We start from the raw sequence: 56,528 nt of genomic DNA on the forward strand, positions 1-56,528 counted from the left end.
ACACTGTCTAAAACATTCCAGATATTACCCGCATCTACAAAGAAAGCTCCATTGAGAGCACCCAGAATATTATATCTAAATTCTGCATTTAACGCAATTTTCATGTTGGCTTCGTTAAATTCATTTCTACCACCACTACTTCCTGGGCCCAAATCATATGGCAACCAAGCACGATTGTCGTTTGGACCACCTCCAAAAAAACTTCGTGCAAAAGGTATACTGTTTGCATTACCGTAAGGTATTGCAATACCTCCAAATGCTCTGAATGCTAAGACACTTTTTCTTCCAAGGTCCCAATGTTTTATGTAATCTAATTCTGTTTTTACGTATTGAGAAAACTCTACACCAAATATTTCGAAACGATCATTAGAATTTTTTCTTAGCGCAGCAAGATTAGAGACAGCGTTTAAAACATTTCCTGCAAGTTCTATTTTGGCTCTGAACCTTGAAAAATCCTCATCATAAAGGTTTTCTCGATTGTTTTTTAGATAGGTGTAACTGGAAGCGAAAATCAGGTTATCTTCAGTAAGTCGTTCTTTTCTTTCATTTATGTTTCTTATCTCTTGTATTTGCTCTGGACTAAGGTCTGAATCTGCAGATTCACCTAGAGATTGTAAAATAAAGCTGTCTGCACCTGATGGTATAGATAAGATGTTTTCATTGATGTTTTCAGGGTCAAAAAAGGGAGAACCAGCATCCAATACTTCGTTTGCAATATTATTTAATCGACCGAAAGAATTAGAGTATACATTGAAATAATTTCCTGTATTTAGATTTCTAACATATTGAACGTTAACTAAATCAATTTGATTGGTGAGCTTTGTATTTGGTTTCCATTGGTAATTAAAAATACCTGAAGCATTCTGCTTGTCCAAACCAATATTTTGTTGTGTATTAATACCAAAAATAAGATTGGTAGTTGGGGACATATATTTTGGGATAATTCTTCTAGTTTGTATAGGGAAAATAATTTTAGGGAATGATAATTTAAGGTCAACACCAATTTCTGAGATGTCAAAAAATTGGCTATTAGGATCTACAGGGTCTTTAGAGGATCCTATACTTCCTCTACCAGAAATTTCAAAAATTTCTGCTCCTCCAAAAACATTTCGAATTAAAAAAGAGCCACTGAATCCAATTCCAAATACCTGAATATTGGAAGTAGATACATCAACTTCTACATTAGCACTATACTTTTTTCTTGGTGTTAATAATACATTTGCTATTAGATCTGTTCCTTCAGGATCATCAGGATCAATGTTATATCGAATATTCGGATACTTAAAGGTTTTTAAATTGTTGATTTGATTATATGTAAGTGTTCGATCTTTATCCCGAAAAATCTCACCAGGTGTTATTAAAATAGAATTGGCAATTGCTTTACGAGTATACCTTAGTTTATCATAACTATAAATATTATATCCATTATAAGAAGCGCTATCTTTTGGCGTTTCATTTCTGTTTTGATATGAGTAATCAGTAAATACGTTGACTTTGCTAATTTTGTGAACTTTAAAAGGGATACGTTTTGTCTCCTCGTCTTCTGTTACTTGTCTATTTTTAATAAGAAGGTTAAGGTGTATCTTTTGATTTGTGTTTACTGTGTCAGCATCAAACTTTATATATTCTTTTTCAAAATGATATAACCCAGAATTTCTGTAAAGACTTGTTAATCTTTCTCTTTCTGACTCGATATCTAAAGTTCTGTATTGTTTTCCAACTACTATAGCAGATTTATCACGATGTAATTGATAAATAGAATCTGCTGCTTTTGATTCAATTTTTGTATTTAGTGTGTCAATAAAGTAGGGCTTATGAGGGCGTATGTAATATGCAGCAGAAGCTCTTTGATCGATATCGTAGTTAATTTTGTAGTCAGCTTTTACATTAAACCATCCATTGTTCCAATAGTAAGATTGTAATCTTTTAATGGATCTTTTCGCTTTAGAGCTATCTACAACCACAGGAGCTTCACCAGCTTTTTTTAACCAATTATTAATTCCTGCGTAGGCTACTCCTAATCTATTGACCTGTTTTTTTGATAAAAAATTAGTAAGTCTCTTTTCTCTTTTCGGATTTTTGTATAACCAATTTTGATATGCTGAATCAGGATTTACTTTGGCAAGATTATATAGATGAAGTCTAAAGGGAGTCCAAGCTAGTTTGGCATTAGGTTTTTGATACAACTGATTATAGAGTTTGGTATCACTACTTTTTGTGCTATCAACAAAAATTTCATTTTTTGTCAATAGGTATTCTTGTTCTGGTACTCTTTTAATGGCATTACAAGAAATTAAAAAAATTGTAGATACTACAACAAATACTATTTTTGTGAGCAGGTGTTTCAATCGAGAATCATTATTGTGTCAAAAATACATTATTTGTATGGTTAGCAAAAACCAAAAGAAATTAATAACTAGTTTACATCAAAAAAAGTACCGAAAACAACATGGATTGTTTGTTGCGGAAGGAAAAAAGGTTATTCAAGAGTTTTTAGAGGCTGATTTAGAACTTCATTCTCTTTTTACTTTAGATGTTTCTTATTTTAAAACACCAATTGAAAAAACGTTTGGCGTTAACGAGTCAGAATTAAAAAGTATTACCTTTTTAAAAACACCGCAATTTGCGCTAGCATTATTTTATATTCCAGATGCTAAGGCTATAGATACGGATCATCTCATTCTAGCATTAGATGATGTTCGTGATCCTGGAAATTTAGGAACTATCATTCGATTGTGTGATTGGTTTGGGATTCGTAGTTTATTTTGCTCTGAACAAACGGTAGATTGTTTTAATCCGAAAGTTATTCAGGCAACTATGGGATCCATTACTCGTGTTAATATCGTTTATGGGGATTTACAAAGTTTTTTGATTTTGAATCAAAATGATATACCAGTATATGGAACTTTTATGGATGGTAATATCATTTATAAAGAGTCGTTATCAACAAAGGGAGTTATTGTAATGGGAAATGAGGCTAATGGTATTTCTGAAACGGTAGAAAAATTAGTTTCAAGAAAAATTGCAATTCCTCGATTTGGTGATAAACAAGTCACTGAAAGTCTTAATGTAGCAACCGCAACCGCAATTGTTCTAAACGAATTTAAACGTTCTTAAATAATCTTCTCTACTGAAAAGTAAAATTGATAAAAACTCCTCTTGAAGACATTTTATCAATTGCTGATGTGTATGGGCTATTAGGGTCGTTATCTGCCACTAATTCATCCGTCATAGCAAATACTCCTCGAATTGATGGAGTGAACTTAAAATAAAACAGATAGAAATCAATTCCGAATCCAAGTTCGAAATAATTGGTATTCGTTTTAGTTCTAAATTGCCCTACGCTATTATCGTCGGGATTATTTTCATTACTTGATAAATTAATAGAAGTAGAAACTCCACCAACGATAAATGGTTTGAAATTATTAAGTCTTTTTGTAGAAACTTTTAATAATAATGGTATATGAACGTAGGTTGAAGTTACTTCTCTGAAACGCTGGTTTTCATTAAAGTCAGGTCCTGTAAATGTCAAATCTCTTCTTACAAAAGATACCTGTGGTTCTAATCTAAGATCTAAATAATCATTGATTCTTAAATTTCCTAATAGACCAACGTTAAATCCGACAGATTTAGCAACTTCCACATCATTTGTTAATATAGGGTCTTCTCCTTCTGGAGTAGCCTTATAATCAAAGTTGAAATCATAGGTGTTGAACCCAAGAATGTATCCCCAACTTAGTCTTGGTTTATCATAATTTTGTAAGTTTCTAACACGTTCTTTAGAAAACAACTGTGCGCTCATATCTTGAGCACAAACAATAACAGCTATGGCTATAAAAATTTTTTTCATATTATTTTGTGGCTGTATAAATTGTAGCTACACCAAAAGTTTGTGGATGATCTTCGACTTCTATAAACCCAATTTTTCTCAAAATATTGTTGAAAGCGTTTCCATAAGGAAATGCAGCTGCACTTTCACTAAGATAAGAATATGCTGATCTATCCTTAGAAAATATCTTGCCAATTAAAGGAAGAATCGAAGAAGTATAAAGCTTATATCCTTGTTTATAAGGGGTTTTGGTTGGTATAGAGGTCTCTAGGACAACAAAGATACCTCCAGGTTTTAATACTCTATATATTTCTGAAAGTCCTTGTTCTAAATCTTCAAAATTTCTTGCGCCAAAAGCTACTGTTATAGCATCAAAATAATTCTCATCATATGGTAAACTTTCACCATCACCTTTGACCATTGTAATAATCTGGTCAAGTTTTCTTGCCTTAATTTTATCTTTTCCAACTGCTAGCATTCCTGCTGAGATATCCAAACCAACGATCTCAGAAGCTCCAGTTTGTGCAAGATTAATTGCGAGATCTCCAGTTCCGGTTGCTACATCGAGAATGTTATTTGGGTTAGTGTCAGAAACTATTTTGACAACTTTTTTACGCCACTTTACATCGATTCCAAAGGAGATTACTCTATTCAGACCGTCATAGTTACCAGAAATAGTATCAAACATCTCCGTAACCTGTTCTTTTTTTGTGGTGGTTTTATCTTTGTATGGCGTTATTTTTTCTGACATTCGAAAAATTTAGGCAAATATACATTTTTGATAGGTATCGTAGGAAAAGAATGTCATTTAGTTGTGTTAACCTTATGAATTTTAGAATTTACTTTGCTTAAATATGATGAAGTATTTAAACTAGTTGATCTCAAATATTAAAATTGTAAGTGGTTTGCTTTTAAAAAACAAATCTCGGAATTCCTTCAGAGGTAGAACGTATTCTTAATCGAGAATATTTAATTAGTTTTTATTTTTTCCAGAAGACGCTTTGCTTTTACATTGTCTTTATCTTGTTTCAAGGCTTTTGTTAGGTGTTGAATTGCTTTGTTTTCTTCCTTTTCATAATAATAATAGCTTCTGTCAATTAGAAAGTTTATATAACTAGATTCTATTTTTTTATCTTTAAATTTTTCATTTAGATATAGATTTATGCTTAAATGTTAGTTTTATAGATTTCAGTAGATCCATCTTTGTGAGTATCTCCGTAAAAAATGGAAGTCTAGAATTAATCAATGTAACATTTGATTAATTTCCTTAAGAATTAGCTCTTTTTTATGTTTTAACCCATGAAGATGCTTTCCTTTAAATTCTATAAATTTTTTTGGTCCAGAAGCATTGTCATATACCATTTTTCCTTGAGAAAATGGGACGTCTTTATCTTCTTTGCTATGAATAAAAAGTTTAGGAGTCTTATCAAGGTTTTTAATATCTTCTTTTGCTGCATAAGGAGAAATGTAATTTTTCTCTAAATACTCTTTGTATTCAGGAACATGATACATAGCTATGTCAGTAAATGAAGCCATTGTTCCTTCTAGAACTAATCCATTGATTTGCTCCTTATAGGTTTTTGCTAAAAGTGTGCCAATCTGGGTTCCTATAGAAATTCCATAGATAATTTTTGGTGTTTCTTTTATACCTTCTTTCTCAAGTAGATCTTCCAATATTAATGTACCATCTTTGTTAATGTTTTTGTGAGTAGGAATTCCAGTTGATTTACCATATCCCCTGAAATCTATCATAACTACTTGAAAATTGTCCTCTACTAATATTTTGGTGAGTGGAACGTAATAACTAATATTTCCTCCAGCGCCATGAAAATAGAAGATAGTTGCTTTGGGCTTTTCTTTTGGTTTTAGTATCAAAGCAGAAATGGTATCTTTTTCAATTTTAAATGATAATTCTTCGATGTTTTTCCATTCAATTGGTTGTAACTCCTTTTTTGGAAAATAGAATTTATCATCCATTTGAGCATTTATAACAGCAGAATGTATTATCAATAAGCTAATAAGTGTAATTTTCTTTAACATGTGTGTAAACCTTTTTAATTTTATAGCTAAGATGTAGTTGTTGTTTAATTGTTCTAAAAAATAATTACCGAATTGTCTTTTTTGTTTACTGAAATGAATAATTTCATTTATTATCACTGTAGTGGTGCTAAAAGAGTAGGGGTCTAAATAAAATTTTTAGGAGAATATTGTAAGTTGTAATAATTAATAGGAATTAGTTTGCACACTTGTTTTGAGTAAGGATGTCCTAATTATTTTTATCAATTTATGAAATTCCACTATCTTTGTAGACTTTTATTTTTCAGTAGAATTTTTTCACTTTTAAAAAATAAGTTTTTACTGAAGTTAATTTTATCTTTTGATGATAAATAATAAAAATTACGGATGAAAATTATTATTGCCGGAGCAGGCGAGGTAGGATTTCATTTGGCAAAATTACTTTCATTTGAATCTCAGGATATTACATTGATCGATCCTGATAAAGAATGTTTAAATTATGCGGATAGTCACTTAGATATTCGTGTGATAAAGGGAGACGCAACTTCAATAAGTATTCTAAAAGATGCCAGAGTAGAAAACGTAGATATGGTGATTAGTGTTACCTCTAGTGAGACTACTAATATTACCGTATGTGTTTTGGCTAAACAACTAGGAGCAAAACGTACGATTGCCAGAATTTCGAATACCGAATTTATTGAAAATAAGGAAGAAGTTGGATTTATCAAGTTTGGTATTGATGAGCTAATTTCTCCAGAAGCATTAGCTGCTAGTGAAATTGAACTATTACTTAATCAATCAGCTTTTAGTGATAGTTATGAATTTGAAGATGGAGCTTTGACAATGGTGGGGACTACACTTTCAGAAACAGCTCTTTTTGTGAATAAAACGGTACGTGAAGCGGCTGAAATTTTTCCGGAACTCCATTTCATGCCAATTGCAATCCAAAGATCAGGAACTCAATATACGATCATACCTAGAGGAGATACGAAGTTTAAAGAAGGCGATCAGGTATATTTTGTGACTTCAAAAGGTGGAGTAGAGGAGCTTTACAAGTTAACAGGTAAGGTAAAGGAGCAAATTAAGAAGGTGATGATCCTTGGTGGAAGTAAGATTGGATATAAAACCACTTGTGATTTATGTGATCATAAGTTTAGAGTGAAACTTATTGAAAGTGATAAGGATAAAGCCTTTGATTTGGCTGATGATTTACCAAATGCATTGATTATTAATGGTGATGGTCGTAATGTAGAGCTTTTGGAGGAAGAGAATATTGATGATATGGATGCTTTTATCGCGGTAACAGGTAATTCAGAAACCAATATTATGTCTTGTTTGGTTGCTAAATCAAAAGGAGTTAGGAAAACCATTGCGTTAGTAGAAAATATGGACTATTTTCAGCTATCACATTCTATAGGGATTGATACGTTGATTAATAAAAAGCTTTTAGCGGCTAATAATATATTTAGATTTATCAGAAAGGGAGAAGTAGTGGCGATGACAAAACTCAATAACATGAATGCCGAATTGTTGGAGTTTGTTGTAAAACCTACTTCTGAAGTAAGTGATAATCTTATCAGAGATCTTGATTTTCCAAGATCAGCTATTATAGCCGGAGTAATCAGAGATGGTGAGGGGATGATACCTTTAGGAGGTTTTTATATCAAAGCTGGTGATAGAGTAGTGGTATGCTGCTTGCCTAAATCTATTAAGAAAATAGAAAAACTATTCCTCTAACATGTCTAAGCTGAACTTTAAAATTATTACTCATATTATGGGGCTTTTATTGCTCTGTAATGGTGGGTTTATGTTAATAGCTACTATTGTTAGTTTTATCTACAAAGATGGTGTTACCATGCAAATTATGTTGGCGGCATTGTCAACTATGTTTGTAGGAATAATTTTAATGTTTCTTACCCGAGAACATCAAAAATCTATTAATAAGAGAGAAGGATACATCGTGGTTACTTTTGGATGGATTTTTATGTCTCTAAGTGGTACATTGCCTTATCTCTTTTCAGAAGCTATTCCTTCTTTTACAAATGCATTTTTTGAAACCATGTCAGGTTATACCACTACTGGTGCTTCTATACTCAATGAAATAGAAATTGTGCCAAAAGGTGTTTTGTTTTGGCGTAGCCTTACACATTGGATTGGTGGTATGGGAATCATTGTATTAGCGGTTGCGATTTTGCCACTATTAGGAATAGGAGGTATGCAGTTATTTGCAGCAGAAGCTCCAGGTCCAAGTGCAGATAAATTACACCCTAGAATTACAGATACTGCAAAAAGATTATGGCTGATTTATTTCGGCTATACAGCTGCAGAAACACTTTTGCTAAAACTTGCGGGTATGGATTTCTTTGATGCTATAAATCATGCGTTGAGTACATTGTCTACTGGAGGTTTTTCTACAAAAAATGCAAGTGTTGCATATTGGAATGACCAACCCCTTATTCAATATATTATTATTGTCTTTATGTTTTTAGCTGGAATGAATTTTATTTTAAGTTATTTTGGCTTTAAAGGGAAGTTTAGTAAGTTCTTAAAGGATGAGGAGTTTAAATGGTATTTAATATTTATGGTGGCATTTACTACTGTTTCTGCTTTTATAATTTATCTGAAAGCTGATCCTGCTAATTCTGTAATAGATCATCCCATGGTCTTAGGAGAAGCTGAGAGTGCTTTTAGACATGCATTATTTCAGGTGTTAGCAGTGATTACAACAACAGGGTTTGTTTCTGCCGACTTCACTGTATGGACTCCTTTTTTAAAAATTGTGTTTTTCGGACTGTTTTTTCTTGGAGGATCTGCGGGATCGACTGCTGGAGGAATGAAAATTGTTAGGCACTTGATTACTATTCGTAATGGTATTTTAGAATTTAAAAGAACATTGCATCCTAGAGCTATATTACCCGTTCGTTATAATACAAGAGCAGTTTCAAAAGAAATTGTTTATAACATATTGGCATTTTTTATATTGTATATGTTATCATTTATCATTGGATCTTTAGTATTAGGAATGCTAGGTTTGGATTTTGAAACTGCAATTGGTGGCGCGGCTTCTTCTCTTGGAAATGTTGGGCCTGCTTTAGGAAAACTTAGTCCAGTGAATAACTTTGATGTATTACCTGCTTTTGGGAAATGGTGGTGTGCTTTTTTAATGCTAATAGGAAGACTAGAACTGTTTACGGTACTTATACTGCTTACTCCTTTCTTTTGGAGAAACAGATAAGTTTTTTATTAAAAAGTGGCCTTCTAAGGAGCAATCGCATAAGGATTAATATACCAAAGTTCGGCAACTTTTTTAATGGTATCTTTTACTTTTCCTTGTACGCTTTGTAAATAGCGTGGTTCTATAAAGAATATGTCTAAAATAGCTTCATAGTAAGAAGCTGAACTCTCTACATCAGAAGGTGTGTAGTTCAGAATCTCATCATCGGAATACGGGCTTTTAAAATTTTCTTTGAAAATTTGAAGCACATTTTTTTGAACAATACGTTCTTTTTCAAGAATGTCCATAAATACAAATACAGGTTTTAAGATTGTTATTTATGTTCAAACTACAATTATTTCTCTTTTCTTAAATGTTTTCCCCAAAACAATACAGAATATCATTCGGTATAACTCTAAAAACATCAATTTATTTTCTGAAAATAAAAAATCGATGATTTTTATTGAATCATCGATTTTTTAATAAAAGTTATATGGTTTTGCTAAATTAACTAACCGCTTTTTTGATTCTGTCTACTGCTTCCGTAATTTGCTCAGTACTGGCTGCATATGAAATTCGTATACAGTTTCCATTCCCGAAAGCATCTCCAGTTACAGTTGCAACATTTGCCTTTTCTAACAAGAACATAGAGAAATCAGAAGCATTGTTGATTGTTGTACCGTTAATTGTTTTTCCGAAATAATAAGAAATGTCAGGGAATACATAAAATGCTCCTTCTGGTTCATTACATTCGAAACCAGGTATTTCTGCTAGTAAATCTAAAATCAATTTTCTACGATTTTTAAACTCATCTACCATATATTGGATATTACTAACTGGTGCTTCCAAAGCAGTAATCACTGCTCTTTGGGCTATACAGTTTGCACCACTTGTAACTTGACCTTGCATTTTATTACATGCTCTGGCAATTGCTTGAGGAGCACCAATATATCCTATTCTCCATCCAGTCATAGCAAATGCTTTTGCTACTCCATTTACTGTAACAGTTCTATTATACATATCATCAAATTGAGCCATAGATGCATGATCTCCAACATAATTGATGTGTTCGTATATTTCATCACTTACTACAATGATATCAGGATATTTTTGTAAAACATCTGCTAATGCTCTTAATTCCTCTTTACTGTAGATAGAACCACTAGGGTTACATGGGGAACTGTACCAGATCATTTTGGTTTTAGGAGTAATGGCACTTTCTAGCTGTGCTGCAGTCATTTTAAAATCGTTTTCAATAGAAGTTTTTACTTCTACCGGCACTCCTTCTGCTAGTTTTACTATATCACTATAACTAACCCAATATGGACAAGGAAGTATCACTTCGTCTCCTGGATTAAGGTATACTTGAGCAACATTATATAAAGATTGCTTTGCTCCGGTAGATACTACAATTTGAGAACGATCATACGTAAGATTATTATCTCTTTTAAACTTCGTGATGATAGCGTCCTTAAGCTCTACATAGCCATCTACAGGTGTATAAGAATTATAATTATCATTAACAGCCTGAATAGCTGCATCTTTTATGAAATCTGGAGTGTTGAAGTCAGGCTCACCTAAACTTAAACCAATAATGTCTTTTCCTTCGGCTCTTAATTCTCTAGCTTTTGCGGCCATTGCTAAGGTGGCAGAAGCTTTTAGTTTGTTGATTTTGTCTGATAATTGAATGCTCATTTCCGATACTTGTGTACTCATTTTGGTAATTGATAAATAAAAGTTATGACTGTATCGCAGGTTTTACTCCCATCTGTTTTAGATGTTTAAAATGTGCGATAATCGCTTTACGTGTAGTCTTATACTCATTATAAGGTAAATTAAACTCCTGAGCTGTTTGCTTAACAATCTTAGATATTTTCGTATAATGAATATGACTAATATGTGGAAAAATGTGGTGTTCCACTTGATGATTTAATCCTCCGGTAAACCAGTTGATCAATCTGTTTTTTGTAGAGAAATTTACTGTCGTAAACAATTGGTGAATTGCCCATGTGTTTTTCATAGTGCCAGTAGTGTCGGGTAGAGGCATTTGAGCTTCTTCCACCATATGTGCTAGTTGAAAAATAATACTTAATATTAATCCAGCTACATAATGCATTACAAAAAAACCAATCAAAATTTTCCACCATGCGATAGACATAATGATCATGGGTATAACAATCCAAATTAGTAAATAAATAATTTTAGTAATTACAATAGTACTCCATTGCTTAATAGGACTAGGAAGTTTTCCATATGCTAATTTTCTTGCTAAATATCTTTTAGTTTGCTTAAAATCAGTAGTCAAAGCCCAGTTAAAAGTTAGAAGTCCGTATAAAAATACAGAGTAATAGTGTTGAAATTTATGGAATTTCATCCATTTAGCATGTTTTGTGAAACGAATGATCCTTCCTGCATCCATATCTTCATCATGACCATGAATGTTTGTATAGGTATGATGCAAAACATTGTGCTGTACCTGCCAGTTATATACATTTCCGGCTAAAATATACATACTGCTACCCATAAGTTTATTGATCCATTTTTTAGACGAATAAGATCCATGATTTCCGTCGTGCATAACATTCATACCTACTCCAGCCATACCTACTCCCATAACTATAGTAAGCAGTAACATCCACCATTGAGAAATATTAAGTGTAAGAATTAAGAAATAAGGAGTTAAGAATATGGAAAACATAATGATAGTTTTCAGRTGTAATTTCCAATTTCCCGTTCGCTTGATATTATTTTCTTTGAAATACTGATTCACGCGTTTATTCAGAGTCCTGAAAAATTTTGCTGAATCAACTCTGCTAAATTTCACATTAGGTGTAGTCATGGGTTTCATATTTATGACTTAACGGTATTTGTCATATTTTATTCGGTAAAGTTAGGTATTTATATTTTTTTAACTTCTTAAAAAGTAGTAAAATATATCCAACTTTAGATGTATTTTTGCGCTTTAAAAATTAGTCCATGGATATTCTAATTAAATATTTCCCCGAATTAACAGATGATCAATTAAACAAGTTTGAACAACTTGGAGATTTGTATAAAGATTGGAATGCTAAGATTAATGTAATTTCTAGAAAAGATATTGATTTACTATATGAGAGACATGTATTACATTCGTTAGGGATCGCGAAAGTCGAACAATTTAAGTCTGGTGCCAGTGTATTAGATGTTGGAACCGGAGGAGGATTTCCTGGAGTACCGTTAGCAATATTGTTTCCTGAGACAGAGTTCTATTTGGTAGATGTGATAGCGAAGAAAATTCGAGTAGTAAATGAAGTCGTGAAAGCGCTAGAACTAACTAATGTGAAAGCAGAGCAAAGAAGAGCAGGAACTTTTGAAGATCGTTTCGACTTTATAGTAAGCAGAGCTGTTACTAATATGCCAGATTTTGTAAAATGGGTTCGGAAGAACATAGTGAAAAAAAGTGTTCATGAACTTCAAAATGGAATATTATATTTAAAAGGAGGTGATCTTTCAGAAGAACTTTCACTTTTTCCAAAAGCAACAGAATATAACTTACAAGATTATTTCGAAGAAGATTTTTTCGAAACTAAAAAAGTAGTGCATCTACCACTAAAATATAAGCTTTAAAGGATTTGATTTAATCTTTTAGGTTAATTCTCATTTTAACAAGATATTTTTTAAAACCCGCTTTTTCGTAAGCTCGAATGGCTCTTGGATTTTGATCATAGACATCTAAGTGAAGTTCGTAGATGTTTTTCGAACGAAACCAGTCAGATAGATATTTTATTATGTTCTGACTAACTCCCATTCCTCGATAGTCTTCTTTGACAAACATAAATCCAATGTAGCCCATTACGGTTTCTTTGAAAAACACTTTTCGGTCTCTTATCTGTCCGTAACCACTACCTACGATTTCTCCATCAATCTCCGCAACGACGACTTCAGTATGATCTGCTTTGATGTATTCAGAAAGGTCATAATAATTTATTTTTTTTGAAGATATCAAAGTTGGATCCATAGGAATTTCTGTAGCTATGATTTCTTGTTCAAAGTCTAAGAGTGTAGGCAGATCTTCAATAGTTGCAGTACGTATAATCATGATTGTAAGTTTTAATAATGAGTTTAGAATTACCAATCTGGAGTCTCGGCAAGTGGCCGATAATCTTCGGTCCAATTTTTTGTCCCAACTTTTTTCAGTCCTAGTTTAGCTATCCAAAAAGGTAGCTTAGAAAGTTTTTCCCGTTTTTGGTTTCGATCTCTTGTCCAATTAATTCGAGTACTTCTATGTTCAGAAAAGCTATTGGCTAGTGTGTTCCAGTCTTTGTTTTCTAATAATTTGGACAACACCACAGCATCTTCTAGGGCTAATGCGCCGCCTTGTGCCATAAATGGAGGCATACCATGTGCAGCATCGCCAATCAAAACGACACGATCTTTTCCCATTATTGGTAAATGTGGGAGTTCTTCGAGGTCATCCCAATGTGAGGTTTCTGGATCCCAATCTTGGAGGATTGTAGAAACTGGTGAAGCAAATTTTTCAAAAGGCTTCATATATTCTTTTTTGTCGAATGTTTTAAAGCCTTTAGTTTTTCTATTTACATAACAATAAGCTTCTCTATTGTTCATGGGGATTATTAGAAATTGCCCTTTAGAACTTATATATAACGACCAAGAATTAATAGTTTCTGGTTTTTTAATAATAAAACGACATACTTGTGCAGTTACCTTTCTTAGTGGAATATCTCCTAAAATAAGTTTTCTGGTTTTAGAATATAACCCATCTGCACCAATCACTAAATCARACTTAGCAGTTGTTCCGTCAGAAAAAGTAACACTTACATCTGTAGCGTTTGACTTTAGATTATCTATAGTGAGCCCTAAAGAAATATTATTAGTATCAACAGTATTAAGAAGAATATCATGCAATATTTTTCTGTTAATACCAATGCATGGATCTTTTCGATTCCATATTTTTTCCAGGTTCAGGTTTAATATCATATTCCCATTGGTATTCATGATATGACGAGAAGAGACAATAAAACCTTTTTGTCTTGCGATATCTCCAAGGCCAATTTTATCTAAAGCTACTACACCATTAGACGGCATATATAAACCAGTTCCGGAAATTTGCCATTCTGGTTGTTTTTCAATGAGTTGTATATGATGTCCTTTATTTTGCAAGAGTTTTAGCGTAGCTAATCCGGCTATTCCTCCGCCAACAATTAAGATTTTCTTCATTTTGTGTGTTTACTCTTAATCTGTATTGGTGTAATTAGTTGTTATTTCTTATTAAAAATACTGATTATTAAATGTACAAACAATATAGGTTGTACGATAAGCGCAATAAGTAAAAATATTAATTGAGAGATGAATTGCTTTTCCATGTTTTTCCAGTTATTTTCTGAATCAAATAGGTAAGGTAGTAAAGTGAGCACAAGAAGTCCTCCAATTGTGCATACGACATGAATGTAAGTGAGTGTTGAATTTTTTATTTTGTTCAATTTGTGAATAGCAAAATAAATCAACCCAATAGCAAGAAATGAAAGAGATAGAAAGAAAAAGATATGAAACCAAGAGATTACAAAATAAGTATCATGTATGTTGATATCTAAAGTGTATTCCTGAAAACTAAAACCGTATATCAACATTAAGGAAGTTAAAATCCAAAATATGATATACGGTTTTTGTACAATGATATATTTCACCAGATATTATTCTCCTAAAAATGGATATCTATAGTCTGCTGGTGAGACAAATGTTTCTTTTATTGTTCGAGGAGATACCCAACGCAGTAAGTTTAGGTAAGATCCTGCTTTATCATTTGTTCCAGAAGCTCTTGCTCCTCCGAATGGCTGTTGTCCTACTACTRCACCTGTTGGTTTATCATTAATATAGAAGTTTCCAGCAGCATTTTCTAATGCTTTAGTCGCTTCTGCTGCAGCATATCTGTCTGTAGAGAAGATAGCACCTGTTAATGCATATTCACTTGTTTGATCAACGAGTTTTAAGGTTTCTTCCCACTGATTATCCTCATATACATAGATGGTGATAACTGGACCAAAAAGCTCGGTACACATTGTTGTGTATTTTGGATCTTCTGTTAGGATTACAGTTGGTTCAATAAAATATCCTTTAGATTTATCATATCCACCACCAGCAATGATGGTTGCATTCGTATCTTCTTTAGCTTGATCAATATATGTAGCAAGTTTATCAAAAGATCCTTCGTGGATTACGGCAGTGATAAAATTACTCATATCTTCTGGCGATCCCATTTTAAAGGATTTGATATCTGCTAGTAAGAATTTTTCAACATCACTCCATAAACTTTTTGGGATGTAAGCTCTAGAAGCTGCGCTACATTTTTGTCCTTGGAATTCAAAAGCTCCTCTAGAGATTCCAGTGGCTACTTGCTTTGCATTCGCACTTGGGTGAGCAACGATAAAATCTTTACCTCCAGTTTCTCCTACAATTCTAGGATAGGTTTTATAATTATGAATATTGGTACCGATTTTAGCCCAAATGTCTTTAAAAACATGTGTGCTTCCTGTAAAGTGGATACCAGCAAAGTCTGGACTTGCTAATACAGTGTCCGTAATCATTACAGGATCACCATATACTACATTGATCACTCCATCAGGAATTCCAGCTTCTTTAAAAATATCAACAATTACTTTGGCCGAATATATTTGGCTATCACTAGGTTTCCATACTACAGTATTTCCCATTAAAGCAGCACTAGCGGGTAAGTTTCCTGATATAGCAGTGAAATTAAAAGGAGTGATTGCATATACAAAACCTTCTAATGGTCTATACTCTAATCTGTTCCAAGCTCCAGAAGTAGAATCTGGTTGATCTTCATAGATTTGAGTCATGAATTCTACATTAAATCGTAAGAAATCTATGAACTCACAGGCAGCATCAATTTCTGCTTGAAAAATATTTTTTGATTGCGCTAACATAGTAGCAGCATTGATCTTTGCTCTGTAAGGACCAGCAATTAATTCGGCAGCTCTTAAGAATACTGCTGCACGTTGTTCCCAAGCAAGATCTGCCCATTTTTCACGAGCTTCTAGAGCAGTGTCAATTGCTTTTTGCACATGTTGTTTTTCAGCTTTGTGATATGTTCCTAAAACATGTTTATGGTCGTGTGGAGGTGACATTGTTTCTGTGTCCCCAGTTCTGATTTCTTCTCCATTTATATAAAGAGGTACATCAATGGTAGTATTGTACATTGATTTATAGGTTGCCAGAACTTCTTCTCTTTCTGGAGTTCCAGGAGCATATGACTTTACAGGCTCATTAATAGCTGTTGGAACTTGAAAAAAACCTTTTCCCATGATCTGATATATTTAGTTTGTAAGATGAGTAAGTTTACTTAAAGCGGCAAAGATAGGAAATTAAAAAGGGCAATATTGATTTTAACCTTTTATAAACATGTGTAAAGTATAGTATGTATTTTTTTCGTAAGTTGTACCAAATTTATCCGACCCAAAAGACCTATGTGTACAGTAACTTTGATCCCCACCCAAGAAAACGGTTTTATACTAACCTCTAATAGAGATGAAGCAGTGAATCGGAAAACACTGGTTCCTGAGTTTTATCAAATAAATAAAACCAGAATGCTTTTTCCAAAAGATGCGGTAGCTGGCGGTACCTGGATTGGTATTAGTGATAAAAATACCATGATATGTCTTCTTAATGGAGGTTTTAAGATTCATGAAAGACTAGTCTCTTACAGACAAAGTAGAGGAGTGGTGGTTAAAGATTTATTAGAGGCTGATGATTTAGAAAGAGCAATAGAATCATATGATTATAAAGGGATAGAACCTTTTACGATAGTTGCTGCAAATTGGAGTTCGGATTTGAAATTTTTTGAACTAGTTTGGGATGGGAAACAAAAACATTTTAAGCAGTTAGAAAAAGAAACTCATATTTGGTCATCATCAACTTTGTATACTCCAGAGATGAAAAAGACAAGAGAAAATTGGTTTGATGTATTTGAGCAAGAAAACTCATTAACTTCTAATACTCTTTTGGATTTTCATAAAAATGCTGGAGTTGGAGATAAAGATATTGACTTACAAATTGATAGGGGTTTTTTGAAAACACGAAGTATAACCCAAGTAGTAAAGGATAATGAAGAAGAGCTTACCATGCGTTATGAAGATCTTCAGAATTCTAAGGTTCATACAATAGCTTTTGGAGTCATTACTGCTTAATTAAATCGTCTTTAGTTGTTATTATTGTACATTTGAAATTAGGTATTAATATTAAAATGTGAAACCTGTGATGGATTACACGGGCAAAATAATTTCTCTCGCTTTTCCAGATACATTCGTTCAATTTTCTGCAGAGGAAACAAAGTCTACTAATGTTTTACAATTTTTTGGATTTGGGAAAAATGGTGTTATAAAAGCAGGGCATGCAGCTTTCGTTTTGATTGAAAATGAAACTGGCAACGCAGAGTATTATGATTTTGGAAGATATATAACCCCTCATGGAAAAGGAAGAGTAAGAAGTGCGATTACAGATGTAGAATTAGAGATTCCATTTAAAGCTACTTTTTGTGATGATGGGAAGCTTGCTAATCTGGATCAGTTTCTGATTTGGTTAGAAGCACATCCAGAAAAAACCCATGGTACAGGAAGATTAGTAGCCTCTGTTTGTGATTACATTAATTATGAAAAAGCAAAATCCTATGTAATCGAAATGCAAGATCGAGGAAGTATTCCATATTCCACCTTTAGAAAAGAAGGAAGTAATTGTTCCCGGATCGTGACTGATACCATTTTGAATAGTACTGATAAGTCCCAAATTAGAACACCTTTACTTAGAAATAAACTATTTACTCCTAGTCCACTTGGTAATGTAGAAAAGGGATCGATGAAAAATCAAATATATCAAGTAGAAAATGGTGTTTTGATAAAATATCCTAACTCGGTTTTTAAAGAAAATCTCACAAATTATTTTGATAAAAGAATCTCTAATGTAGGGTATAAAGAAGAAAATATTGAATTGCCAGATTTCTTGAAAAAAGCAGATTTTCTTTCTGGAATAGGTAGTAGTGCATATTTTACTATAAAGGAATCATCTGAAACTTCTTTATTTGAAATAAGCAGATACACTGAACATGGGGAAGAAGATTTTAGAGGGGTTTTTAAGGCAAATTCTGTGTTTACATTATCTAAAACCTATAAGTTTATTTATGATTCCAATTGTAGATATTGTCATTTAGAACAGGAAGAGAAGAAAATAAGATTTGATTTGGTAAAAAGACTTAGTTTAGAGCAAAAGGAGCACTAAGTTTAAAACTTGGAATAATTACTTTGAACTTTCTGGTAGATGTGAAGTTTATCATATTGTAATGTCCTTTCATAGCTCCAAAAGGAGAACTGAGTAAGCATCCACTATTGTAAGTATGAGATTCACCAGGTTTTAAAACAGGTTTCTTGCCAATAACACCTTCACCTTCTACAATTTCAGTGTTACTTAACGCATCTTTGATTTTCCAAAATCTGGAGGTAAGTTGAACCGAATCTTTACTTTGGTTTTCTATAGTAATACGATATCCAAAGGCAAAATGTATTTTATAGTTCTTAAAGAACGTGCCTTCAAATGTAGTATCCACTGAAATTTTTATCCCTCTTGTTACTTGTTCAACCATGTTAAAAAATAAATATAGATCCAAAGATTGCAATGAAAGAACCTATACTTGCTAAGATAAAAAATAATATGTTCACTAACAGAAATTTAACAATAGTTTTGACTCTTTTCTGTTGGTAAAAGTTCCGCATCGCCTTATATAGATAAAAAAGAAAAACAAACATCGCAATGCTAGATGCAATTTCAGAATTTGTAATTTGATCAATGAGTATGGCAATTCCCATAAGAATAAAGAACATAGTTTGGGTATGAAACGTAAATACCAAATGTTCCATGTAGTTAAATGGACGCCTTATATAGATAAGCCAGATGGTTAAAGCGAAAAAAGGAAGAAAGAAAAAAATGATAAATGGTAATTTGTTAAAAACAAATTTCAAGAGTTCCATTGGATTTTCATTAAGATCTCCTGTTCTAATACTTCTTCGGTATAAGTATTTTGTGTAGGCGTTATTATTGTGATGTAGACTATCTAGTGCCAGGCTAGCCGATAATTGCCCTGTTTTTTTGTAATGGGATTTATAAGTTTTCCAACGACTATTAGAAGCTTTGAAGATACTCATAGTGTCTAGTTGAGATTCACTAAAATAAACAACTGTATCTTCCTCTTTAACCTGAGTTATGGTGTCTGTGGTTACATTTTTTTTAGTAGAAGAATTTCCTGATAAATTAATTTTAAGAGTTTCGTTGTTGTCATTATTTTCTTGTGTTATAATACTGTCAAAATCTATAAATAGACCGCTGATGATGAAAAATATTATGGAAACACTTAAGTAAAATCTAAAAGGATTGGCATATTTGATACGTTTCCCTTCTACATATTCTTTAGTTACAATTCCAGGTTGAAATAATAAACCAACAATAGTAAGTCGTAGTCGAGAATCATATGAAAAAATGCTAGCAAAAAACTCATTAAAAAAATCTTTAAAAGAAAGTTTTTTGGTAGTATTGATTTGACCGCAATTATGACAATATCGATCAATAACATCCAAAGGAACTCCGCAATTTAAACATTCATTTCCTCTGTATTTTTTAAGAAATCTCCCCTTTTCTTTCATGGTTAGCAGATGGTTTGCATAGTTAGACTAAAGTAGTAGTATTTCGTTACAAAATAAAACAATTTCAAAATGTCTTTGTCTTAGATTTTTACGGTGTATGCGTACCGATATAAAACGAAAACGATGGATTATAAATGTAGGAAGTGATAATTATAACGTTTTAGCTGTTTTTAGAGTGTGTTTTTAGGCAATTTTATCGGCTTTTTATCGAAAAAAATATTTTAACCTTTATCGATTTAGATAGGTTTAGTGTTTTGATTTTCAGATTTTTATTATGGTTTGCTGTAGTGTGTTAAATAGGGTTTCGTTCATGTAAAGGGTATTTTTGAGTAGTTAAATTACGGTTTAACTACAGTGCTTTTGTTAACAACTTAATAAACCTATATATGAATAAAAACAACCACAATGCTTGGATAGCATTTTTGCTATTCGTCTTTTTGAAAATTACAACAATTAGTGCACAGTATAATGCTGATGCTCCTTGGATGTCAGAACTGCTTCAAAAATCAAAGTCTGAGTCAGAAAAAACGATAAAGTTTGATGAATTGGTTAATGCTTTTAATATTTATTGGGAGGATAAAGATTTTAATGTAAAAGGTAGTGGGCATAAACCTTTTATGAGATGGCAGGAGTTCTATAAAAATTCTGTATTACCAGATGGTACTTTGCCAACACCTGATTTTTTATGGAATATTTGGAAAGACAAACAAAGCAGAAAAGCTGCTAATCAAAAAGTGACATCCAATTGGCTGCCAATTGGACCYTTTGATCATGATCCTACAAACTCTTGGTCACCTGGACAAGGTCGAATAAATGTTGGAATAATTGATCCCAATCAGTCAAATGTAATGTATGTTGGAGCTCCGGCAGGAGGTATTTGGAAATCAATTGATAATGGACAAAACTGGGAGCCATTATCAGATTACTTACCCCAAATAGGAGTTTCTGGTATCGCAATAGATTATAATAATTCTAATGTTATTTATATCTCTACAGGTGATGACGATGCTAATGATTCTTTTGGAATTGGGGTGTTAAAGTCAATTGATGGAGGTCATACTTGGAATAAAACAGGTCTTGAGGTGTCTGATCAATATGAAAGAGGAAATGATATTTATATAGATCCTAATAATTCTAATAAGTTATGGGTTGCTACCAGTAGAGGTGTATATAAAACTGAGGATGCAGGAGCAACTTGGGTGAAAACATTGAGTGGTAATATAAGGGACATCAAAATAAAACCAGGAGATGTTAATACAATTTATGCGGTAACTTCTAATGCTTTTTATAAATCTACAGATGGTGGAAATAGCTTTTTTGTTGTCCAAAATGGTTTGCCTACGAGTTCTTCACGACTCGTTATTGATGTTACTCCTGCTGATCCTAATTATGTGTATGTATTGAGTGCAGCCATTGGAAATTCCTTTCAGGGTTTATATAAATCAACCAACTCAGGAGCTAGCTTTTATAAAACTCAAGAAAGTGAAAATATTTTAGAGAGCACGCAAGCTTGGTATGATTTGGCTCTAGCTGTTTCTGATCAAGATCCTGAAATGGTATTTGTTGGATGTTTAAATATATGGAAATCCACAGATGGAGGTGATGATTTTGAAAGAATCAATAGATGGAATTTCCCTACTCAACCTTCATATACTCATGCAGATATTCATTTTCTTCGTTTTTATAATGGTAGACTTTTATGTGGAAGTGATGGAGGGATTTATGAGTCGACTAATAATGGAACATCATTTACTGATTTGACAAAAGGTCTTCAAATCGGTCAGTTTTATAAGATATCAGTAGCAGAGAATAGCTCTTCTGATCACTTAGTTGGTGGTTTACAAGATAATGGAGGATATGCTTTGGATGGTTCTCAATGGAATGTATATCATGGGGCTGATGGTATGGATTGTGCAGTTCAAGGGAATGATCCAAATACGTATTATGGATTCATACAATACGGAAGTAGTTTGTATAAAACAGAAAATAGAGGTAAATCTCGTAGGTATGCTGGTGGTGGACCTGAAAGAGGGAATTGGGTGACACCTTTAGTATCTGATCGTAATGGAAATATTTATGCAGGATTTAAAAGTTTCTATAAGTTAGAAAATGTTTCGTTTAAAAAACAGACAGATTTTGATTTTGGAGGAAGTAATATAGATCATATAGAGCTGGATCCTTCTGATGTGAATATTATTTATGCTGCTGATTTTAGGGATTTATATAGAAGTGAAGATCGCGGTGTAAATTGGGTTAAAGTATATTCATTTCCTTCTTCAATTACTTCTATTGAAGTTCATAATGATAATAATCAGATCGTGTATGTATCTACTTCAGGATCAATTACAGGAAAGGTTTTTAGGTCAGATAATCAAGGGGATAGCTTTGAAGATATTTCTGGAGATCTTCCACAGGATGGTAAATTTGTGGTAAAGCATCATAAAGGAACAGAATCAATTTATTTAGGAACATATTTGGGGGTTTATCTCAAAAATGGAAATGAACCATGGCAAGATTATTCATCTAATCTTCCTAATGTGGCTGTTAGGGATCTAGAGGTGAACCTGAAAGATAATGTGTTGTTAGCTGCTACTTATGGAAGAGGTGTATGGAAAGTACCGCTGCATGTGGAAATTCCATCTGATGAAATAGCTCCATCCAAACCGTCAGAAGTTGTTGCTTCAGAAATTGATCAGACTTCGCTTAGTTTACATTGGAATGCTTCTACGGATAATATTGGAGTCACTAGTTATGAAATATATCAAGGAGATGAGTTTGTGAAATCCGTAAGAGATGTTACTGCTAAAATTACTGGATTGTCGGCAAATACTAGTTATGAGTTTAAGATATTGGCTCTTGATAGAAAAGGAAATCAATCTGTTTTTAGTGATGTTGTTTCTGTGACCACAGAAATGGTTTCAGAGATTGTGGTGAATTTCTACAAACCATGGGATTGGACGGATCAAGTTCAAGTGTACTTTTTTAGTGCTTCTTTAAATACAACCCTTATGGGAACCAATGAGTGGCCAGGTCAATCCATGAGTTTGTACCCCACAACAAACTGGTATTCTTACACCTTGCAATTGCCAGAAGGGATTAGTGAAAATGATGTGAGAATGGTTTTTAATGCGGGTGCTAATCAAACAGATGATCTGGCTAGAGCTACAAGTGGTTGGTATTATGATGGAAATTGGAGTGGCGAATGTCCAATAGATTGTGACGGTTTAAATTTGACAACAATAGATATTTATTTTAACACTCCTACGTATAGTTGGAACGGTCCTTCTAATATTTATGTGTTCGATAGAAATAGAAATATAACTTTAGAAAATACAGCTGCTTGGCCCGGTCAAACCATGACAACTATATCCGGTACTCCTTGGAAAAAATGGTCGTTTGTAGTGCCTAATGGAGTGTCTCCAGATGATATTGGAATTGTTTTTAATGATGGGAACGGAATGCAGACTGTAGATTTGGCAAGAAATAGAACTGGGTGGTTTACCGCTGGATATATCGATAATGGAAAATTTGTTGGTTTTTGGAGTGACTCATGTCCTTCTTCCTGTGATCAATTACCATCTTTAGAGGAACAAGAAATTTCAAATCCAGGAATGGAAAGCTCGTTAAGTGATATAGTAGAAGCGACCATAGTTCCAAATCCAGTTAGTGAGGAATCTTTTTTAAGACTAAAAGTGCCTAATAGTGGAGTACTAGAAGTTACAGCAATAAATATTCTTGGACAGAAAAAGACAGTGTTCAAAGATGCAGTAATATCTGGTAACAAGGAGATTCAGTTGTATCGGTCGGATTTGAGGAATAAAGGGATTTACTTTTATGAGATAAAGCTTAATGACCACATGCTGGATAATATTAAAGTGATTATTCAATAAGTGCTGATTAGAAATTCTTTAAAAAGGGTAAAGTAAATAGCTTTGCCCTTTTTAATTGGTGATATTTCTTGAATTTCCTACTCCTTTCCCAATAGCTCTGTCATAACGAGCGCCTGGAGCACGATAATATGGGATAACTACATATTCATTTTCAGTTTCATCAAAATTTCCACTTATAAATCCTGGGTCTATAGTTCCATCAGGTCTAACTAATACATATTTGTAGTTATTAAAACCCTGTTTGAAGAGTTTTTTGGCTGTATAAATACCATTTTCTTGATCATAGGTTAATCGGGTGGAATCATCAGTAACATAGTTATTGAAATTTCCATATAAATGTATTTCTCCACCATCTAATGGTTCGTAACATTCTAAAGAGAAGTGCATCCATACGTAATCTGCTTCTGTATTACTGTTTTCTGCTCTTAGATTTCTAACCACAAAATTACCATTGATATCAGGATAATAGGTGTAGATTCTATTTCCACGTACCACATCTGTGTAAAGATAGTTATGGTAAATTTTTTGAAGATCTATTCCTCTTATGTTTGCGGTTGGAGATCTTACTTCTTTATTGTCAAAGAAAAGAAACTCGTTACCTGCCCAAAAACTTGATTCTGTGTCATATTTATAGACGAGACTATTAGCAATTGTAAATTGTGGAATAAGATTAGTTATTGCGTTTTTTAAATCATTATTCTGAATAACTAATGTCTTTACATTACGCTTAGGGTTTTTTAAAATTTCACTTGGAGAGCTTATTTCGAATTGAACAGATTGTCTAGTGTCTATATATTTTAAATCTCTGGATCGTTTTGTATATACTTTGATATTAGTGAGATTTTCATAAACTATAAACTTTCTGGAAAAAACAATTTCATCATCGTCATCATAAATCTCAAGCATATAGTTACCACTTACCTTTAAACCTCTTGTATCTTCATTAGGGATTCTTAGTGTATAATGGCTATACATTTGTAAGGTGTTGAACGAGTTCTCATAGTTTACAATTCTAATATCATCAAACCCATTTAGATACTCATTCTTGTATAATGATGAAGGGGTCCAGTCAAAATTATAATAGGTGATTTTGTAATAATAATCCACTTCATCTCCATTGATGTCATCAAATCTAATAGTTAGAGGGTCGCCAAGTTTTAAAATGGGGGTTCCGGAAAATTCTTCACTTCCAAAAAGTTGTATGGTTTTTATATAATCTGGAGGGGCAACCTCTTCTGTAATTTCTTGAGCTATATTTGATTGTGTAAAACTAAAAAGTCCTAAAATCAAAAAGAATTGTTTAAGTTTTTGTGACATTAATTGTATTGTTGATGATGTAAAGATAAACAAAATGTGTGCCTAAAGATATGTAGGCAATTTTTGTAAATGAAACTTCTTATTTAGAAACATTATAAATAAAATCTTATAACATTCCCTGCTTTCACTTACGTGTTTTAATTAGTAAATTTGCACGATTTTTTTAGTTAATTAACATAGACTACTAATATGTCAAAAGACATTCGTATCAGAAAGGGCTTAGACATCAAGCTGGTTGGTGAAGCAGAGAAGGTAACTTCGGAAGCTACCAAGAGCAATGTTTACGCAATTAAGCCTGACGATTTCCACGGTATTGTACCCAAAGTTATTGCCAAACAAGGTACAGAAGTAAAAGCCGGCGAACCCCTTTTCCACTCAAAAACTAATGAAAATATGCTTTTTCCTTCTCCAGTAAGTGGTGAAGTTGTGGAAATTGTTCGCGGAGCTAAACGAAAAATACTAACATTCAAGATTTTAGCGGATAAAGAACAGCAATTTGCTGATTTTGGTGCAAAAGATGTGAAGTCAATGAGTGGTGATGAGATAAAAACTCACTTATTAGCTTCGGGTTGTTGGCCTTTTATAAAGCAACGTCCTTATGATGTTATCGCTAATCCAGATGTTGCCCCAAAAGCAATATTTATTTCTGCATATTCTACTGCACCTTTAGCGGCGGATTTAGAATATGTATTAGCAGGTAAAGAAAATGAATTACAAACAGCAATAACTGCTTTAAGTAAGTTGACAGAGGGATCTGTTCATGTTTCTATAGGTAAAAATGAGAACTCTCCTTTTACTGGATTAGATAACATTACTTCACATAATGTAAGTGGTCCTCACCCTGCTGGAAATGTTGGAGTGCAAATTGCAAAAGTGGACCCTATTAATAAAGGAGAAGTTGTTTGGGTTGTAAATCCTCATGACTTAGTTATTATAGGTGAGTTGCTATTAACAGGGAAATTTAATTCTGAACGTATTATAGCACTTGCTGGATCTTCTGTAAAAACTCCTAAGTATTTTAAAACAAGAATAGGGGCAGAAGTTTCTTCAGTGATATATGATTCTGGAGTAAAAGATAATAATATAAGAGTTATCAGTGGTAACGTGCTTACTGGTGATAATGTGAAACCTGATGGTCATTTAGGTTTTTATCATGATATGATCACGGTAATTCCTGAAGGAAATGATTACGAGTTTTTCGGGTGGAATAAACCAATCTTTAATAAAATATCTCCTTCTAGAGCATTAACTTTTTCATGGTTATTCCCTAATAAAAAGTATGATTTGAATACCAATACAAACGGAGAGCATAGAGCTTTTGTTGTAACAGGTAATTATGAAAGTGTTTTTCCAATGGATATTTATCCTTTGCAAATTCTAAAGGCTTGCGCGGTAAACGATTTGGATGCTATGGAGCAGTTAGGAATGTATGAAGTAGCTCCTGAAGATTTTGCGTTGACTGAGTTCATATGTGTGTCTAAACAACCACATCAGCAAATCATCAGAGAAGGATTGGATTTAATGTTAAAAGAAATAGGATAAAGTCATGAGTTTAAAAAGTAAATTACATAACTTAAAACTTAAGTATAAAGGTACAAAGATGGCGCCTGCATTCAATGCAATCCATACTTTTTTGTATTTGCCAGACGAGACTACACATTCTGGAGCTCATGTGAGAGCAGCAGATGATCTAAAGCGTACGATGAATACGGTGATTATGTCACTAGTTCCATGTTTGATATTTGGGATGTTCAATGCAGGATATCAGCATCATTTAGCGCTTGGAGAGATTGAAGCTGCTTCTAATGGATTCTTTAGTTCAACATTTTGGACATTAGATAACTTAACCATTGGATTGTGGAAAATATTACCACTTGTTATTATTTCTTATGGAGTTGGATTAGCAGTAGAATTTTTATTTGCTGTAATCAAAGGTCATGAAGTAGAAGAAGGGTATTTAGTAACTGGAATGTTAGTGCCACTCATCGTGCCAGTTGATACTCCATTATGGATGTTAGCAGTAGCAGTAATCTTTGGAGTGGTTATCGGTAAAGAAGTATTTGGTGGAACAGGAATGAATATTTTGAATCCTGCTTTAACGATAAGAGCATTTTTATTCTTTGCATATCCTACTTGGATGTCAGGAGATAAAGTGTGGGTTCATGGTGCTGTAGAGAGGGCTAACGAAATTGCTGGTGGAGCACAATTAGATGCAATATCAGGTGAAACTATTCTAGGAGGATTAGCACAAGGAAAGAATATTATAGGATCTGGTGATGCTACTTATTCTGTAATGGATGCTTTTTATGGATTTATTCCAGGATCTGTGGGAGAAACATCTGCTTTGTTAATATTATTAGGAGCAGCTTTCTTAATCTTTACGAAGATTGGAAGTTGGAGAATCATGTTAAGTGCTGTTATCGGGACATTAGTAATGGGATTAATATTCAACGGAGTTACCAATGCTGGTTGGATTTCAGAATCCAGTAAGTTCTATGCATTAATGAATTTAGAATTCTGGAAACATCTAATTGTTGGTGGAATTGCATTTGGTATTGTATTTATGGCTACAGATCCAGTAACAGCTTCACAAACAAATAAAGGAAAGTGGATTTATGGATTTTTAATCGGTTTTATTTCCATATTGATTAGAGTATTTAATCCAGCATATCCAGAAGGAGTATTCTTAGCAATTCTATTGATGAACGTATTTGCTCCAACTATTGATCACTATGTAGTTCAAGGAAATGTGAAGAAGAGAATGAAACGTCTAAAATTAAAAACAGCTTAAAGATGGCGATTAATACAGATAAAAATTCATATACGATCATCTTTGCAATTGCAATGGTGGTTGTAGTAGGCGCCTTGTTAGCAGGAATATCTTCAGTTTTAAAACCTAATATTACAGCTAATAAAATAACTGAGAAACAGCAAAATATTTTATTTGCAATGGGAGTAACGGATACTGAAGATCCTAACGAGTTTGTTCCCGCGGAAAAGGCTGAAGAGCTTTTTAAGAAATATGTAGGTGATGAGAAGTATATCATTATAGGTGATGTTGCTGAGAAAACAGAAGACGCTTTTGATATCGAAGTGAAGAAAGAAAATGATAAACTAAAGCAAGATTCTAATTATAAGCGTAAGATGCCTTTATTTATTGGTAAAAAAGACGGTGAAGAATTCTACATTGTTCCAATGAGAGGAAATGGGCTTTGGGATGCTATCTGGGGATATGTTTCTTTAGATAAAGAATTCAAAACCGTGAAAGGCGCTTTTTTTGATCATAAAGGAGAAACTCCTGGTTTAGGAGCAAATATTAAAGAAGCTTACTTTAGAGATGACTTTATCGGAGAAAGCATACTGGATGCTGCTGGTAACTATAAAGGAATTACAGTTAAAAAAGGTAATGGAGATCCTAAGAATGTAAGAAAAGATGATAATGCTGTAGATGCTATGGCTGGAGCTACGATTACTGGAGATGGTGTAACAGCAATGGTAAAGAAAGGAATCAAAATGTATCAACCTTATTTCGAAACTTTAAAAAAATAACAAATGGCTGAAGTAACAGAAGAAAAAGTTGAAGTTAAAGCAAAAGAGCCAAAAGAGCCATTGTTTTCGAAGAAGAATAAAAAACTATTAACAGATCCACTTGCCGATAATAACCCTATTACCATTCAAGTACTAGGTATTTGTTCTGCATTAGCGATCACTGCTCAGCTAAAGCCATCGATTGTAATGGCAATTTCGGTAGTATTCGTTTTAGGAATTGGTAATGTAGTAATCTCATTGATGAGAAACATCATTCCTTCTAAAATTAGAATTATCGTTCAGTTAGTAGTAGTAGCAACCTTAGTAATTGTGGTGGATCAGGTGTTAAAAGCATTTGCATATACACTTAGTAAAGAACTTTCGGTGTTTATTGGATTAATTATTACCAACTGTATCATTATGGGACGTTTTGAGGCATTCGCTTTAGGTAATGGTCCTTGGAAATCTTTTCTAGATGGTATTGGTAATGCAGCTGGATATGGAGTACTACTGATTATTGTAGCTTTCTTTAGAGAGTTATTAGGATCTGGGACTTTATTCGGAGCTAAAGTATTAGGAGATCCAATAGAAAAAACCGGAGTGTATGCATATGGATATGAAAATAATGGTTTTATGGTATTAGCTCCAATGGCATTGATTACTGTTGGAATTATTATTTGGATCCAAAGAAGTAGAAATAAAGCATTAATTGAAGATCATTAAAATAAAGAAACATGGAATATTTAGAGTTATTTTTAAAATCGATCTTTATAGATAATATGGTATTCGCATTCTTCTTAGGAATGTGTTCATACCTTGCGGTTTCTAAAAAAGTATCTACAGCTGTAGGTCTAGGAGCGGCTGTTATATTTGTTTTGGCAATTACAGTTCCTTTAAACTTTTTATTGGATAAGTATATCCTAAGAGAAGGAGCTTTGGTTTGGTTGGGTCCTGAATATGCAGATTACGACCTAAGTTTCTTAACATTTATTTTATTCATTGCTACCATTGCAACGATGGTACAATTAGTAGAAATAATTGTAGAGAAGTTTTCTCCATCCTTATACAATTCTTTAGGTATATTTTTACCACTTATCGCGGTAAACTGTGCGATTCTTGGAGGATCATTATTTATGCAACAAAAAGAATTCGCAACAATTACACATGCAGGAGTATATGGAATTGGATCTGGAATAGGATGGTTTTTAGCAATCTTAGCTATTGCTGCTATTAGAGAAAAGATCAGATATTCAAATGTACCTGCTCCATTACGTGGACTAGGAATTACCTTTATCCTTACAGGTTTAATGGCGATTGGTTTTATGAGTTTTGGTGGAATGCTTACAGGAGGAGATGAAGAAGAGGCCAAAAAGAAGGAAACTGTACAAGTTAAAGAAGAGACTGCTAAAGAAGTAGCAGAAAATACTAACGTTTCAATACTTAAATAATATGATATTTTTAGCATCTACAATTGGAACAATTGTTATCACCATCGTTTCGTTTTTGGTGTTAACTTTGGTTTTGGTAGGGATTTTATTGTTTGCAAAAGACAAATTATTACCATCAGGACCTGTAAAGATTACAATCAATGGAGAAAAGGAGATCGAAGTTGCTTCAGGAGGGACTTTGTTGTCTACTTTAGGTAATGAAAAAATATTTTTACCATCTGCATGTGGAGGTGGTGGAACCTGTATTCAGTGTGAGTGCCACGTATTAGAAGGTGGTGGAGAAGCATTGCCAACTGAAACTCCGCATTTTTCACGTAAAGAACTACAGCATGGTGCTCGTTTGGCTTGCCAGGTAAAAGTTAAACAAGATATGAATATCGAAATACCAGAAGAGGTATTTGGTATTAAGAAATGGGAAGCTGAAGTTGTCCGTAATTACAACGTAGCTTCTTTTATTAAAGAATTCGTAGTTCGTATTCCAGAAGATATGGGATATAAAGCTGGTGGATATATTCAAATTGAAATCCCACCTTGTGAGATCAAATATGCTGATATTGATATTACTGCACATCCAGAAGAACATGATACTCCAGATAAGTTTCAAGCAGAATGGGATAAATTCGGTTTATGGCCATTGGTGATGAAAAACGGAGAAACTGTGGAGCGTGCTTATTCAATGGCTTCTTACCCAGCAGAGGGAAGAGATATTATGTTGAATGTACGTATAGCAACTCCGCCATGGGATAGAAGTAAGAATGCTTGGATGGATGTAAATCCAGGTGTAGCGTCTTCTTATATTTTTGCACAAAAACCAGGAGATAAAGTGACTATTTCTGGTCCTTACGGAGAATTCTTTATCAACGAGTCTGAAGCAGAAATGCTTTATGTAGGTGGTGGAGCAGGAATGGCGCCAATGCGTTCTCACTTATATCACCTTTTCAAAACCTTAGAAACTGGTCGTAGAGTAACATATTGGTATGGTGGTCGTTCTAAAAGAGAATTATTCTACTTGGATCATTTCCAACAGTTAGAAGATAAATTTCCAAACTTTAAGTTCTACTTGGCATTATCAGAGCCTTTAGAAGAAGATAACTGGAAGGTGAAGAAGGATATTAATGATACAGATGGAGATGGATTCGTTGGATTTATCCATAACTGTGTAATAGATAATTATCTAAATCATCATGAAGCTCCAGAAGATATAGAATTATATTTCTGTGGACCTCCATTAATGAACAAAGCAGTTCAAAAAATGGGAGAAGATTTTGGTATTCCAGATGAGAATATCAGATTTGATGACTTTGGAGGATAAAAATTCAATATCTTTTCGAAATAGATTAAAAAAACCGATACAAGCTTGTATCGGTTTTTTTAATTCGTTTTATCCTAAATACGATATAAAACACCAAAGAAGAAATTATCTAAAGAAATTGAAGCATCAATTCCCTCTCTTTTGTTGATCCAAATATCCCCATCAGAATTATCGAAACTATCTTTCCTATACGAATACCCAATGCTTCCAATTCTAGAGGTTAATGAAAGATTTTTATTAATAAAGATGTTAATTCCAGGAGCTGCGGTTAAATTATAATTTTCATTTGTATTTGAATTAGCTGTAGGGTCATCTATTGAGGAAACTCTATCAAAATCTGATTTTATTTTACGGTACCCGGCATCCAGTTCCATAAATAAGGAAACTCTCTTTTTTGGCGAAAAATAGTACCTCCCGAAAAGGCCAGCACTATACCCTTTTCCTTTAGAAGTATATTCAAATTCATCAATATCATGACTTTCGGCTTTAGAGCTGATAAAACCAATTTTTATACCAGTCATTATACGGTTCGATACAAAGTAGCCAATTTCGGGAATAAGACTAAAGTTATGACCTTTTATGTCTTGTCGGTATATATCTCCATTGATATCTGTTCTAAGTTGATCAGAATTTTGATAGGAATAATTCATGGTTCCTGATATGGTAAAGTCTCCTTTGTCAAAACCAAACTCAGATGCTTCTTGTGCTTTGATTTGTGCGAATGTTGCAATTGTAATTAACAGTAAAAATGTTGTTTTCATGCTGTCTTATTGTTTTAGATTAAACATTTATTCATTTTAAAGACAACCCACAAAAATAGTATGTTTATTAATTATTTGTTAATTTATACTTGTATATTTGAGTAAAAAGAATAGAAGGTACTTCGGATTTATTCCTAATAAATAGTAGCAAATCCGTTTGTCAGTTTATGAGAGAATACTTTAAAGACGTGTTTGTTTTGTGATGTGTGTCAATAGTTTAGAGATTGTTTGATCAATATTGGAATTCCGGTATTACAGGAGAAAACAATATTTCACTGAAAACCGTTGTGATTTTATCCATAAGTGTTGTTAATTTTAGAACTTCAAGTCTAACGGATACAATAAAATGTTTCGACCCTTTATATTTTTGATAAATTTTGTGTTTTTTGGAATGATGATATGCCAGTCTTCATTTTCTCAAAATATTAAAATATCCAAAGATTCTTTGGTTACAATTACTGAAAATAATGGAGCTGGTTATGACAAGTATTCTTTAAGGCCTTTAGTGGTAAAACAATGCTTAGTGAGTAGTTTTCTTAAGACTAAGATGTACAATTACAAAGCAGAAAATCTTATCGATGCAAATGATCAAACGGCTTGGGTAGAAGGTAAAAATGATAATGGGATAGCTGAAGTAATACGAATTACATTTGATAAGAATAAAGGAGGTTTGCCATATGTAATTAGAATCGTTCCTGGATACCTGAAATCAGAAGCTACATGGAATCAAAATAACCGAGTGGCTACAATAAATATCAGAAGTATTGGGATAAATGAGTATCATAAAGAGTATGTAATTGATGAATGGAAGAACGTTCGTTTAAGAAAAGATTCATTAACCAAAGTTCCAATGTCTGCACAGTATATTGATATTAGTCAAAATTATATTCAGCATATGGGGTATGATGATTTTATAGCTTTAGAATTAGAGATCATGGAAGTAGATAGTATAGATGCTATATATAGCGATACTTGTATCTCGGAATTAAGCTTTTATACTGTTGATACTTTATTGAAGTATTACACGTATGAAGAATATGAAAAATTAAAACAATAACGAAGCGCATTTATGAAGAAATATGTTGTTATAGCATTAGTAATAACGGTTTTAATTGTTATTTCTAGGACAACTAAAAAAGGTAGACATCTAACCAATCATATAAAGGGAACGATAACCAATATTATTGCTGCTCGTGATTATATAAATAAAGAAGGGGATTCCATTAGTACTCGAGTAGCGTTGCCAGAAGGTTATAAAAGAAAAGAGTACGCAAGAGGTTCTTTTCAGGAATACCTTCGTAATTATCAATTAAAAGAACATGGGGCGCCTATTATAAATTATGATAATAGCAGGTATTTTGCCCAGCATTGGCATGATGCCATTTTGGAAGTTCCAGTTCCGGAAAATGGATTACAGCAATGTGCAGATGCATTAATGCGATTAAGATCTGAATATTTATGGGAGAAGAATAGGAAAGACGAAATAGGTTTTAATTTCACTTCTGGACACTATTGTTCATGGAAAAAGTATGCGGAAGGTTTTAGGCCAAAAATAAACGGAAATAAAGTTAGCTTTCATAAAACTGCCTCCACAAACTTTTCTGAAGCGAATTTTTATAAATACTTGAATTTGATATTTACTTATGCGGGTACCCTATCTTTAAGCACAGAATTACCAAGAATAAAAGTGAAAGATTTACAGATTGGTGATATGTTAGTAAAGCCAGGAACTCCAGGACATATTGAAATTATAGTGGATCACGCAGTTAGTTCTAATGGAGATCATCTTTTTTTATTAGCGCAAGGTAATACACCTGCACAAAATGTATGTCTTCTGAAGAATTTTGAAGATACGAGTATATCACCTTGGTATAGATTTAAGGAAAATGAATCTGTGTACACACCAAGTTATTATTTTGAAACACCAATTTTTATTAGGTTTAAATGATACTAATTTTTTCTGGAGAATAGTATCTTTGCGCTGTTATGTCTAGAATTTTAACGAAACAAGAACTTCATAATCTAGCAATGAATATTGTTGGAGAAGATTTAGAGAAAAAAGGCTACGAATTTATTGCGATCAACAGTAAATTAGGAAAACATCCTCAGTTTGTATGTGTTGATAAATCTAATCAGCGCTATTTTGTAATTGTAAGAGCTATAGCGTATCCAGATAATCCTCATAATTATGATATGATTTGGATGGAAGCCTTTAAAAAGCATGCTAGAGAACAAGAGGCAAAAGTATTTTATGCTGGTGTAGGGCTACAGAACTCACAAAATCCTAACAAACCAGTTTTTTTAAATGAAGAATACGTGTTAGAATATGCAGGACTGCAAGTAATAGAAACACATCTCAACTAAATTTCGTAATGAGAAACCTCTTTTTTTTCTTCCTTATTGTAAGTGTGTTATCTTGTAAAAAAACCGAAGAAAAACACCTTAATTATACCAAAGGTAATGCATTTGGTACTACTTTTTCTGTTCAGTTTATTGATGTAAAGAAAATTGATTTTTCTAAATCTTATGATAGTATTGTTAGGGTTATTAATACTTCTATGTCTACCTATCAAAAAGATTCTGATATATCTAAAATCAACAGCGGTGATACTACAATTACAATTGACAATCATTTTAAGAAAGTATTTCTAGCTTCAAAAAAAATATATAAAGAAACTGAGGGAGTTTTTGATCCTACGATTGGAGTTTTAGTAAATGCATGGGATTTCGGACCTGAAGGGAAAATAGTAAGCTTGGATAGTCTTAAAATCGATAGTCTTTTGATTTCAGTTGGACTTAACAAGGTTACTTTACAAAATGATAAAGTTTTAAAACAATACTTCAATACATTTATAGACTTTAATGCTTTGGCAAAAGGTTATGCGGTGGATGTCTTTGCCGAATTTTTAGAAGCCAAAAACATAGAAAACTATTTAGTGGAAATAGGAGGTGAGATCAGAGGTGAAGGACGTAATTTAGTAAAAGAAAAGCCTTGGCGAATAGGCGTAGAGGATCCTAATTTTGATGAGACCCAATCTTATAGTAAAGTTATTTCTTTACAAAATGGAGCGATGGCCACCTCTGGTAGTTATCGTAAATTCAAAGTAGATGAAAAGGGGAATAGATATGCGCATATAATTGATACCAAAACAGGATATCCGCATAAATCTAATTTGTTAAGTGTTTCTGTAATTACAACAACATGTATGGAAGCAGATGCATATGCAACTGCATTTATGTCGATGGGCTTAGAAAAATCTAAGGAGTTTTTGAAAACACATCCTGAAATAAAAGTATATTTTATTTATGAAAATGATGCTAAAGAACTAAAGACTTTTTCTATCAATGATTTCCCTGAATCGGGGAATTAAGATCTGTTTTAATATATGTTTACTCATTGAAACGAGAAGTTCCCTAGTTTTAGTTTTCTTTTTATCGAACCTCCAGTTAGTTTTATATAATCAAACAAAAGATTGAATGTAATTAGCAACATAAAGGGTTTTTAATTCGTCTTTTGTGTTGTAACCTATTTTGTAATGTAATATTGGAACAAATATTGATGCTGATAAAATAGGGTAACAGTCAACTAACTAAACTAACATCATCAATATGGGGTTTAATGATGAGATCAAAATTTATAATGGCATTGCAAATGGAGATTCTGAAATTTTAAAAGAATTTTATAGAAGAAATTTTAATGTAATAAGAAATCTTATAGTTCAGAACTCTGGATCAGAAAAGGATTCAGAGGATGTTTTTCAGGATGCACTTATTGTGTTATATGAAAAGCTAAAACTGGATTCGTTTACACTAAAATGTTCCATACATACCTACTTTTATGGGATATGTAAAAATATTTGGCTTCATAAATTGAACAGGTCTAAAAAAAGATCGTGTTGTGGACAAATAGACGATACCATACTAAACTTACGAGCTTCTGCCGTAGATATAAGTAAAAATGAACAAGAGCAATTATACCGTAAACATTTACTAAGTCTTAATTGTAAATGTAAAAACATACTTTTTTTGTTTTTTGAGGGTAAAAGTATGAGAGAAATTTCTATGTTGACCAATTACTCTGAAGGATATGTTCGAAAAAGGAAGTTTGAATGTAAAAAACATTTGATCAAACTGATAGAAAGTGATCCGTTATACAAGGAACTGATTGTTCCAAAGAGAGAAAATTTAAGAAAAAATGTTTCTTGAAATGGTCATTATGGTTTAGAACAAACAGGAAGTATTTCTCCTGGAGCAAGACAGTATTTAATTACTTCTTCTTTGGAAAGTTTATTCGTATAGTCTACTTCTTGAACCTGAAAACCTATTGATCTTAACTTTTCAAAATAATCTTTACCATACACTCTAACATGATCATATTGTCCAAAAATCTTAGCACGTTCTTTCGGGTCGGTAATAGTATCATCTTCAAAAGTTTCGTCTCTACTAAGATCTTGAGGGATTTGCAGAATAGCCATTCCACCAGGTTTTAATACTCTCAGTAGTTCTTGCATCGCTTTTGTATCATCAGGTATATGTTCTAATACATGATTACAAAAAATGACGTCATACTCGTTAGAAGCAAAAGGAAGGTTACAAATATCTGCTTTTACATCTGCTAATGGAGAGTTTAAATCAGTAGTGGTGTATTCAAGATTTTTTAGACGTCTAAATCTTTTGTAAAAAGCTTGTTCTGGAGCAAAATGTAAAACTTTAGCTTTTGAGGTAAAAAAACCAGTCTCATTTTTGAGATATAACCATAATAACCTATGGCGTTCTAATGATAATGTGGAAGGAGAGAGTACATTGTCTCTTTGCTTCCCATAACCGTAAGGCAGAAATTTTGAAAAGCTTTTTCCATCAATGGGATCCGTATATGTGCTTCCTTTTAGGAAAAAAGAAATGATAGGTCTAGCCAGATAACTCAGACGAATTAAAATAGGCCTTGGGATGGTGTTAAGTATAAGTTTAAAGAGTTTTTTCATAAATAGATAATTACACAAAGAACACTAAGAAACCCCAAAGTTTCTCAAAGTTTACATTATAAAACGTTTTACTCCATTTTTAAGCAAACTTACATGGAAATTGATAAGAAGTCCAAGTTTATATTCTCCAAGTTTTAAGTAAGTGAGAATTTGTGCAAAATGAACATCTGTAAAATGTTCTACAGTTTTCAGTTCTATTACAACTTTGTTTTCTACTAGGATATCAATTCGATAACCTTGATCTAGTTTAATGTCTTTGTATACTACTGGTAACGGTTTTTCTTTTTGAATTTTTAATCCTCTTTTCTTTAATTCATAACACAAGCATTCCTGATAAGCAGATTCTAGTAAACCAGGACCAAGAGTTTTATGTACTTCTATTGCACACCCAATTATAATTTTAGATATCTCATCTTCAGTCATCTTTCTTGGAGACCCTTTGTGAATTCTTGGAGAAACTTTGTGAAATATTAAAAAAACTAAACGACCAACAACTCTTGTCTAAAAGCATCTTCTTCATCCGATTCAATACCTAAAGCATCATAGATATATTTAAATGTGGAAAGGATTTCAGGTTTTCCATCTACAATGGCAACATCATGCTCGAAGTGCGCACTCGGTTTCCCATCTGCAGTAAGGATTGTCCAGCCATCTCTCAATTGTTTGATACGCTGCGTTCCCATATTGATCATAGGTTCTATAGCGACTACCATTCCTTCCACAAACTTTTTTCCTCTTCCTCGCCTTCCATAATTCGGCATTTCTGGATCTTCGTGCATTTTACGTCCCAATCCATGTCCTACAAGCTCTCTTACCACGCCATAACCTGCTTCTTCAGTATATTTTTGGATGGCATATCCAACATCACCAACACGTTTCCCGATTCTTAATTCGGCAATACCTTTATATAAAGATTCTTTGGTGATTTTTAATAATTGTGCTACTTCAGGTGCTATTTCTCCAACAGGAAAAGTGTACGCATGATCTCCATAGAATTCATTTTTAATAGCTCCACAATCGATCGAAATAATATCGCCTTCTTCTAATGGAGTATTATTAGGAATACCATGAACCACCTGTGCATTGGGACTCATACATAAAGTATTAGGGAAATCGTATAACCCTAAAAATCCTGGAATCGCTCCATGATCCCTTATAAATTCTTCAGCTAATTTGTCTAATTGTAAAGTAGTAACTCCTGGTTTTACTTCTGTTGCAAGCATGCCAAGTGTTTTAGATACAATTAGAGCACTCTCGCGCATTAGCTCAATTTCTTCACGTGATTTAGTAATGATCATAGTAATCCTTGTTAGGGAAGGCAAATTTACAAAGAATATTAAGATTCAGTCGATTGATTAAGTTTTAATCTATTAGAATAGATTTTTATGGATATAAATATTGATATGAATGTAATTAAAATGACGAAATGAATCGGAATGGGATTATTAGTTAAACTTTTTTTGAAAAAAAATATCATCTTAAAACCCCTGTTATTTCAGGGTTTTTGGAGGAAATGGTTTAAGAAGATGAAAAAAAATAAAAAAATTACGCAGCGTTTTTGAGTTTTCAGGTTTTAGTAATAGAAAACCCATTATAAAATTCATTAAAAAAAGTAAACCATGAAAAAATTATTGATTTGTACAGTAGCTTTAGGATTAATGGCAAGTTGTGCCGTAGAAGATGTGAATGATAATGTATCTATCCAGAATTCAGATAAGGAAAATTTTGAAATGTTTAATAGCTTAGACGGAGCTATGGATGGTTTTGATTTAATTTCTGAAAAGGCTTTTAATGAAGTTCAAAGTTCTTCCAAAAGCTCTTCAAGTAGTTGCGCTTCACTTGAATTATTGATTCCATATAATGAAAATCCTATTCCAGGATTTGAGAATTATGATTATTACAGTAAAATGATTTTGAATTATACTGAAGAACAATGTCAGTTTGATGATTGGACAGGTAGACTAGAATATTATGTTGCAGGAGTGTTTCAGGAGCAATGGAAAGATTCTACTGTTTTTAAAAATGTAAGAGGCGACGAAGGTTATGTTTTTGATGGTTATAGGGTAGCTGAGCAAAATGCTGAGTTAAGTACAGAAACTACAAAGGTTTTTGATGTAATTATTGATGGTGTAATTACAGAACCTGATGGAGATTCGTATCGTTATACAGCGAATAGAAACTTTACATTCGAAAATAGATTTACTCCAGATGAAGTTATCACTTTAGAAGAGTCTTCTTTAGTAGAAGGTATTACACAAACTTACTTTATGAGATCTGAATCTGTTGCAGGAAATCCGCTGGTATATAAAGTTGCTTGTTTTAATAGGTTTAATTTTTTAAAATATCCAGTGCAAGGAGCATTAGATTTCTCTAGTAGTTTTGGGGTTAATTTCAATATCGATTTTGGAGATGGTTCTTGTGATAAAGAAGTAGTTCTTACTGGTAATGATGGAGAATCTATTGTTTTTGATTTATAATAGATAGTTTAGTTAAATGTAAAAACTGCTGGAACTATTAGTTTCAAGCAGTTTTTTATGTTTTAATATATAGACTTTAAATACCTAAAGCTTTAAATTAATTATTAGATATTCTTATATCTTTCTCCATATAGTCTTTAAGAATATCTCTATCAGTTTTATTCTTTAGTATTAATAAGTCATTATCCTTATGGGTTTTATATCTCATCAAGAACTTATTTTTTCCACTACGATTTAGAGGAATATATTCGAATCGAGCAGTATCGAATGTATCTGCTATTAATACCACCGAACGGGTTTGGCCAAGTATTTTTTTTACTTGTAAGATACTTCCATTATCCTCGTTGATTTGTATCTCTGTATAATAAATCCAGGCAGCAAATCTATACATAGTATATCCTATTGTGGTAAGTATAGCTATAATCAATCCAGCCAATAGTCCGGTAAAATATACTAGGAAAAAGAAGGAGCTAAATGACCAGACAAGAAGCTCTTTCCATTTTATAGGAGTTCTGCTACTTATGACATGAATACTTTTCTTTTTGGATATAAAGAAATAATCTTCTTTTTCGTTCAATAGGATATATTATTTAAAGTGTCAAAGGTATAAAGTTATTGGCAACCTTTACCTGTTATCACAAATATATCTTCTTCTTTGGATAACTGTAACTTTAAAGAAGTTGTTAGCTTTTTCAGAATTCGTGGAATATTGGCATTGTCGAAAGAGCCAGAATATTTACAGTTCAGGATATCACGATTTTTAAGTATAATTTTAGCGTCGTAATTATCTCCTAAATCCTGAATAACCTGATTCACTAAAGTGTTATTATAATGAAGTTTTTTGGTTTTCCAAGCGAATTGATTTGGAGCTCTTTGTAGTAAGGAAATTCCGTTTTTATCTACTTTTAAACTTTCTCCAGGTGTTAATTCTTTTACTGTTTTAGAATTGTTGTCCACAACTTTTGCAGATCCTTGAATTAATGTCATAATATCTGCACTCGAATCTGAATGGATTGCAAATGAGTTACCAGAAACTTGTACTTTACAATGTTTCCCGAAAATGATAAATGGTTGGCTGCTGTTATCTTTTACATTGAAAAACACAGTACCATTAATATCAGCTCTACGGAATCCTTGTTTTGTAGCTGTGAAATTTACTTTACTGTTTTTTCTTACTACGATTGTACTAGAATCGGGTAATTGATTATACTTAGTTTTTTTTGTAGAGGCATATTTGTTTGATGCGGTATAGGTAACCGTAATTACTCCTTTTTCAATAATTTCATCTTCTGGTGCTAGAGTTGTTACATCTATCTTCTTAGAGGTTTGGTTTTCTTTATTAGAAATAGTACTAAGAGATGAAGGTTTTGTAATGGTATCTTTGTTAGTTAGATTTTTCTTTTCTTTTTTATTAATTATTGAATCCGTTACAATAGGAGTAGAGGTGTTTTCTTCTTTTTGGATTTGAATTTCGGTCGTGGATTCTTTTTGTTTAGAAGGTTTAATATTTTTAAAATAATATATGGTAAAGACACCAATGGACATCAATAAGATAATTCCTGCAGCATACCAATAAAGCAAACTTTTGTCATCTGATTTTTCCTGAACGGCGTCAAAAATCAAGTCAAAATTATCCCCTGATGATGCTACTGTATCATCTTTGAATTTTGATTGTAAAAGTTCTTTTAATAGATCCTTGTCCTGTTTCATTTTATTTTCTTTAGAGCTAACTAGCAATTGTTTTTATAGATTCCTAATGCTCTCATATTTTCCAGAAGCTTTTTTCTAGCTCTTGTATAGTTTGATCTAGAAGTACTTTCTTTAATTTTTAATATTTTTCCGATTTCTTTATGTGAATATCCTTCGATCGCATACAGGTTTAATACATATCTGTATTGCTCCGGTAAATCATTAATTAGAGTTCTAAGCTTTTCCGTAGATAATTGCTTTGCTAATTCTTGTTGCTCTATTTCATTTAATTCAGAGGTTTCATTTTCTTCAATTAGTTCAGAGTTATCTATAAGCACTCTTTTTTTTCTTTGATGCCAATGATCAATTGCACAATTAACTACTATTCTTTCAATCCAGCTTCCTAATGTACCTTTATCCTTATACTTTTTGATATTCTTAAATACCTTAATAAATGCTTCTTGTACAATATCTTCTGCATCCGATCTATTGTTACAATAGCGTAGACTTACCGCAAGCATTCTCGGCATAAAACTGTTATATATTTTTTCCATGGCATTCCGGTCATTCTTTTTACAAGCTTTGACCAGTTTGCCTTGTTCTTCTTTATTCATGAATAAGGGTTAGTGCTTACTCTCATAAAATACAACTGAGAATCTAGGATTTCGCTGCGTGTAATTTTAATAAATTTTATATTGTTATGTTAAAGATACTAAAATGAAGGTTTTAGTAATAATGTTGAATTTCACTCATCATACATAAACTGCATTTTAACTTTTTTCAAGAAGTACTGATCGAAAAAATTAATTCTAACGGGAAATGCTGTGTAATTTTAGGATATAAATCAAAAATAATTTAGTTATGAAGTATTTTTACCCTTTTTTTCAAATGAGTTTTAAATTTTGTTCAAACTTTATCAGTGACCTTGCACAAGGATCTGCCTATGCACTAAGAAGATAAATACAATATTAATTTTAAAATAGAAGAAGATGTATTTTATCTTAAATAAGAAGAGTACTAGTATATAAAGATGAGTTCTTATAAAAAACTCATCTTTATATTTTTTATTTCTTATTTTACTAGAAGAGATTTTTGTGTCATCGCATCTGGTTGATTGACTCCAATCAAATCTAAGATTGTTGGTGCAATATCCCCTAAGACACCATCTTGCACCTTAATTTCTTCATTATCGATCAATATCATTGGAACTGGATTAGTGGTATGAGCTGTGTGTGGAGAGCCATCAGGATTAATCATCGTTTCACAATTACCGTGATCTGCAATCAAAATGGTAGTATACCCATTTTCTAATCCATTAGTCACCACATCTTTTACACAATTGTCTACAGCTTCACAAGCCTTTATAGCTGCTTCCATTACACCTGTATGTCCTACCATATCGCCATTAGCAAAATTTAAACATACAAAATCAGTTTCACCTTTTTGTAGTTCTGGTACCAATGCATCTCTTAATTCATAAGCACTCATTTCTGGTTTCAGGTCATAGGTGGCAACTTTAGGAGAATTTCTAAGAATTCTAGACTCTCCTTCAAAAGGTTCTTCCTGTCCACCAGAGAAGAAAAATGTTACATGAGGATACTTTTCTGTTTCCGCAATTCGAATTTGTTTTTTACCAGCTTTAGAAAGCACTTCTCCTAATGTCTCTGTAATATTATCCTTATCATAAATTATTTTAATCCCTTTAAAATTCTCATCATAATTTGTCATTGTCACATAATACAATGGTAATTTTTTGGTATTATATTCTGGCATATCAGATTGAGATAGCATTTCAGTAAGTTCTCTTCCTCGATCCGTTCTAAAATTGAAGAATATAACAACGTCATCTTCCTTAATCGTAGCTACAGGAGTATCATTTTCTACAATTACAATTGGTTTTATGAACTCGTCAGTAATATCTTCATCATAGTTTTTTTGAATACTTTCTACAATGTTAGAAGAAGAAGTTCCTTCACCATTCACTACTAGGTCATATGCTAGTTGCACACGTTCCCATCTTTTATCTCTATCCATCGCATAATACCGACCTACTACGGATGCAAGTTTACCAGTAGTTTGATCCATATAATTTTGAATGTTTTTGATGTGATCAATTCCTGATTTTGGATCCACATCACGACCATCAGTAAATGCGTGTAAATATATATTGTCTAGCCCTTTATCTTTAGCAACATCTAATAATCCTTTTATATGGTTTATATGAGAATGAACACCTCCATCACTAACTAATCCTAATAAATGAATGTCTTTATTGTTATCCTTTGCATAATTCAATGCGTCAATCAGTGTAGATTCATCTTTAAGGGTATTATTTTGAATAGCCATATTGATTTTGGCTAAATCTTGATATACGATTCTTCCGGCACCTAAATTCATATGACCGACTTCGCTATTCCCCATTTGTCCATCTGGTAATCCTACATGAAGGCCATCAGTACGTAAAGCTGCATTTGGATATTTTGTATACAAGCTGTCAATAAACGGCGTGTTAGCGTTATCAATTGCAGAAACTTTAGGATCTGGTGATGTTCCCCATCCATCCAGAATCATTAAGATTACTTTTTTGTTCATTTCTCTTAAGATGATTTTTAATGTTTTGTGATTAAGGACTTTATAATTATTATCTACATAATCGATGGCTAATGTACAATATAGAATAGAAGTGCCCAAAATTTAAAGACCGTACAACCTTAGTTTTGGATGAGCGATATTTTGTTATTTGAAGATTTTTTTGAGGAACTATTAACAGATGCTTTTCAATTTCTATTAAAATAGGTAATTCGTATAATTCAAAGGGTTTTGGTAATGATAATTTAATTCTTTTATGAGGGTAAAATAAAGATGTATGATGGAAAAGTATGCTACGAAAATCAGGTAATATTTGAATAATTCTAATTTTAAATATTCGTTATTTTTAAGTTAATATTTTAAATTATTATTAAATTTTTAAGTTATTTTTTATGATTTTATCGTTAAATTAATTCTTGTAATTGTAGAGTACTTAAGTAAGGCTTAGAAACATCGAATTCATATACTAACTTTAATAATTCACAACATTATGAGAACAACAATTTTGACAGTATTGATGATGATTTTTATCGGATCAATAAACTTTGCTAAAGAACTTCCAAGAGCTATTGATATTCAGGATTATGAGGTTGTTAACAACAAAATGGATCCTTTTTTTATGGCAGTCATTAAAGGTGATTTTGATACTGTAGTAAAAATGATAGAAGAGGGGAGTGATGTAAATTTAAGAATAGATGGAAAAACACCATTGATGTACGCTGCTCGCTATAACCGAGCTGATATTGTAAGATTATTAATAGGAAAGGGAGCATATATTAGCGCTAAAGACAATAACGGTAATACAGCGATGAAGTTTGCTGAATCTGCAAATGCTCAGGAAGCTATTAAAGTTCTAAAAGAAATGTCTTAATTCTATAAACTTATATAACGATGGTATGAAAACTTCGATTAGACAAAAATCTAATCGAAGTTTTTATTGTCTGCTATATTCTCTAATTGCTTCTTGGATTTTTTCGATTCGATTATCTGGGTCTGGATGTGTACTCTGGAACTCAGGAGTACGATTTGGGCCTGCTGCTTTTTTTAGTATTTCCATCACTCCGATCATTTCTTGAGGGTTATAACCAGAATTAATCATAAAAAGAACTCCTAATCTATCACTTTCCAATTCATCGTCTCTTCCATTACCTAATAAAACATTTTGTCCAATTCCATTAATTAATCCGCCCGCGTCAGCACCAACAGAAGCTCCGGTAGATATAGTTTTCCAAAATTCGTGCTCAGCAATGCGCTCTGCCGAGTGTCTTCCTAGAACATGACCAATTTCATGTCCTAGAACACCAGCCAATTGATCCTCATTTTGTAATTTAGAATATAAGGCATAGGTAATAAATATCTGGCCTCCAGGAAGTGCAAAAGCATTAATAGTATTAGGATCCGCTAATAAATGAAATTCATATTGATATGGAGATTCTCTTGCCATTGTATTGTTAACAAGTTTGTTTCCTACATTATCAATATAATTTTGCAGTCTTTGATCTGGATACAGACCTCCATGTTGTTGGGTCATCTGGGGCTCATTTTGAATCCCAATCGCAATTTCCTGATCGGTGGTCATGTTAATATTCTGAACTCTATTTGTGTATTCATTTAGAGTTTTATTATTGCATTTTTTTATAAAAGCAAAGGCAACAATAGCGAGACCTATTAGTATTCTAATTTTTAATCCACCGCGTCTCATTTTAAGTATGTATTGGTTAATGTGTTTTTATATATTTTACTCTAAAGTTACTAAATATAAAAATTGCTTACCAATTAAGCACTATTAGAAGTTTTGATAAGCAATTAGTAAAGTATTTTATGAGCAAGCTATCGATCTTGTAGCTTGTTTATTTAAAAAAATATCTAACGATAAAAAAGTTGAGTATAATAATAGCGACCGTTTTCATCTTTTATAGCAGAAATTCCGGTGTACATGTAATTACCTTCTATGTTTTCTTTATGACCTATGCTACTTAGCCATCCATCCACTACGCTTTGTGCATCTTGATAAAATCTAGCAACATTTTCTGCACTAGCAGTTGCATTTTCTTGATCATTTAGTACCGAACTCCTTTGATTAAAGTCATCATGATTGATTTCGTTTATTGAAATCATATATTTTGTGTGATCCACTGCCAATTGTTCTGCTGTTGTATTTTTGGAAAGAGGAGATAAACCTTGATTTTGCCTATGTTGATTTACTAATGTTAATATAGCATCTGCTATAGAAGTTTCATTGATAAGTTCATTAGTTTCTCCATTTGAAGTGCCAGAATCATCATCGGAAGAACAAGAAATTATAACCGTACATGCTAATAGTACATAAAAATATTTTAAAATAATTTTCATTGGGATAAAGGGCTTTTGAATAATAACTGATATTTAAAGTATTTAGTATACTTTATAGTAATTCGGGGTTAATATCTAGTATGTTTTCATTAATATACTTTTGGATAAATTTTGAAGTAAAGTGTGAACTTCCCATTAAAACTGATTTTTGTAGTTCCGTTTTAATGTCTAGTTTTCGAAATTCTTTAAGCATTGGTTTTGAACTAGGAGCGTAGGAGTAATGCCAAGGTTCATATTTGAACCCTTTTCTTCCTTTTTTGTTAGTATACACTAGATAAAAACCATAATCATTTGCATTGTGATCCATCCATGTTTTGAATCTTGTAAAAGGACCTCCATTATGAAAATGCTTTGTTAAAAGCACGTCTCGTGGTTGTTTTACACTGCCATCAACAATATCTAAATCAGTACCCCAATGATGACGAGAAGTTCCCGGAATCGTGGAGTACTGAATTATTTTCTCTATAGCTTTAATTGGGGAAAGTCCGCTTGCTGTATAACGTTCATATTTACGTTCCCAAATTCTATTTTGATGCGAGTAATCTCGGTAACTAGAAACAACTTTCAGTTTAATACCTTCTTTTAAGGCAGCACTTCTCATTTTTGAAAATGCTTGATTGGCCTTTTTGCGAAGTTTATATCCCTCACCAACTAGCACTGGATTTCCTTTACCCATAAGATCTTTTTTGGAGATTTTGGATTGAAAGTCAGTAAAGGATACCGATGATAATCCTATAAGTCCAAGTGCACTTACCTCAATGAATTTTTTTCTTTTCATGATTTATAGTTATCTATTTTAAGAAAGTTTCCAAAAGTTGCAAACTAACTTAAGCTCGCAAAATAAAATGTAAAAGAATCACCTTTTGATATGATCATCAGGAAAGAATGCCATCTACAATACCGTAATCAACAGATTCTTGAGCATCCATCCAGTAATCACGATTAAAATCTTTAAGTACTTTTTCTACCTCTTGCCCACAATTGTCAGCTAAAATTTGAGCACTTAATTCTTTAGTTTTTAAAATTTCGGTTGCTTGGATTTCGATATTAGAAGCTCGTCCACGTGCTCCACCACTCGGTTGGTGTATCATTACTTTTGCATTGGGTTGGATGAATCTGCGACCTTTTTCTCCAACGCTTAAAAGAATAGAACCCATAGAAGCTGCTAAACCGGTGCATATTGTGGATACAGGACTTTTTAAAGCTTTGATAGTATCGTACATAGCAAATCCTGAAGTCACATATCCGCCTGGACTGTTAATGTATAATTTAATTTCCTCATTACTGATCATATCTAAATACATCAGTCGATCTATTACATGTTTTGCTGATTTATCATCAACTTGTCCCCATAAAAATACACTGCGTTCTTCTAGAAATTTTTTATCTATAAGATCCTGGATTTTTCCTGATTTTTCTTTCATAAATATTTTAATGAATTTAAACTTAAAATAAATTTAAAATTATTTTCGAAGAAATTACGAAATAAAAATCAACAAATTAAATCTTTAAGACGAAGTCTTGTTTTTTAACAAGATTTTTGAAGTTTAGTGTTCGATATACTAAGTAATTAAAATCTTTAGAGAAAGATTCTATTACCTTGAGTTACATAATGTGAATTTTGGAAATATTATCTGTTTAGATATAAATAACCGGCTCTATCTTTGATTCCTTCTACATTTAAAACATAGTAGTAAGTACCTACAGGTAATTCTTCACCTTTTGCTATGGTCGCTCTTCCTTGAGAAATACCGCTAAAACCTTCAGGAGTTTGTTGTACTTCATGATATGCCTTTCTACTATATACCAATACTCCCCATCGATTATAAATAAATAATTCATTGTCTGGGAACTGCACAAGACCTTGAATTACAAAAGTATCATTAAATCCATCTCCATTTGGCGACACAGCAGTAAATATTTCTAAATCTCCATCAAGTATGATACTTGACGTTCCAAAAGTGAGTACAGTGTAATTATCTGGAACAATTGGTTCTGAAGTAATTTCACCATTATCAAGATCTCCTGTAAATCCTGTGTTTCCAAGATTTACCCATTGTCCTGTATTAGGATCCCAACCTACAACTCTTAAATCTTCTAAATTATTAACTAAAGTTGGAAGGTTACTATTTGTATCCCAAGTTAAAGTTACCCTTGTTTCTTCATCTCCATCAACATCCCAAAATTCAAAAATACTAACTCCAAATAACAAGTCTCCAAAGTTATTGGTATCAAAGCTCTCTCCGAAAAAATTTGGGAAATTGGGATTTTCAAAAAAGTATGCTGCTTTGGCTGTGTTATTAGCTGCTTGACTTTCTATACGAGCAGGTCTTAAACGGAAATCATCTCCAACGGGGAAAGAAAAATCAAGTTGACCAGTGATGGAAGCATAACCATCTACATAACGGTTATCGTTCTCACCTAGATAAGGAGCATCATTAATATAGTCTAAAGAAACCTCTCTTTGATCTCTTGGAGTAATCACTCTACCATTAACGAATTCTTGGAAATTAGTAACTCCTACCGCAACTTCAAGAATTAAATCATCTTGAACGTCGATTTCTACATCGTTAAATACAGGTCTATTAGTGCCAGATACAGTTAAACTATTTTGATTATAAAATCCAGTAAATCCTGAATTTTGATCAAAATCACCATCATTTACAACATCCATATGAAAACCTACTTGACCATCATCATGAATCTGAACGTTTCCAAAGTTATGAAAAGACTCTTGAGCATTAGTAGCTAGGCTAACGATTGCAATTAGTAATATGTATAATATTTTTTGGGGCATATTCGATAAAAACTCTCAAATTACGGTTAAACCGTAAAATAATTACTGCAATATAAGGAATTATTCATACATAGTACATATTTCCTACTATATTTTTACTAAATATCGTTTAAGTGTATTTTATTTCGGATTAAGTGTACTTTTTGAAATTTAAGACCGTTATAAATATAGATGTATAACGACATCATACATATAAAGATTGTCGCATCAATAAATTTATAAAAAGCTTGAAAGTACACTATTCATGGTCGGGTAAACTTACGAATAGATTTTTTACGAATGATTTACAATAATGACGATGTTTTTTTCATAAAATAATACTTAAGTGATTTAGAAAACTTATACTTCTTATGAGTAGTAGAAGTGTAAGTAAATTCCTTACATAGAGCTAATTTTTTTTGTTTACGTTGTTCGAGTATTTTTTAGTTAATGTTTAAAGTTAATGATCTATTAATAATCTTAATTGGGATTTACCCTATAAGTAATTCTTCTATTAGTTATTATAGTTGCTCCTCCTACGATGGTTGCATTTCCAAATTCAGAGGTAGAGTTTGATACGGTTGCTGTGGAGGTTATTAAACTTCCAACCGAGATTGGTGATGCCAAAGTGATATTAATATTAAATCTATTTGTTGTATCTGTACTTCCATCAGCATCAGTATATAAGGATACTGTAGCATCTGAATCGGAAACACTTCCTTCAACGCCAGAACCTAAATATATTTGTCCTTCACCATAATCTTGGGTAAGTCCTAATTGATTGTCTCCAGCTGTTGCTGTACCTTGATTGATGTCTGTTAAAAACACTTCTATGGTAGCTCCTGGTCTGGACCATCCCACTATTCTTAGATTTGTTCCGGAAATTGTAACTGATTGAATGACAGGAAAATTAAGTCTTCCATTAGGTCCCGTGTCAATATCTCCAGCATCATTAATAGTGACTCCATCATCCGCAATATCGATACCTAATGCATCAGCGACGGTTCCATTTGCAAAAATGGAATTTTGTGATATACGATTACCTGAGGTTGTTCCACCACTTACAATAATACCGGCACCACCATTATTATTGATGATATTATTGGTCACAACAGAATTGCTTTGTGATAAGTTAATTCCACTAAGTTCAGTACACCCTCCACCGCTATTACTTCCTCCTGTTGTAATTGTGTTTTCAGAAATAGTAACATTTCCTTGATTATCAACAATTCCAGTAGCTGCGGAACCATCAATAAGGTTGTTTTGGATGACAACACCGCTTCCATTTGCTACTCTTACATTGTACTCACAAGCTCGAAAACCATTATTGGTAATATGGTTATTTTGTATTAGAGTAGATGTTCCTCCATTCACTGAGATTCCAAAATCGGTATTTGAGGCAATATAATTTCCGTCTACCGTAATAGTTCCTCCACTTATTTCTATTCCATCATCTTGGTAGCTTCCTACGCCAACGGTTCCAACTACACCTAAGGCATTTACTCCTAATAGATTTTGAGTAACTAAGTTTCCGGAACCAGAATCTTGACGAATACCTCTAAGATTTCCTCCATAAATGGATAGGTTTCTAATAACAAGATTAGATGCTTGTAATCGAATTATTTCTCCTCCATCTCTTCTGATCTGAATTTCAGGTAAATCGTAATTAGGTAATGCTGTTGCAGATACTCCAACTGTTGTTCCTCCAGAACCTACTGTTCCAGCATTCGTATCTCCAGAATAAGCTGTTTGTGTTCTTCCATCTATATGAGTAGCATCATCAGTGATATCATCAAGAGGGTTTGCATTTGGTATGTTGATATCAAAAAAACCTGTTGCAAAATTAACATCTGCTGTTCTTCCTAATGGATCTCCTGTAGGAGGTATCATGAAAATAGATACATCTTGTCCTGCAGCAGGATTAAATATGGCATTTGCTTCGATATCTAAACCTGTTTCATCTAAATTATTTGAATTTACCACAAACTGTCCAAGAGATCCTTGACCAGTTGCATTAGTATTTACGATAGTATTAAAGTTGAATCCAAAGTCTACGTCAACAGCACCTTCATTAGCTATAGTAATGGTAGATATGGTCTGAGCTCCTGTTAAAGTACCTGCTGCCACATCTGTATTAACAGGATTGGCTCCACCCACTTCATTTGTTACAGGGCTTAAGGTGCTTGAAGCAAATGTTGATTTAAAAGTTTGTATTGGGAAACATGTAGTACAGGCTGTTCCTCCACCTCTTGTAGAACGTACTGTATTATTTACAACACGTAATGTATAAGTTCCATTAGCCATACCACCGATATTATAATCTCCGCTAGCATCTGTAATATCAGAATCTATGAAAGTACCAGTATTGTCATATAATTCGACTAATACTCCTTCTATACCAACACCTGAGGAAGTAGCGAAATCTCTTCCTGCACCACCTGGATAATTAATGTCTTCAAAAACAGTTCCTGTAATCAAATTACTGGGTACTTTTAATAATACAGAATTGAGTATTACAAAATCTCCCTGTGTCTGAATATTTGTTGTTGCTGAGGTCTCACCTTGAGCAATAAGGGATGAAATATCGTAAGTGTCTAAGTCAAAACCAAACAAAGAAGAATCATTGATGACAGGACTAGCTGTATCATCATAAATCGTAGAATTAAATACGTTGGCTAAAGTAGGGGAGTTGTTACCGTCTCCTGTTAAATTAGTGGTTCCTGCTCCAGTAGTTACTGATATGATTTCATTTCCTGTTCTGGTGGGATCACCTTCCCACGACAATACTGAAGTTTTTGATCCTGTGGATCCAATAGCAAAAAATCCAGCTAAGGTATAGCTTGAAGTTTCGACTGTAGTGCCTCCTCCTTGCGCATCAAAACCATTATACATATTGATACTTACTGCCGGTAAAGTAGGATTAGTATAGAATATATATAAGGACCAACCTCCAAATACAACAGATCCACAATATGTTGTGCTATTATCGATTACCAAATCCGTAAAGGTATAAGTAGCAGAAGATGGGTCTGGTAAACTGGTAACAATAGATGTAACATCACTAACCATTCCATAATAAAAACCAAAGGCTGTATTTACTACATCTGCAGTTACAGACTGTCCTTGAAAAGTAACAACATCATCGGCAGCTAACCCAGAATGCCCCCAAGTTAAATAGGCTCTTTCTATAGTAGAACCTGCAAGTATTGGAGTAGTTAAGGTATTCGAAGAGGATGCGGTTATCGAACAAGGATCCACACCTTCATCTGCAGTTCTTAAGGTTCCTGCGGTTAAAGCATAATCATAGTATCCATTAAAATCATCAAAAATTGTAAGTGGTACATCATCTGCAACAGCGGCATCACCATCATCCAATATCGTTCCTACTCCATTAATTAATCCAACAAGAGGTGAAGTGGAATTACTTAGGTTTACGAAGAATGTTTCTGTGTTTTCTCCAAAAACGTTATTGATAATAGGCACTGTAATGGTTTGTACTTCTCCAGCAGTTCCCGAAAAGTTTAAGGTTCCAGTTGTATTGACGAAATCAGAATCTGCATATGCAGTGTCATCTAAAGTAGCATAATTTACCGAAAATCCTCCCGGTACATTTGCACCAGTATGGGTAGCAGTAAATGTAGCTGTACCTGCATTTTCATTAACGGTAACATTATTTACTGTCACAAAACTGGAAGAAGAAGAACAAGAAATAGTAGCTTGCCAACCATTTCCAGTTACTGAACCATCAGAATCAAAGATAAATGTCAAGCATCCTGAAGGATCGGATGAAACTATGGATGTAGGAATATTTCCATTGTCATAGGTGTCTATTAAAGTAGTGGTAGTCGTACCTTCATAAGCTTGTAAAAAGTCAAAACCAGTTTCCACATCAAAAGAAGTGAAGTTTAAAACTATTGAACTACCAGGTGTATCTGGACAAATCGTATAGGTAATTGTTTCATTGTTATTGTATTGACCATTGATTGATCCGCTATCGACAAAAATCCCACTACATGTATTATCTGTTATGGTATCAGTAATAATAAAAGGCGCTTCATCATCAATTATGGTTCCAAGCCCTTGATTATCGGTAATACTTACTAAAGAGTTACTTGCACTTAGAAGATTTATAAAGTATGTTTCTGTTCCTTCTACATCCGTATCGTCTATAATTGGAATTACAATAGTTTCAGTATCACCGCTTGTACCGGAAAAAGACAGCGTAGGGTTTGGAGATCCTGTTCCTGTAAAATCTCCAGGAGCAACTGCCGTATTATTTGTAGTAGTATATTCTATAGTAAAACCTCCAGAAATATCTCCTCCTCCTGAATGTGTAACCGTAAATGTTGCGGTTCCCGCTGTTTCGTTTACTGAGATATCATTGATGCTAATATTTGCATCATCATCATCAGTTATAGTTCCTGTTCCTTGGGCATCAACTAAAGTTACAGAACCAACACTTGGATTACTTAATGTGACTAAAAAGTCTTCTGAATTAGGCTCTACAGTAGTATCATCTATTATTGGTATTGTAATAGTTTCGGTTTCTCCATCAGTTCCAGAAAAGGTAATGGTTGGATTTGGAGAACCAGTAGCTGTATAATCACTGGGAGCAGTAGCAGTATTATTCGAAGTTGCATATTCGACATCAAAACCACCAGAAACTGTACCGGTAAGAGTAACTGTAAAGGTGATATTTCCTACATTTTCGTTGACAGTTACATCATTAATGCTAATTCCTGCATCATTATCTTCAATGGTTCCTAAACCTTGGTTATCAGTTATAGAAACAAAGCCACTACTTGGATTACTAAGATTGACAAAATACGTTTCATTACCTTCAATATCCGTATCTTCTAAAATAGGTACTGTTATAGTTTCTGTTTCCCCTAAACTACCAGAAAATGTTACAGAACCACTGGTTGCAGTATAATCATTGTCCGCAACAGTAGCAGTATTATTGGCAGTTGTAAAATCAACGGTATATCCGCCCGTTAATGAACCGCCTGATGATGTAACCGTAAAAGTAGCTGTACCTGCCGCTTCATTAACTGAAACATCATTAATGGTGATAGAGATAGCATCACTGGCGTTAATCGTTCCAATTCCTTGAGAGTCTGTTATGGATACCGAACCATCACTTGGATTGCTTAGATTCACTGAAAAAGTTTCCGCAGGTTCAGCTAGTGTATCATCCAAAATAGGAATAGAAATGGTTTGAGTGCCTAAACTAGTTCCTGTAAATGTGATGGTACCTGATGTGCTACCATTAAAATCTGCTCCCACAGTTGAAATATTGGTAGTACTATAATCTACAGTAAAACTTCCAGAAGTGGTTCCTCCAGAATGTGTAACTGTAAAATCTAATGTTCCGGCATCTTCATTAACAGTAACATCGTTAATAGATATTTCCGGTGTAGATCCGGTTGCTGTAATAAGAACATTATCAATAAAAACGGTTTCGGTATTACCCCAGTTTCCGCTATTGGAAAAGAAAAGTAATGATGAACTTGCATTTATATAGGCTGCGGGAATATTAAAGCTTAAACTTCCAGTAGCACCACCAGTTGTAGGAGTTGCTACTGCTAAATCATAAAATCCAGTGGCTGTATTTAAAAAGAATGCTCCAACACTTTCATTTCCACTTGATCTATTATAGTCAAACGTCAATACTGCAGATGAATATGCAGATAAATCCACATTTCTTAAAATAAAAAGATTACTACCGGAATCGAAATTTCGAAATCTTAATTCGCCACCAACAATTCTAATTCTTCCTGCATTAGGTGAATTGGCAGCACCAAAATCATTTTCTTGCCAATCCCCATTCCAATTTTGCGTTCCATCATTTCCTGAGTAGTTTGTTGGATTGAAATCATCCAAAAAAGTATCCTGACCAAACAAGTTTATATTTGGTAACGCTATTAAAAGCATTAAAAATAAGTAATATGTTTTGTGTGTCAAGTTCATTCAACTTTTCCTACTAAAATTATCTTACAACAAAAACTACATTAATTAACGAATTAAAGTCTGCAGGAGTACCTATAATATCATAGGTCATGATTCCATTTGCATCAATAGCAACATTTGCAAAAACCGTAGGGTCATAGAACGTTACATAATAATATAATTCATTTGCTAGATACGTTGGTATAGCACCTGGTGCACCTGCACTTGAGGCAGAAGTAGCAGCATTTGCTAAAGTAAATTGATCAATATATTGTTGATATAAATTTATACTTTCATCACCTGGAGCAGCTGGGTTAGCAGATAATACACTCGCATCAATCGCAATCGATGGCGGATAGAATATTCTAGCAGCTTTAGAGGTAATAGGAGCTATATCTTGAATAACATCTTCTACTGTTGCCTCTGTAGTACCGTCACCATCTACATCTACCGGAGTATCAGAATTAACTTCTGATGCATTTTGATCATCAGTATTATCTAAATACGTAGATAGATCAATTGCAGGGGTAGGAGTAGGATCTCCAGTTAAACTTAAAATATTTCCGGTTAGTGAAAGATCTTGATCATCTGTAGCAGGATCTCCAGCAGGTCCTTGTGGTCCTGTAACTCCGTCAGTTTGTATAACAACACCAACGACTATTTGTGAACCTCTAGCAGCTGCATCATCAGCTATAGTTCTAAAAGTCACTCTATCCGTTTCAGTTAATGTTAACGGTGTAATATTAACTATACTCGATGTAGCTGAAGTCACAGCAATTGTTCTACCTGTGGCTACACCGTTTACATATAGTTCTATTGTTCCAGTTGCAGCACTTGTACTTGAAAAAGAAAGCTTTGTTGCTACAGATTCATATCCTACGACTACTCCGGATCGACTATTTGCTCCATTACCGAACGAGAATTGGAAACCTGAATTTGTACCGACATTTAATCCTCCACTTTCTTCTGCCCAGATTACATCTAAACCACCACCACTTGGAACACTACCAGTAGCTCCTTGTATACCTTGAGGACCAGCAGGAGTAAAATTGACATATCTAGTATCTCCATTTCCTGGTAATGGAAGAGCAGCAGTTACATCCTCAAATGTAACATCAATTTCCCAATTAGTTCCATTAAATGTTGGCAATGAATTTACTGTATACGTTACAAAATTGGATAAGTTAGCTGGATCTCTTACTAAAATAACAGAGTTCGTTTCTAGGTTTTGTATAAATGCATCAGTTGTGATACCATTTATATCATCAGGATGAATAACAATTTGAGTTGTTGTAGCGTAATCTGCAGTATCGAACCTATATTGACCTGCAATTACATTTCCTGATGTTGCAGTATTGAAATCATATTCAAAAGTATTTGGACCTTGATTACCCGTTGGACCCGTTACTCCGGTCACACCTGTGAATCCAGTTCTACCTGTTGCTCCTGTAAATCCTGTTCTTCCRGYMGCACCYGTGAATCCAGTTCTACCYGTAAATCCTGTTCTTCCRGTAGCWCCTGTGAATCCAGTTCTACCYGTAAATCCTGTTCTTCCRGTMGCWCCTGTGAATCCAGTTCTACCYGTAAATCCTGTTCTTCCRGTMGCWCCTGTGAATCCAGTTCTACCYGTAAATCCTGTTCTTCCRGTAGCACCTGTGAATCCAGTTCTACCYGTAAATCCTGTTCTTCCAGTAGCCCC

48 protein-coding genes (1 of these 48 only partly in view) are annotated in these 56,528 nt (G+C 33.2%); 20 read left to right on the forward strand and 28 right to left on the reverse strand.

The window, feature by feature from the left end; all coding sequences use genetic code 11:
• Positions 1-2,348, reverse strand: the 5' portion of a protein-coding gene (locus GBO31_RS01920) for a BamA/TamA family outer membrane protein (RefSeq protein ID WP_219006617.1). 217 nt of this gene lie to the left of the window's left edge; the window shows 2,348 of its 2,565 coding nt (coding positions 1-2,348); its start codon is at positions 2,346-2,348; its stop codon lies beyond the left edge, outside the window.
• Between the two features lie 37 nt (positions 2,349-2,385).
• Between GBO31_RS01920 and GBO31_RS01925 the strand changes: the two genes are divergently transcribed.
• Entirely contained in the window at positions 2,386-3,117 is a 732-nt protein-coding gene (locus GBO31_RS01925) for a TrmH family RNA methyltransferase (RefSeq protein WP_219006618.1), read from the forward strand.
• A 10-nt stretch (positions 3,118-3,127) separates the two neighbouring features.
• On the opposite strand, the gene GBO31_RS01930 is transcribed toward GBO31_RS01925, so the two are convergent.
• The 3 genes from GBO31_RS01930 to GBO31_RS01940 all read right to left on the reverse strand — a co-directional run bounded on the left by GBO31_RS01930 (position 3,128) and on the right by GBO31_RS01940 (position 5,869).
• On the reverse strand, positions 3,128-3,850 hold the full coding sequence (locus tag GBO31_RS01930; RefSeq protein WP_219006619.1) for a porin family protein: 723 nt from the start codon (positions 3,848-3,850) through the stop codon (positions 3,128-3,130).
• A gap of 1 nt (position 3,851) precedes the next feature.
• Positions 3,852-4,580 carry a bifunctional demethylmenaquinone methyltransferase/2-methoxy-6-polyprenyl-1,4-benzoquinol methylase UbiE gene (ubiE, locus tag GBO31_RS01935; RefSeq protein ID WP_219006620.1) on the reverse strand — a complete coding sequence of 243 codons (729 nt, stop codon included), beginning with the start codon at positions 4,578-4,580 and terminating at the stop codon, positions 3,852-3,854.
• 491 nt (positions 4,581-5,071) lie between these two features.
• Entirely contained in the window at positions 5,072-5,869 is a 798-nt protein-coding gene (locus tag GBO31_RS01940; protein ID WP_219006621.1) for an alpha/beta hydrolase, read from the reverse strand.
• Positions 5,870-6,232: 363 nt separating this feature from the next.
• Between GBO31_RS01940 and trkA the strand changes: the two genes are divergently transcribed.
• Positions 6,233-7,582 carry a Trk system potassium transporter TrkA gene (gene trkA, locus GBO31_RS01945; protein WP_219006622.1) on the forward strand — a complete coding sequence of 450 codons (1,350 nt, stop codon included), beginning with the start codon at positions 6,233-6,235 and terminating at the stop codon, positions 7,580-7,582.
• A gap of 1 nt (position 7,583) precedes the next feature.
• Positions 7,584-9,080: a TrkH family potassium uptake protein gene (locus tag GBO31_RS01950; RefSeq protein ID WP_219006623.1), complete on the forward strand. Its 1,497-nt coding sequence runs from the start codon at positions 7,584-7,586 to the stop codon at positions 9,078-9,080.
• A 23-nt stretch (positions 9,081-9,103) separates the two neighbouring features.
• Here GBO31_RS01950 and GBO31_RS01955 read toward each other — a convergent pair whose 3' ends face one another.
• The 3 genes from GBO31_RS01955 to GBO31_RS01965 form a co-directional block, all read right to left on the reverse strand.
• Positions 9,104-9,367: a hypothetical protein gene (locus GBO31_RS01955; RefSeq protein WP_219006624.1), complete on the reverse strand. Its 264-nt coding sequence runs from the start codon at positions 9,365-9,367 to the stop codon at positions 9,104-9,106.
• Between the two features lie 199 nt (positions 9,368-9,566).
• Positions 9,567-10,754 carry a pyridoxal phosphate-dependent aminotransferase gene (locus GBO31_RS01960; RefSeq protein ID WP_219006670.1) on the reverse strand — a complete coding sequence of 396 codons (1,188 nt, stop codon included), beginning with the start codon at positions 10,752-10,754 and terminating at the stop codon, positions 9,567-9,569.
• 43 nt (positions 10,755-10,797) lie between these two features.
• On the reverse strand, positions 10,798-11,898 hold the full coding sequence (locus GBO31_RS01965) for a fatty acid desaturase family protein (protein WP_219006625.1): 1,101 nt from the start codon (positions 11,896-11,898) through the stop codon (positions 10,798-10,800).
• 137 nt (positions 11,899-12,035) lie between these two features.
• Between GBO31_RS01965 and rsmG the strand changes: the two genes are divergently transcribed.
• Positions 12,036-12,665, forward strand: a complete 630-nt coding sequence (gene rsmG / locus GBO31_RS01970) for a 16S rRNA (guanine(527)-N(7))-methyltransferase RsmG (protein WP_219006626.1) — start codon at positions 12,036-12,038, stop codon at positions 12,663-12,665.
• A 10-nt stretch (positions 12,666-12,675) separates the two neighbouring features.
• On the opposite strand, the gene GBO31_RS01975 is transcribed toward rsmG, so the two are convergent.
• The 3 genes from GBO31_RS01975 to pruA form a co-directional block, all read right to left on the reverse strand.
• On the reverse strand, positions 12,676-13,137 hold the full coding sequence (locus tag GBO31_RS01975; protein ID WP_219006627.1) for a GNAT family N-acetyltransferase: 462 nt from the start codon (positions 13,135-13,137) through the stop codon (positions 12,676-12,678).
• 29 nt (positions 13,138-13,166) lie between these two features.
• Positions 13,167-14,276 (reverse strand): FAD-dependent monooxygenase, encoded by a 1,110-nt coding sequence (locus GBO31_RS01980; protein ID WP_219006628.1) that lies wholly within the window; start codon positions 14,274-14,276, stop codon positions 13,167-13,169.
• Between the two features lie 473 nt (positions 14,277-14,749).
• On the reverse strand, positions 14,750-16,378 hold the full coding sequence (pruA, locus tag GBO31_RS01985) for an L-glutamate gamma-semialdehyde dehydrogenase (protein ID WP_219006629.1): 1,629 nt from the start codon (positions 16,376-16,378) through the stop codon (positions 14,750-14,752).
• Positions 16,379-16,540: 162 nt separating this feature from the next.
• On the opposite strand from pruA, the gene GBO31_RS01990 reads away from it, so the two are divergent.
• Both GBO31_RS01990 and GBO31_RS01995 read left to right on the forward strand, forming a co-directional pair.
• Entirely contained in the window at positions 16,541-17,260 is a 720-nt protein-coding gene (locus GBO31_RS01990) for an NRDE family protein (RefSeq protein WP_219006630.1), read from the forward strand.
• A 70-nt stretch (positions 17,261-17,330) separates the two neighbouring features.
• Complete coding sequence (locus GBO31_RS01995) at positions 17,331-18,344, forward strand: DUF6695 family protein (RefSeq protein ID WP_219006671.1); 1,014 nt, start codon at positions 17,331-17,333, stop codon at positions 18,342-18,344.
• Here the strand turns inward: GBO31_RS01995 and apaG are convergent.
• Together apaG and GBO31_RS02005 are read right to left on the reverse strand one after the other, a co-directional pair.
• Entirely contained in the window at positions 18,319-18,705 is a 387-nt protein-coding gene (apaG, locus tag GBO31_RS02000; RefSeq protein ID WP_219006631.1) for a Co2+/Mg2+ efflux protein ApaG, read from the reverse strand. The genes GBO31_RS01995 and apaG overlap by 26 nt on opposite strands.
• Before the next feature lies 1 nt (position 18,706).
• Complete coding sequence (locus GBO31_RS02005; RefSeq protein ID WP_219006632.1) at positions 18,707-19,759, reverse strand: DUF3667 domain-containing protein; 1,053 nt, start codon at positions 19,757-19,759, stop codon at positions 18,707-18,709.
• 386 nt (positions 19,760-20,145) lie between these two features.
• Here GBO31_RS02005 and GBO31_RS02010 point away from each other — a divergent pair, with 386 nt between their 5' ends.
• Positions 20,146-23,649, forward strand: coding sequence for a starch-binding protein (locus GBO31_RS02010; protein ID WP_219006633.1), 3,504 nt, complete (start codon positions 20,146-20,148; stop codon positions 23,647-23,649).
• A gap of 51 nt (positions 23,650-23,700) precedes the next feature.
• Here GBO31_RS02010 and GBO31_RS02015 read toward each other — a convergent pair whose 3' ends face one another.
• The gene (locus GBO31_RS02015) at positions 23,701-24,966 is read right to left on the reverse strand and encodes a DUF5103 domain-containing protein (protein ID WP_219006634.1); all 1,266 of its coding nucleotides are present in this window, start codon (positions 24,964-24,966) and stop codon (positions 23,701-23,703) included.
• 189 nt (positions 24,967-25,155) lie between these two features.
• On the opposite strand from GBO31_RS02015, the gene GBO31_RS02020 reads away from it, so the two are divergent.
• Genes GBO31_RS02020 through nqrF form a run of 6 tightly spaced genes read left to right on the forward strand, consistent with a single transcriptional unit; the run spans position 25,156 to position 31,254 of the window.
• Positions 25,156-26,508 (forward strand): Na(+)-translocating NADH-quinone reductase subunit A, encoded by a 1,353-nt coding sequence (locus tag GBO31_RS02020; RefSeq protein WP_219006635.1) that lies wholly within the window; start codon positions 25,156-25,158, stop codon positions 26,506-26,508.
• A 4-nt stretch (positions 26,509-26,512) separates the two neighbouring features.
• Positions 26,513-27,757 carry an NADH:ubiquinone reductase (Na(+)-transporting) subunit B gene (locus GBO31_RS02025; RefSeq protein ID WP_219006636.1) on the forward strand — a complete coding sequence of 415 codons (1,245 nt, stop codon included), beginning with the start codon at positions 26,513-26,515 and terminating at the stop codon, positions 27,755-27,757.
• Between the two features lie 2 nt (positions 27,758-27,759).
• Positions 27,760-28,515: a Na(+)-translocating NADH-quinone reductase subunit C gene (locus GBO31_RS02030; RefSeq protein ID WP_219006637.1), complete on the forward strand. Its 756-nt coding sequence runs from the start codon at positions 27,760-27,762 to the stop codon at positions 28,513-28,515.
• Between the two features lie 3 nt (positions 28,516-28,518).
• The gene (locus tag GBO31_RS02035) at positions 28,519-29,217 is read left to right on the forward strand and encodes an NADH:ubiquinone reductase (Na(+)-transporting) subunit D (RefSeq protein ID WP_219006638.1); all 699 of its coding nucleotides are present in this window, start codon (positions 28,519-28,521) and stop codon (positions 29,215-29,217) included.
• 11 nt (positions 29,218-29,228) lie between these two features.
• Positions 29,229-29,942, forward strand: a complete 714-nt coding sequence (gene nqrE / locus GBO31_RS02040; protein ID WP_219006639.1) for an NADH:ubiquinone reductase (Na(+)-transporting) subunit E — start codon at positions 29,229-29,231, stop codon at positions 29,940-29,942.
• Between the two features lies 1 nt (position 29,943).
• Positions 29,944-31,254: an NADH:ubiquinone reductase (Na(+)-transporting) subunit F gene (nqrF, locus tag GBO31_RS02045; RefSeq protein ID WP_219006640.1), complete on the forward strand. Its 1,311-nt coding sequence runs from the start codon at positions 29,944-29,946 to the stop codon at positions 31,252-31,254.
• A 74-nt stretch (positions 31,255-31,328) separates the two neighbouring features.
• Here nqrF and GBO31_RS02050 read toward each other — a convergent pair whose 3' ends face one another.
• Positions 31,329-32,015: an outer membrane beta-barrel protein gene (locus GBO31_RS02050; protein ID WP_219006641.1), complete on the reverse strand. Its 687-nt coding sequence runs from the start codon at positions 32,013-32,015 to the stop codon at positions 31,329-31,331.
• Positions 32,016-32,406: 391 nt separating this feature from the next.
• Here GBO31_RS02050 and GBO31_RS02055 point away from each other — a divergent pair, with 391 nt between their 5' ends.
• The 5 genes from GBO31_RS02055 (at position 32,407) to GBO31_RS02075 (ending at position 36,221) form a co-directional block, all read left to right on the forward strand.
• On the forward strand, positions 32,407-33,072 hold the full coding sequence (locus tag GBO31_RS02055) for an NADase-type glycan-binding domain-containing protein (protein WP_219006642.1): 666 nt from the start codon (positions 32,407-32,409) through the stop codon (positions 33,070-33,072).
• A 12-nt stretch (positions 33,073-33,084) separates the two neighbouring features.
• The gene (locus GBO31_RS02060; protein WP_219006643.1) at positions 33,085-33,963 is read left to right on the forward strand and encodes a DUF4846 domain-containing protein; all 879 of its coding nucleotides are present in this window, start codon (positions 33,085-33,087) and stop codon (positions 33,961-33,963) included.
• A 38-nt stretch (positions 33,964-34,001) separates the two neighbouring features.
• Entirely contained in the window at positions 34,002-34,379 is a 378-nt protein-coding gene (locus GBO31_RS02065; RefSeq protein WP_219006644.1) for a Na(+)-translocating NADH-quinone reductase subunit F, read from the forward strand.
• Positions 34,380-34,387: 8 nt separating this feature from the next.
• On the forward strand, positions 34,388-35,386 hold the full coding sequence (locus tag GBO31_RS02070) for an FAD:protein FMN transferase (RefSeq protein ID WP_219006645.1): 999 nt from the start codon (positions 34,388-34,390) through the stop codon (positions 35,384-35,386).
• A gap of 238 nt (positions 35,387-35,624) precedes the next feature.
• Positions 35,625-36,221: an RNA polymerase sigma factor gene (locus tag GBO31_RS02075; RefSeq protein ID WP_219006646.1), complete on the forward strand. Its 597-nt coding sequence runs from the start codon at positions 35,625-35,627 to the stop codon at positions 36,219-36,221.
• Between the two features lie 8 nt (positions 36,222-36,229).
• Here the strand turns inward: GBO31_RS02075 and GBO31_RS02080 are convergent, their stop codons facing one another.
• Genes GBO31_RS02080 through map form a run of 3 tightly spaced genes read right to left on the reverse strand, consistent with a single transcriptional unit; the run spans position 36,230 to position 38,295 of the window.
• Positions 36,230-36,997, reverse strand: coding sequence for a class I SAM-dependent methyltransferase (locus tag GBO31_RS02080; RefSeq protein ID WP_219006647.1), 768 nt, complete (start codon positions 36,995-36,997; stop codon positions 36,230-36,232).
• Between the two features lie 51 nt (positions 36,998-37,048).
• A complete protein-coding gene (locus GBO31_RS02085) occupies positions 37,049-37,420 on the reverse strand; it encodes a GxxExxY protein (RefSeq protein ID WP_219006648.1) in 372 nt (123 codons plus the stop codon).
• Positions 37,421-37,476: 56 nt separating this feature from the next.
• On the reverse strand, positions 37,477-38,295 hold the full coding sequence (gene map, locus GBO31_RS02090) for a type I methionyl aminopeptidase (RefSeq protein WP_219006649.1): 819 nt from the start codon (positions 38,293-38,295) through the stop codon (positions 37,477-37,479).
• Between the two features lie 321 nt (positions 38,296-38,616).
• Between map and GBO31_RS02095 the strand changes: the two genes are divergently transcribed.
• A complete protein-coding gene (locus GBO31_RS02095; RefSeq protein WP_219006650.1) occupies positions 38,617-39,474 on the forward strand; it encodes a hypothetical protein in 858 nt (285 codons plus the stop codon).
• 97 nt (positions 39,475-39,571) lie between these two features.
• Here the strand turns inward: GBO31_RS02095 and GBO31_RS02100 are convergent, their stop codons facing one another.
• From GBO31_RS02100 to gpmI, 4 genes are all read right to left on the reverse strand, one after another.
• Entirely contained in the window at positions 39,572-40,051 is a 480-nt protein-coding gene (locus tag GBO31_RS02100; RefSeq protein ID WP_219006651.1) for a hypothetical protein, read from the reverse strand.
• A gap of 35 nt (positions 40,052-40,086) precedes the next feature.
• Positions 40,087-41,184 (reverse strand): FecR family protein, encoded by a 1,098-nt coding sequence (locus tag GBO31_RS02105; protein WP_219006652.1) that lies wholly within the window; start codon positions 41,182-41,184, stop codon positions 40,087-40,089.
• A 20-nt stretch (positions 41,185-41,204) separates the two neighbouring features.
• Positions 41,205-41,777, reverse strand: a complete 573-nt coding sequence (locus GBO31_RS02110) for an RNA polymerase sigma factor (RefSeq protein ID WP_219006653.1) — start codon at positions 41,775-41,777, stop codon at positions 41,205-41,207.
• A gap of 457 nt (positions 41,778-42,234) precedes the next feature.
• Complete coding sequence (gene gpmI, locus GBO31_RS02115) at positions 42,235-43,755, reverse strand: 2,3-bisphosphoglycerate-independent phosphoglycerate mutase (RefSeq protein WP_219006654.1); 1,521 nt, start codon at positions 43,753-43,755, stop codon at positions 42,235-42,237.
• A 487-nt stretch (positions 43,756-44,242) separates the two neighbouring features.
• On the opposite strand from gpmI, the gene GBO31_RS02120 reads away from it, so the two are divergent.
• Positions 44,243-44,623, forward strand: a complete 381-nt coding sequence (locus tag GBO31_RS02120) for an ankyrin repeat domain-containing protein (RefSeq protein WP_219006655.1) — start codon at positions 44,243-44,245, stop codon at positions 44,621-44,623.
• 63 nt (positions 44,624-44,686) lie between these two features.
• On the opposite strand, the gene GBO31_RS02125 is transcribed toward GBO31_RS02120, so the two are convergent.
• From GBO31_RS02125 to GBO31_RS02155, 7 genes are all read right to left on the reverse strand, one after another.
• A complete protein-coding gene (locus tag GBO31_RS02125) occupies positions 44,687-45,454 on the reverse strand; it encodes a M48 family metalloprotease (protein ID WP_219006656.1) in 768 nt (255 codons plus the stop codon).
• A gap of 164 nt (positions 45,455-45,618) precedes the next feature.
• Positions 45,619-46,104, reverse strand: coding sequence for a CAP domain-containing protein (locus GBO31_RS02130; RefSeq protein WP_219006657.1), 486 nt, complete (start codon positions 46,102-46,104; stop codon positions 45,619-45,621).
• Between the two features lie 52 nt (positions 46,105-46,156).
• Entirely contained in the window at positions 46,157-46,882 is a 726-nt protein-coding gene (locus GBO31_RS02135) for a M15 family metallopeptidase (protein WP_219006658.1), read from the reverse strand.
• Between the two features lie 97 nt (positions 46,883-46,979).
• Positions 46,980-47,528: a ClpP family protease gene (locus tag GBO31_RS02140; RefSeq protein WP_219006659.1), complete on the reverse strand. Its 549-nt coding sequence runs from the start codon at positions 47,526-47,528 to the stop codon at positions 46,980-46,982.
• Positions 47,529-47,734: 206 nt separating this feature from the next.
• On the reverse strand, positions 47,735-48,901 hold the full coding sequence (locus GBO31_RS02145) for a gliding motility-associated C-terminal domain-containing protein (RefSeq protein ID WP_219006660.1): 1,167 nt from the start codon (positions 48,899-48,901) through the stop codon (positions 47,735-47,737).
• A 459-nt stretch (positions 48,902-49,360) separates the two neighbouring features.
• The gene (locus GBO31_RS02150) at positions 49,361-54,814 is read right to left on the reverse strand and encodes a beta strand repeat-containing protein (RefSeq protein ID WP_219006661.1); all 5,454 of its coding nucleotides are present in this window, start codon (positions 54,812-54,814) and stop codon (positions 49,361-49,363) included.
• A gap of 55 nt (positions 54,815-54,869) precedes the next feature.
• Positions 54,870-56,528 (reverse strand): collagen-like triple helix repeat-containing protein (locus GBO31_RS02155; RefSeq protein ID WP_219006662.1); only part of this gene is annotated, 1,659 nt, incomplete at its 5' end.

The sequence above is a fragment of the Aquimarina litoralis genome (assembly GCF_019295435.1).
GTDB lineage: Bacteria > Bacteroidota > Bacteroidia > Flavobacteriales > Flavobacteriaceae > Aquimarina > Aquimarina litoralis_A.

Coding starts and splice junctions, on each gene's coding strand:
- GBO31_RS01925 (WP_219006618.1), top strand. CDS start 2,386: ATGGTTAGCAAAAACCAAAAGAAATTAATAACTAGTTTACATCAAAAA.
- GBO31_RS01930 (WP_219006619.1), bottom strand. CDS start 3,850: ATGAAAAAAATTTTTATAGCCATAGCTGTTATTGTTTGTGCTCAAGAT.
- ubiE (WP_219006620.1), bottom strand. CDS start 4,580: ATGTCAGAAAAAATAACGCCATACAAAGATAAAACCACCACAAAAAAA.
- GBO31_RS01940 (WP_219006621.1), bottom strand. CDS start 5,869: ATGTTAAAGAAAATTACACTTATTAGCTTATTGATAATACATTCTGCT.
- trkA (WP_219006622.1), top strand. CDS start 6,233: ATGAAAATTATTATTGCCGGAGCAGGCGAGGTAGGATTTCATTTGGCA.
- GBO31_RS01950 (WP_219006623.1), top strand. CDS start 7,584: ATGTCTAAGCTGAACTTTAAAATTATTACTCATATTATGGGGCTTTTA.
- GBO31_RS01955 (WP_219006624.1), bottom strand. CDS start 9,367: ATGGACATTCTTGAAAAAGAACGTATTGTTCAAAAAAATGTGCTTCAA.
- GBO31_RS01960 (WP_219006670.1), bottom strand. CDS start 10,754: ATGAGCATTCAATTATCAGACAAAATCAACAAACTAAAAGCTTCTGCC.
- rsmG (WP_219006626.1), top strand. CDS start 12,036: ATGGATATTCTAATTAAATATTTCCCCGAATTAACAGATGATCAATTA.
- GBO31_RS01975 (WP_219006627.1), bottom strand. CDS start 13,137: ATGATTATACGTACTGCAACTATTGAAGATCTGCCTACACTCTTAGAC.
- GBO31_RS01990 (WP_219006630.1), top strand. CDS start 16,541: ATGTGTACAGTAACTTTGATCCCCACCCAAGAAAACGGTTTTATACTA.
- GBO31_RS01995 (WP_219006671.1), top strand. CDS start 17,331: ATGGATTACACGGGCAAAATAATTTCTCTCGCTTTTCCAGATACATTC.
- apaG (WP_219006631.1), bottom strand. CDS start 18,705: ATGGTTGAACAAGTAACAAGAGGGATAAAAATTTCAGTGGATACTACA.
- GBO31_RS02005 (WP_219006632.1), bottom strand. CDS start 19,759: ATGAAAGAAAAGGGGAGATTTCTTAAAAAATACAGAGGAAATGAATGT.
- GBO31_RS02015 (WP_219006634.1), bottom strand. CDS start 24,966: ATGTCACAAAAACTTAAACAATTCTTTTTGATTTTAGGACTTTTTAGT.
- GBO31_RS02020 (WP_219006635.1), top strand. CDS start 25,156: ATGTCAAAAGACATTCGTATCAGAAAGGGCTTAGACATCAAGCTGGTT.
- GBO31_RS02025 (WP_219006636.1), top strand. CDS start 26,513: ATGAGTTTAAAAAGTAAATTACATAACTTAAAACTTAAGTATAAAGGT.
- GBO31_RS02030 (WP_219006637.1), top strand. CDS start 27,760: ATGGCGATTAATACAGATAAAAATTCATATACGATCATCTTTGCAATT.
- GBO31_RS02035 (WP_219006638.1), top strand. CDS start 28,519: ATGGCTGAAGTAACAGAAGAAAAAGTTGAAGTTAAAGCAAAAGAGCCA.
- nqrE (WP_219006639.1), top strand. CDS start 29,229: ATGGAATATTTAGAGTTATTTTTAAAATCGATCTTTATAGATAATATG.
- nqrF (WP_219006640.1), top strand. CDS start 29,944: ATGATATTTTTAGCATCTACAATTGGAACAATTGTTATCACCATCGTT.
- GBO31_RS02050 (WP_219006641.1), bottom strand. CDS start 32,015: ATGAAAACAACATTTTTACTGTTAATTACAATTGCAACATTCGCACAA.
- GBO31_RS02055 (WP_219006642.1), top strand. CDS start 32,407: ATGATGATATGCCAGTCTTCATTTTCTCAAAATATTAAAATATCCAAA.
- GBO31_RS02060 (WP_219006643.1), top strand. CDS start 33,085: ATGAAGAAATATGTTGTTATAGCATTAGTAATAACGGTTTTAATTGTT.
- GBO31_RS02065 (WP_219006644.1), top strand. CDS start 34,002: ATGTCTAGAATTTTAACGAAACAAGAACTTCATAATCTAGCAATGAAT.
- GBO31_RS02070 (WP_219006645.1), top strand. CDS start 34,388: ATGAGAAACCTCTTTTTTTTCTTCCTTATTGTAAGTGTGTTATCTTGT.
- GBO31_RS02075 (WP_219006646.1), top strand. CDS start 35,625: ATGGGGTTTAATGATGAGATCAAAATTTATAATGGCATTGCAAATGGA.
- GBO31_RS02080 (WP_219006647.1), bottom strand. CDS start 36,997: ATGAAAAAACTCTTTAAACTTATACTTAACACCATCCCAAGGCCTATT.
- GBO31_RS02085 (WP_219006648.1), bottom strand. CDS start 37,420: ATGACTGAAGATGAGATATCTAAAATTATAATTGGGTGTGCAATAGAA.
- map (WP_219006649.1), bottom strand. CDS start 38,295: ATGATCATTACTAAATCACGTGAAGAAATTGAGCTAATGCGCGAGAGT.
- GBO31_RS02095 (WP_219006650.1), top strand. CDS start 38,617: ATGAAAAAATTATTGATTTGTACAGTAGCTTTAGGATTAATGGCAAGT.
- GBO31_RS02105 (WP_219006652.1), bottom strand. CDS start 41,184: ATGAAACAGGACAAGGATCTATTAAAAGAACTTTTACAATCAAAATTC.
- GBO31_RS02110 (WP_219006653.1), bottom strand. CDS start 41,777: ATGAATAAAGAAGAACAAGGCAAACTGGTCAAAGCTTGTAAAAAGAAT.
- gpmI (WP_219006654.1), bottom strand. CDS start 43,755: ATGAACAAAAAAGTAATCTTAATGATTCTGGATGGATGGGGAACATCA.
- GBO31_RS02120 (WP_219006655.1), top strand. CDS start 44,243: ATGAGAACAACAATTTTGACAGTATTGATGATGATTTTTATCGGATCA.
- GBO31_RS02125 (WP_219006656.1), bottom strand. CDS start 45,454: ATGAGACGCGGTGGATTAAAAATTAGAATACTAATAGGTCTCGCTATT.
- GBO31_RS02130 (WP_219006657.1), bottom strand. CDS start 46,104: ATGAAAATTATTTTAAAATATTTTTATGTACTATTAGCATGTACGGTT.
- GBO31_RS02135 (WP_219006658.1), bottom strand. CDS start 46,882: ATGAAAAGAAAAAAATTCATTGAGGTAAGTGCACTTGGACTTATAGGA.
- GBO31_RS02140 (WP_219006659.1), bottom strand. CDS start 47,528: ATGAAAGAAAAATCAGGAAAAATCCAGGATCTTATAGATAAAAAATTT.
- GBO31_RS02145 (WP_219006660.1), bottom strand. CDS start 48,901: ATGCCCCAAAAAATATTATACATATTACTAATTGCAATCGTTAGCCTA.
- GBO31_RS02150 (WP_219006661.1), bottom strand. CDS start 54,814: ATGCTTTTAATAGCGTTACCAAATATAAACTTGTTTGGTCAGGATACT.